Raw genomic sequence first — 57,671 nt, 5'->3', positions numbered from 1 at the left:
TGCAGCTATTGGTCGTCCATCAGCTAAAAAAACACCTTCTCTAACATCAGCCATGGCCCCATTACATACGTTTGAATCTGAGGAATTTCAAAAGCATGGTATAGCAATGGGCAAATATAGTCAGCAAGTCAAAGTGGCCAAGGTGTCGTTGAAGGCCAACGAAAAGAAGTTAAAAATCCAGATTGAGAAAGGCAAGCAGGAAGAAGGCGAAAAGGCTTTTTTACAGTCTTTAGCCTTGGAACCTATGCAGCCGCCAGCGTGCAAACGGTTTATTGTGAATGATGCCACAGTGGAGAAGCTAGGCGAATTATTGGGAAGTAACCCTATGGGAGTTCTATTATTCCGAGATGAGTTGACTGGCTGGCTTAATACGTTGGATAAACCAGACCGAGCGAGCGATAGGGCTTTTTACCTGGAGTGTTGGTCTGGTACTGGCAGCTTTACCTATGACCGTATAGGAAGAGGCACACAGCGAATAGAGAGCGCCACATTGAGCTTAATGGGAGGCATCCAACCTGGGAAGTTAATACCTTACCTAACAGCCCAGAAAGAAGGCAAAGGGGATGATGGTCTAATTGAGCGGTTTCAACTTATGGTCTACCCAGACCCCCAGCCATACAAGCATGTTGATAGGCCACCTAATGAAGAAGCACTAAGGAATGCTACCTCAATATTTGCCATGCTGGATGACCTACCAGGAGAGCTAAACGACCCTACCATTCAGCGGTTCACCGCAGAGGCACAGAAGTTATTTAATACGTGGTACGACAATAATCAAAAGTTAGTTAGAAGTGGGACGCTAACCCCACAGCTAGAATCACACCTTGCTAAATATGTATCTTTGTTCCCTAGCCTGGCCTTAATTATCCACGCGGTAGACTCAAGCCCAGGGGGTGATATTGGCATACAGTCGGCCAAGAAAGCCTTGGCTTGGTGTGATTACTTAGAAAGCCACGCTAGGCGTGTGTACGCTCTTGCAGACGGTCCTATAGGTAGCGCCAAGGCATTGCAGAAGCGCTTGCATGATATGCCTAACCCGTTCCGTATAGGTGCGATTAATACCCGTAATTGGCATGGTCTGACAACGATGGACCAAATCCATGAGGCCCTAGATAGTCTATGCGAACATGGCCACTTACAGAAGATAGTCAGTGGCACCACCAGGCCGGCAACGGACTATTTTAAACATCCTATTTACTGCAATGAATAGAAACGAAAAATAACCCGTCGTCCCCATTTACACCGATAAAACCTATTTATCTACCAAGGTCATAGTATTATCGGTTTTATCGGTGCAGGTGGGGAGTACAGGCGAAAAAAATTCGCATAAAAAGTAAAAGGAGCTCCTTAAGTTTTCAAATCCTCTTTGATGTAGGAGGGAGGTATTATATATAGCCAAGAGCCCCCTCCTTCAATTTAGTTCACTTCGTCATGGCCATTAATAAGACGGCGGAGCTGAAGAGGATTACTGTTGTGAAGTGCCTGAGGCAGCAGTGATTCAGGCAGATCTTGATAACAGACTGGGCGCAAGAATCGCAATATCGAAGCGCTCCCCACGGACGTGGTCCGACAATCAGATGTTGAAGGAAAAGGACCACCATGAACCATCGAGTGGCACACTTCTACGCCGGTTGGATATCCATTACAAATAATTCTCCCTGCCTTACGCTCCAGTGTCGGCATTAGCTGCCGAGCTAAAGCAACATCAGACTCATCCATTTGAAGTGTAGCGGTCAGTTGCCCTTCGAGATGTTCGGCTACCTCAAGCATTTGTACAGAGGTTTTGCACTTGACCAGAAGGGAGGTTGAACCAAAGACCTCAACACTCAACTCTTCATGAGTAAGAAAATCTTTTGCAGAGGTCACATAAAGGCCAGACTTTCCTTGATTTTCACCACAGCCAGTGCTTCCCGATGCGATTTTAGTCACCATCGGGTGGTTTTTCAGTTTGTTTGCACCGTTACAGTATGCCTTATGGATACCAGGCGTTAACATCGTTTGTGCTGAGATTTTAGCCAGCTCTGTCTTGCTAGTTGCGATAAACTGATCCAACTCGGGGCCATCAACGGCGATCACTAATCCAGGGCTGGTGCATAATTGACCTGCACCGATGGTCAGTGATCCCGCAAAGTTTTTAGCAATCGACTCACCCCGTTGCTGAAGAGCATAAGGTAAGAGGAATACTGGGTTTATACTGCTCATTTCTGCATAGACAGGTATTGGCTCAGGACGGTTGAAAGCAACCTTCATCAGCGCAGTGCCACCGTTTCGAGAACCAGTGAAGCCGACTGCTTTGATCGACGGGTGCGCTACAAGATGCGTTCCCACTTCAATACCCGATCCATACAACATCGAAAATACGCCTTCTGGAAGACCGCAATCTGCAACTGCCTGTTGAATCGCCCGGCCAATAAGCTCAGAGATACCTGGGTGTGCAGAGTGTGCTTTAACGACTACTGGACAACCTGCCGCCAGTGCTGAAGCGGTATCACCGCCAGCAACTGAGAATGCTAGTGGAAAATTACTGGCACCAAATACGGCGACGGGACCAAGTGCTACATGGCTTAAACGTAAATCAGAGCGAGGCGGAGTTCGCTCTGGAAGAGTCTTATCAATACGAGCATCTAACCAATTTCCAGCTCTAACGACAGACGCAAATAGCCGGATTTGGTTGACAGTACGACCTCGCTCGCCTTCGATACGCATGCGCGGCAAACCACTTTCCGCTATGGCTCGTTCGACTAATATTTCTCCCAATCCCATAATTTGGTCGGCTATAGTCTCTAGAAACGTAGCGCGAGCCTCCAATCCAATGGCTCTATATATATCAAAAGCACTCCAGGCTAGAGCGCAAGCTTGATCTACCTCACTCTGGCCACCGCTGCCAAACGCTGGATTCAACTGCTCTCCGGTCTTAGGGTTGATCGCATGAATGGAATTACCATGCCCTTTTATTGCTTTGGAACCGATTATCATGTCACCTGTAATTTTCATCATAAAACTCCGTTTTACCGTGTGGGTACTATTCTGTTTAGTTGTTGTTCACTAAGTGAGCGTGATCCTTCATCATTCGAAAAATTTAATAGCACTGTTAAGCCATGATAGACTGCCAAAATGACTACAGCGCAATTTCGCGTCGATCATTAAGCAACTATGGTGGAGGCAGAGCGTTCTTACAGTAGTTGGCGCTGCTTTAAATTTTTGATTAATTCTAGGATGCCGAAGCTCCACTGAGGGATCTTGTCGCTGTGGTTGATACGGTTATGCAGGCCGCCAAGTTTTGGTGAGCAAATTTCGACTACATCTCCGAGCTTATGAGTGAAACCCTGCCCTTGATGATCGCGGTCTTGTACAGGGGCAAAGAGAGTGCCTAGAAATAGAGCAAAACCATCAGGGTATTGGTGCGACGGGCTATATGTTTGCTCGACTAATTCAGTGACATCACGGCTGATCTGACTCATGTCGCTAGCGGCTTGCATGTGGAATCCATCCTTACCAGTTACCTCGACAGAGATTTGAGCAGAACGAATGTCATCCAGGTTGAATGTGTTATCGAACATGCGGATAAAAGGCCCTATAACGCACGATCCGTTGTTATCTTTGGCTTTCCCGAGCAGTAAAGCGCTGCGGCCCTCAAAATCACGCAAGTTGACATCATTACCCAGCGTTGCTCCTAAAATTTGACCTCGATTGTTTACAATTACAACAACCTCAGGTTCTGGGTTATTCCAATCGGAGCGCGGGTGCAAGCCTGCTTCGCTGCCAAATCCAACTGCCGACATAGCCTGACTTTTGGTGAATACTTCTGCGTCAGGGCCGAGACCAACTTCCATGTATTGTGACCATAGACCTTTTTCAAGAAGACTTTTCTTCACTTTCTGAGCAGCGCTGGAGCCCGGCTTTACACTTCCAATATCGGTTCCGGATTGTTGCTCGATTAACTGTCGCATTTCGGCAGCTTTGGAGGCGTCCCCCAGGCACCGTTCTTCAACAACACGTTCAATCATGCTGGTCGCAAAAGTTACCCCACAGGCTTTGATCGACTGAAAATCCACTGGAGCCAGTAGGTGAAGTTTGTTTGAAGATGCTTCTGGACTCAGGCTGTTTTTAATCAATTGAGTGACAGGGCCAAGAGATAGGGGTTCTTTAATTCCACTAAGAAAGCTGTGGACGTCAGTCCGATTGAATAGCTCTGCAGTCGTGCTGACATAAGAGGTGATATCAAATACCTCGCCCTTTTTTACCATCACTATACAGGGTCCTGTCCCTGGTAACTGCACACGGCCTAGTAACAGGGCCTGAGGAAGGTCATGTGGTAAAAAACGGTCAATCAAATCAATCATCTGGTTTTCCTTGTGGTCATTTGTCTTTTGTAAGCTATATCGGATCAGGGGCAATTTGTTCTATGCCCGAATAGCCTATATTCTGGAATATTTTAATTTTATTTAAATCTTAACTTATTGATTTTAAAATACTTTAATTTTTTACTTGAGAAATTTTTACGTTTTATCTAGATTGCGGGGCAAATCCAATTAACTTATAGCCCGAGCTTCTAGAACAAATTGCCCCTGTATATCGGATTATCTGGAGTGTCATTCGTCCGCGACTATGAATCGGTTTTATTAAATATGGGATAGGCAATGAATAGTTAGTTTCAGTATATATTCCATAACCTCTATTCTTGCCATGCCTCCCCCGAGGGGAAGACATGATACGCCAGAGATTCAGGGTGTATGGATGTGCTATAGCCTGGCATTTGCGGCACTTGATAATGACCTTTTTGGATTATAACTGGATCAATAAAGTGCTCGTGTAGGTGGTCTACATATTCCAAAAATCGCCCATCCAGCGAACCAGACACTGCGATGTAGTCAAACATTGAGATGTGCTGAGTCATTTCACACAAGCCGACTCCGCCGCCATGAGGGCAAACAGGTACATCAAATTTTGCTGCCAACAACAACACCACTAAGACTTCGTTGACGCCACCCAATCGAGCACAGTCAAGTTGGCAATAGTCAATCGCATTGGCTTGAAACAGCTGTTTAAACATGACGCGATTTGAGCAGTGCTCGCCAGTTGCGACACCGATATTATCGAGCCTACGACGGATTTCAGCATGACCAAGTATGTCATCAGGGTTAGTCGGTTCTTCAATCCACATAGGATCAAATTCTGCCAGATTGCGCATCGCAACGATCGCTTGGTCGACATCCCACATCTGATTGGCATCCATCATCAGAGAGTTTTCCCAACCAATCGCTTCACGTAAGACCTGAGCACGACGTATATCATCGTCCAAATCCCCCCCCACTTTTTGTTTAAAATGTGTCCATCCCTCGGCGAGAGCTTCCTGAGCTAAACGCTGCACTTTCTCGTCTGAATAACCCATCCAGCCAGGTGTGGTTGTATAGCCCGGATAACCCTTTGCTAGCAGATCCTGCGTTCGTTGCGCCTTACCACTCTCCCGACGTTTCAATAACCCCAGCGCTTCTTTCGGTGTCAGCGCATCAGTCACAAAGCGGAAGTCGAGACACTTGACCAACTGCTCAGGGGTCATGTCAGCAAGCATTTTCCAAAGTGGTTTTTTTTCGGTCTTAGCCCACAGGTCCCACACTGCGTTGACTATGGCTGCTGTGGCCATATGGATCACCCCCCTGTCTGGCCCAAGCCAACGCAATTGACTATCACTGGTGGTCATATAGCGCCAGAACCCACCCATATCGTCAGTGATTGAAGTGAGGGAGCGTCCCACGATCATAGGAGCTAAAGATTTGACTGCAGCTACGCAAATTTCATTACCGCGACCAATCGTGAACGTAAAGCCATGCCCTTCAAGGCCAGAAGCAGAGTCAGTGTGCAATGTGACATAGGTTGCTGAATAATCTGGAGCCTCATTCATTGCATCAGAGCCGTCTAGCGAGCGTGAAGTGGGAAAGCGAATATCTCGAACTTCGATTGAGGTAATTGTGGTCATCTATTTTTTCCTTATGGTTATCAGTCTTTTTTTAGCTATATCAAATTATCTAGACTGCCATTCGTGCTTTAATGTTAACTGGCTTTCTAGTTTGGGTTAGAGACTACAATCTATAGCGATAACTGTATAATGCTTTTTTATATACTACTGATAGTCTATAGTTATCATTTAATACTTTAATATAGCTAATTATGTAATCCTGTTGGAATAGAGAAAACGGTTATGACAAAACTAACCACGACAAACCTCACCCGTTGGTTGCGCTTCAAGCACTTAAAGTTACTGGTGATTTTGGGTGAATGCAGAAACATGCATCAAGCAGCAGAACAGATGTATATGAGCCAGCCGGCTGCGAGCAAAATGTTAAAAGAACTAGAAAGCTTTTTTGGGTTCAAACTCTTCGATCGACTACCCCGCTCTATGACTGCCACGGAAATGGGACACGAAGTACTGAGTCATGCCCAATTGCTGTTAAATGACGCCGAACGGTTGGTGGAAGAAATTAATCTTATGCGCGAAGGGGGGCATGGCAAGATAATGATTGGAGTAATCCCCGCCGCCGCGCCGGAAATTTTGCCAGCCGCGATTGTTGCTCTAAAGCAGCGGCGCCCGCGTCTAGCAATCAGTATTAAAGAGCACAGCAGTGATCATTTATTGGCAGACCTCGAACAGAAACGACTGGACATCGTCATTGGCCGCTTAACACAAGTCGACCAGCACAATATTTTTAATTTTGAAGAGCTACTTGAAGAGCCTCTTTGCATCGTGGTTCGGCGTGATCATCCGCTGGCTGGTACAACCGAGGTTGAATTATTGGATTTATGCCACCGAGAGTGGATATTGCACCCAATTAAAAGTCCCATGCGGGGTGTTTTTGAGAAGGGGTTCGAAGAAGCTGGTGTAACGTCCCCAACTAACATAATCGAAACAACATCAATTCAAGTAACATTGAAGCTACTTGAAACGTCGAATATGCTGGCTGTGATGCCGCAATCGGTGTTAAACAGCTTTCTTAATAACAATCAACTAGTTCGCCTACCCATACAAATCGGAGAATTATTTAATCATTACGGTATTATAACCCGCAAAAAAGATACGCCTCCTGAGGGGGTGATAGAGCTGATTAACGCATTACGTGAGCAAATCAAAACTATTCGAGATCAGTAAGGCACCATTTTCAAACCGGTAAATTCGTTATAACGGTTTCAAGTGGTTGAGCGCGGCATTCAGAATACAAATTTCTAATCGTCAAACCCTCGCACTTTTCTACAGCTTTTCTGACGTACCACGAATAAGAGTGGAGAACCCAATATAAATAAGCAGGACTCAATAATTGATCCTGAGTATTAATAGAACATACTCAGGGTTTGAGGCGCTGTTGGTTAGATTTTTGATAAACATTTTTTCTTATTGGAACAGGACAAGCTGATAACTAAAGGATATCAATAGCGTATAAAAAAGCGTTAGACAGTTATCTAAACGAACTGTAATGTCAATCGTAGCTCGTTTAGTAAACGTGACTTGCTACAAAAAAATATAAAAGATAAAGGACTCATGATATGAAAATTAAATTGTTATTTAAAACCAGTGTCGTTGCAATGGCAATGTCTTCTGGAGTTGCATTAGCTCAATCAACTGACTTAAGCATTCAGACTCACATCTCTCCAGAAAGCCCTGCAGGGCAATTAACGGCTCAGTTTGTTAATGATGTACAAGACATGTCTGGCGGAGATATCAAAATAGAGATGTTTTACTCGGGAGCAGTTGTAAAGTCGGGAGATACGTTTGACGCTGTGCGCAATGGCGTACTGAGTTGTGATATGACCAACGGTGGCTATCAAACCGGTAAAAACCCAGCATTTCAGTTTGTTAATGACATCATGGGTGGTTATGACACACCTTATCAGCAATTAGCATGGCTTTATCATGGTGGCGGTAAGGAAGCTGCCGACAAATTGTATAATAAGTACAACATGAAGTTTGTCGGTTGGAGACTCGGGGGGCAGGAGTCACTGGTTTCCACCAGACCGCTGAAAGGTGTTAGCGACCTAAAAGGTTTTAAATTCCGCTCCCCTCCAGGGATGGAATCTGAAATATTTTCGACACTGGGCGCTAAGCCTGTAGTGATGGACTTCACCGAAATATTTACAGCTCTAGAAACTAGAATCATCGACGGCGCTGATGCATCTTCGCTTGCTAACAACGTGTCTCTAGGTCTTTACGATATTGCCAAGCATACTACCTTCCCAGGCTTCCACTCGATGGCTGCTGATCATCTAGCCTGTAATTTGGATGTGTGGAATGCCATGCCTTCAGCGCACCAGCGTATCATAGAAACCGCGATGCAAAAGCTGTCTTTCCAAACTGCAATGGCCATCATGGTGAAGAATGGTGAGGCAGCGGCAAGTCTTGAAGGAAAGACGGAGTTGTATGACTGGTCTGCAGAAGATCGTGCGACGTTCCGAAGTGCCGCTAAATCTACATGGAGCACATGGTCAGAAAAAACACCGGAGACGGCTGAGCTTGTTGAAAGCCATAAGGCGTTCTTAAAGAAAATCGGCCTTTAACAGGTAGCTTGTGGCATTTGAAGCACGCGATATGCCATAAACCTTTATAGCAGTGAAGCTTGACGATTATTCGGAAACCCGACGGTCTGATTGCTTCAATGTAATTAAGGCAAAAAGTGCACTAAGCGTTCATTATAATTAATTTTAATGGACGCTTGTTTTTATCTAAAAAACCTCTGTTTTGAGGTTTAATCTAATCTAGGCGTTAACCACTTAGTTTTCAAGGTGCGTTAGAGTCGGCCTTGAAAAAATACCTTAATAAATAATAGGATGGCAGATGATTGAGTATAAACCTACAGGATTGATTGATCGTATTACTCTGCCAATATGCAGGGTAGCGATGTGGGGTGGAATGTTTATTGTAGCTATTATATTTTTTGAGGTTGTTTCACGGTATGTTTTTCTGAGTCCAACATTATGGGTTAATGAATTATCCCTCTGGACAGCGGGTATGTTTTATCTGTTTGCTGGTTTATATGCGATGCAGCAGCGCAGTCATATTCGAATATTGATTGTTCATTGTATTTTACCGCGCTGGCTGCGACATTGCTGTGATGTTTTAAGTCTTTGTTTATTATTTGTTTTTGTTTTTGCCGTTGTTTGGGGTGGATACGATGAAGCCGTTTCTAAACTATTGAATTGGGAACGGTTTGGGACGGCTTGGAATCCACCTATTCCAGCCATTATGAAGCCTCTTATCTTGCTGATGTTGGCAGCAATATTTATCCAAGCATTATCAAATCTAATTTTCGACTGGAAAAATGAGAATATAGAACATGAATTAGATTTAGAAGATAGTGACCCTAAAAATTTAGATCGATAATACGTTAAGTAAGGTTAAGGAGTTAGTTATGGATATTGGCCAAATATCGGTATTGCTTTTTGTAGGGATGATATTCCTACTTGTTATTGGTATGCCTCTAGGATTCGCTTCAGGATTTCTTGCTGTTGGGGTACTTGTTCTGAAATTCGGGCCTGATCTTCTGTTTTCTGACTTTGGTAGTGGGCCGCTGAACATTATTGGCCAAAGAATATATGGGATAACAACTGACTATATTCTTATTTCTGTGCCTCTCTTTATTTTAATGGCGACCCTGCTGGAACGTTCTGGAATAGCGCGTGACATGTACTCTAGTTTGAATGTTTGGCTCTCCAAGTCAAGAGGAGGAATCGCGATCGTTACTGCATTAATGGCCGTAGTGATGGCAGCGATGTCGGGGATTATTGGTGGGGAGGTCGTATTATTGGGACTGATCGCTCTGCCTCAAATGTTACGTCTTGGTTACAATCAAAACTTGGCCATCGGAACCATATGCGCAAGTGGAAGCCTGGGCACTATGATTCCTCCGTCGATTGTATTGATTATGTATGGGATGATTACCGAAACGTCGATCCACGCCTTGTTTAAAGCCGCTTTTGTGCCTGGTTTCATTTTGGCTGCTTTCTATATTTTTTACATCATCGTTAGAACCCAACTCAATCCAAGTTTGGCACCATTACCAGAACCCTCTGATGACGACCTTCCGGCCAACAAAAAAACAAAATGTTTCATCACCTTTATGGGTTGGCTGATTGCCATATATAGTGGCGGTCGGTTGCTACATGCAATAGTGATTGAGGCACAAAACTCACTCGGCCTGCTCAAAGAGTATGATTACCATCCATACACCACTTCAAGTATTACCCTCGCTTTAGTGATGCTGGTGCTATCTACTGCTATTCCTTATGCCGTGTTCAAAGCTGATGTTTTAAAGACAACATGGTCTATGACGAAAGGGCTGATAGCCCCCTTCTCGGTCGTTTTTATTGTACTTGGGTCAATTTACGGTGGAGTGACAGGAATTACCGAAGCGGCAGCGATGGGGACTGTTGCGGTATTAATCCTAATTGCTATACGGGGTGAGTTCTCAGTTGCATTAGTAAGTGAGGCGCTTATGCGCACCTTTAAATCTACTGGTACCATCTTGTGGATCACCATCGGAGCAACTGCGTTAGCCGGCGCTTATACGATTGCAGGCGGACCAACCTACGTGGCCAATTTGATTATAGGGTCTGAACTTTCGACTATTGGCGTGTTGATATTTATGATGTTGGTATTTCTGTTCTTGGGTGCCTTCATGGATTGGGTCGGTATTGTGCTGCTTGTGATGCCTGTCTTTTTGCCTATCGTATTAAAACTGCCGATCGCCGAAATAGGTGTGTTTAGCCCTCTTGTCGATGATCCACGGTTTATCTCAGTCTGGTTCGGCATTGTTTTTTGTATCGCAATGCAGGTATCTTTCTTATCTCCACCGTTCGGGCCAGCCGCATTTTTTCTTAAATCAGTAGCGCCGCCTCATATCACACTACCAGCTATCTTTAGAGGCTTTTTACCTTTTATTGGAATACAGGTATGTATTCTTATATTGGTTATCGCGTTCCCTGAACTAACTATGTTTTTCCGTAGCAGTTGAGTGGAAATTTAACTTCCAGGCGAGACTCGCTGCAATAAAATTGATGTAGGCAAGCGTTACTATTGAGACTCACAATTACCTCGTTACTGTAAGACGTTAACTACCTTGGCCGGTCGCATTGTCGCCTAATACGTTACCCTGCTCAACAAGGGTATCGGGGCTTTTTTATGCCTGTAACACTTTTGAATGGCCACCCCCCCCCCAGGCCCGCGACCGACTACTTTAAGCACCCCATGTACTGTAATAGCTAAAAACGAAAAATAACCTACACACCTAATCTGTACCAGTAAAACCGATTTATGTTTATAGCTCTTTGAAAAGGCATAGCGATAAAACCTATAAAACCGGTTTATCTCTCAAGGTAGGGAGTTATATAGGTTTTATCGGTGCAGATCAGTGGTACAGGTTAAAAACGTTTTTGAATAAAAACCATTGGGTCCCTACTCGGCAATCCCACCTGGGGTATTTCAGGAGCGCACCATTTCGCTAGTTATCAATTTATATTAGGGAATACTACTATGGAATTAAACAGAAGTGACACAGCACAAAAGCTAAATGTTGCATTAACCACGCTGGATTATTGGAGGCGCAAAGGCTGCCCCCACACCAAAAAGGGTAAGCAAGTGTTCTTTAACATAGACACGCTCAACACATGGCTAGATAACCGCTCAGGTGGTGAACTGGACTACACCCAAGAGCGGGCCAAGCTAACTAAGTTACAAGCGGAAAAGGTAACGCTGGAGCTAGAACAGCAGCGTGGCAATTTGATACCTATGGAATTGGTAATTGAGGGGTGGCAGGGGCAAATAGCCAATTGCCGCGCTAAGTTGTTGGCACTACCGCCCAAGGTGGCCGCCCAGGCAGTGGGGGCAGATTATGTAGAAATTGAGCAGCTATTCAAGGGCGCTATTTACGAAGCACTAGACGAACTGGCCGGCGACGGTGTGCCCAAAGAATACCAAAAGCGTCTTGATGTAGTGGCTACTAACCTTGAAGCCACACAAACCGACTATGGCTAGCATAGGACCAAACCAACCATGACCCGCGCACCTATGCTATTTCTGAAAATATCACCTATACTAAAAAGGTAATCAACCACGGAATGGTGTAGGGGGTTTTATGAGCAGTAGCACATTCATTATATACCTTAATCGATTTAATGAGGTAAAGGCTTATGAGATAGACGTTCTAAGCGAGAGCGAAGATACCGTCATCGTATGGGACTAGCAGCAAGATAAATATAAAACGCTGAAAGCTTCTAACGTACTTTCGAACAATGAATCCTATGAAACTGCCATAGCAATGGCAGAGGCACTTCAGAAAAATTACACCATTATTTCCAAATACAAGACTGATCGGCGATGGAAAAATGAAGGTGATAAATTTGAAGTCTGCTTTACAGGTTTCAAAAAGTCAGAAAAGGGCGAGTTAATTGATTTGGCTAAAGCAAATAACATGTTCATAAGAACCACCGTAACTAAAAAACTAGGACTCTTAGTTTGTGGCTACAATGCTGGACCAGCCAAAATCAAAATGGCGAATGAAGATGGTGTTAACTGCGTATTTGGTGCGGATGGCTTTAACCAGTTCATCGCAACGGGGGAAGTTGGTGAATAGCGATAATGGATATTGAACAAGTCAAAAGGGCCAATACTTAGCTCTTCAAATAGGACTTTAATTTAAGCCCGACACACTCACAGACCACTCAGCCCTTATTGTGGAGCTAAGCCAGTAACGCTACGTCATGCTTTAACGTCGCTATAAAGGCCGCTTGGTCGTCGCCAGGCTGTAACGATTTAACGGCCTCAAGTAAGTGGTCTATTTGAACTGGATTCAATTTTGACCATAGGTCATAGGCTAGTTTGGCTTTGATATCTGATTGGGTTATTGGCGATTGTGTGATGGGCAGGTTAGGTTGGCGCTGTTCATTTGATAAGTCCCTTTGTGATTAAGTGTTAGTCTGTGCTTGCATGAGCGGCCGTAGTTGGAAGCGTACCATGTCTGAATCTATATCATGGTCTGGAAAGTAAACGTTGGACAGGCTTGCAATTAAGTCGTGGTCAATGAGTCCGTACTCATACGACATGAATTCAGCAAAACGCCTGGTGAAGTAATGGAGTTTGACATTTTTGCTTCCAGGCTGGATAACTAGGCTGGTGGTGTCTTGGGTCTTCAATTCTTGCTTTGCGCTATCGAGCACGTCACATACTGTTCTTGCGTCAAAAGCAATACCAATGCTTGCGGGGAGCAATCGGCGACCCTCTTTAATGAGAATTGAGTTAATAATATCGTCGCCAAGGTGGGGGCCAATTGGTCCATCTAGCCCGTGCCTCTTAAGCTTGCCCACTAACTTCGATATATCTTTGCCTATATCAGTAAGTGCGGCTCGCTTATCCTTGGGTTTCATCAGGCCCCACTCCCTTGAGTGGGTAAGCCCAAGAGCGTCATGCAGCATGTGCTCAAAAACAGTACAGAAATAATCTGCATCTAGGTTATTTGCATCATTGTATTGTTCTAATGGTGTGAAGATTACACTGGGATTGGCGGCTGTAAATAACTTATATAGCGCGTCTGAATAGATTTTGTACCTGCCAATGTCACCGTGTATTGCGATTGCACGTTGGTAATGTGAGTGCTTGTCAATTAGGCCTTGGGGTATAGCTTTTGGGAAAGTCTTTGTTGTTTGAGCTGTCACTGTTGCGCCCTATTAAAAAGTCCCGATATTACGTTGGTATCAATCCCGCCAGGGTCAATAACATTCTTGGCTAGCCATTGTTCCCACGTTTTCATTGCAACTCTTTTTTCGGGCAAATAGTCGTAACGGTCGTAGTGTTTGCCGCTAACATCCGTTGTAGTGTGGTTTTGCATTCGGTCTCGCATTGTTTTACTTATTCCAGCTTTCCCCATGAGTGTTTTAACTGTTCGTCTTATATCCCGGGGAGTAAATGGTTCGATTGGTAAATTAGAGCGTAGCGCCGCCACCTGGTTGGAGAGGACGCTGGTCCTGTCATAAGCATCTGATTTGGGGTTAGACACGCGCGATGGAAACAATAGATTGGTTGCACCAGGTTCGTTTAATCGTGTTTGTATTTCCGCCCAAGCGTACTTGTTGAGTAGTATTAAGTTAGGTGTGCTCGACTTTGTTTTGGTCATGTATATGGCTCTTTCATCTGGCACAATATCTGTAGACGATAGCCTCAATAATTCTACTGGGTGAAAGCCGGTACAAATCATTACCTTGAGTAAGCTTGCATAAACAGGATTCATATATTGGCAACATGCTTCCCATACAATGCGCAATTCTTCTGTGTCTAAATTTCGCTCTAGCACTCGTTCAAATCTCTGTATTTTTTTGATTTTAGCAACAGGGTTTGAGCTTATATCGAAGCATAGACCGTTTGATTTTTGGACGGTTATATCGTGGTCGTAGGTTAGGCCGACATTAAATGCAGCGTGCAAATCACCACGCGTTCTATTTAGTGTCGTGGTTATGTCTCGGGCATACATGGCCTGTAGTATGTGCTTAATGTCGTCGGCTGTTATGAGGTTGGCTTTCTGAGTTGCCAGATGTGGATAGGGGGTAAGCACGTAGCGTTCTAGGGATGCAAAGACCTTGGCATAGGATGACCGGTCTTCTGCTTTCATACGGTCCCTGTACGCCTCGCAGAGCTGTTGAAGGGTGCCTAGATTATCAAGTCGTGCGCGTTCACGAATGGCGGCCTGTTCGGCTGCTACCCTTAGGCGCTTTTCTTCTTCAAGTTGGAATTTGATATTGTCGGTGCCGGCGGCCTGGCTAGATAGTTCGTTTGCCCTCTTCCTGGCCTGGACCAACTTTATGGAAGGATACGAGCCAATCTTAATATTGATCTCGCTGCCTTCCTTCAATATTTTACGGAAGTAGAACTCTTTGGAGCCACCGGCGGCCCTCTTTTTGTTCCAGATAATCAGCGACCCGCCATTATCTAGGCGCTCGCTTTTTCGCTTCCCGATTCCGAGTGCGCTAATTGTAGTGTCGTATAGTTTTGCCATTGGTGTAAATCCTCAAATCCGGTTCCATATCAGGTTCCATCTACAAGAATACAGCCATGAGCATCAAACAACAATAAAAAACAATAAACGTTAAATATCATCTACTTAAATATTTATAATATCAACCAAGTACGGAGAAATATACTATACCAAGAGATTCCGATCCTGTTGGTCGGGGGTTCGACTCCCTCCTGGCGCGCCATTTATTAAATATTAACATCTAATTTTCAACAAGTTAACCTATACGTTTGTGCAACCGTAGAGCCTACCGTAGATCCTTACAGTAGAACTATCGTTAAACTCACTGTGCTTGCGACTTTGTATCAACTTTAATTAAGTTTACTAAGTGGGGATGGGTTAATGCTGCATCAACAGTGCGTGCCACATACGTTTATTAAAGCAGGTGTTTATTACTATACTAGACGTGTGCCCAAAGGCGTGCGACATCATTATGGCTGCAAGTTAATCAGTTTTTCATTACGCACAAAATTCGCCGAAATCGCATCAAAGCGCGCAGAACAGATGAGCGCTAAGTTTGAGCATGTGTGGTTTCAGTTAAGTTTAGGCAACAAGGCAGAACACAAAGGCATTTTAGACAATGCGGCTGAAGTTGATGTACCCAAACTATCTCAGGCGTTGGAATACTACCTCCAGCAAAAGGCTGGCAGCAAGAGCAAAAACTTCACTCAATCTAACCACATTGCCTGCAATGCTGTATTTGCTTTAGCAGGTGATAAACTCATAAATCAATACCAGCGTAAAGATGCGATGCAATTGCGTGATTATTTGGTTAATAAGAAGTTGGCTGGCACAACAGTAAGACGCAATGTGGGCTGTGTCCGCACTATCATCAACTTTGCCATGAGCGAGTATTCGCTGGAGATGAATAATCCATTTCATAACCTCTTCATAGAGAAGCAGGCGCGCACCTTGAGGCGACTTCCAGTGCCACTTGATAGATTGATCGTTATACAACAAGAATGCATGGAAATCGCCGATGAGAGACGGCTGTTGATACTTTTGCTGTCTGGTTCATTGATGCGCTTGAGTGAAGCGGCTGGTTTATTGCAAGAAGATATTGTGATGAAAGGCGATATGATGATCGCTTGTATAAGACCAAATAAACTAAGGGACTTGAAAACCCGTTCAAGCGAACGACAAATACCATTGGTGGGTCTTGCACGTCACGCTGTTGAAGTGTTGCTGTGCAATAAGAGCAGATCATTATTCCCAACGATGGTGGGTAATGAATTGAACGGTAATTCGGTTTCAGCGGCTGTGAATAAATGGCTAAAGCCACGGGTTGTAAAAGGCGTAACGGCGCATTCGTTTAGGCATACAGGTAGAGACCTACTGCGCGAAGTAGAGTGTCCAGTGCCTGTGATTGATGCAATTGGAGGTTGGGTTACTGCAAAATCTGTGGGCGAAGGTTATGGCGCAGGGTATTCATTGGCAGTAATGGAGCAATATCTTGAACGGGGGTTTGCGTTGGTATCTGCGAGAAGGTGATCGTTGCTGTGCATAGTAATAGTATAAAAACGAAGAGTATGAAGCGAAGGGAAGTTGATGGACAAACAGTCTGAAAAAAAGCATGCGAACATATGACAGTCTTTAATTTTCACAGATGGAAACAGAGAGGCAGTTTAGATAATTTTTGCGCTTGATAAACTTGATAACCCTGGACCTACTGCATCTGAAGTTGCTGCACACTCTGCTTTCCTAAAAGCGATATTGATACGGCAAGAGTAAACGGACCAAACAAACTTATCAGGCTGTTAACGTTGGCGAATATTTTTGTTAGTATGGAGAGAGAAATGTTGCTTAAGATGAAAACTATGGAAGAAACACAACCATTACGATTTGCACGACTGCTTCAGATGGTTCGTAGTATGGAAGCAGACATGGGGATCAATGCACTCAACAAGGCTGAAAAGATGTTATTCACCTGTGTTGGAGACCTTTGCTTAGGCGCAGACAGCCCTGTCAATTTGACCCAAATTTTTGCACATCCAGATGTTAAAAAAATGCCCCAGGTCACTGTTTATAAATGCTTACGTGATTTAAGAGTAAAAGGTCTGCTGGAACATGTTGGTGGGCGTGGCTCTGGACTCTACCGACTTGGCTAAGATACTTTGTAATTATTGATAAAATCCCACGGACGGCGATCATGACAACAAAAATCACCCCCTTCATCATCGCATTTGGCTGTTATCTCGCCCTGCACTTTCTTCAATTCTTCGTCATATTCCCTCTAGAAGCCAAATATGGTTCAAATGTGACTTGGCTTGCAAGCCTCTTCTTCTTTCCACATTTGGTGCGTGTACTGGCTGTATGGATGCTAGGTCCTTTGGCATTTTTTGCGTTGTTGCCAGCAGATATTATTATCCATTTAATTCTCCACCCAGATCGTCAACTGACTGACTTACAAATGTTAGTCCCATTTGTGAGCAGTGGGTGTGCAGTTATTGCGTTTGAGTTATTTAAACTCGTGGGTATTAATTTTTACATGACGGCAACTAACACATCCAATTGGCGCTCCTTGTTTCTCATAGGTGCTATTGCTTCAGTGATTAACTCTGTCGGTTTATCGGTGTTGTATCAGGGTTTAATCATACCCGAGGAATCACTACTTTTACTGGGGAACTATATGGTAGGGGATGTATTAGGACTGTTCTTTGGACTCTTAGTGTTAATGGTATTAATGCGACTATTGAGATTAAATGCAGTACGTAAACAAAAAACTCCAACCTTTTAGTCCCTCTGTGAAAAAATCCACTAAGGCACCCACAACCACCAGACGGCGCACTTTTCCTTTTTAGCATCATCCAATCTATTTGGTTCCCTCCAACATTAGCCCACTCCGAACTAGAAATAGTAACTGCACACTGTCTTCTACTATATTTTTATATACTCCCACGGTTTTAAAGCCTTCAGGCATTAAAAACCCATTTATCAAGTCAAAATGATCATTTTTTGTATTCATTATGCTCAAATTTCTAATGTAAGTGAGTATTTCTGCTGCTTACATTTATTATGGTAGAGTGATACTATATTTTTTTATAGTCATTTGGAAGCGCAGCAATCATGGCAATGTGACAAGCACGCCAATTATTCTGAAACAAAAAACACATCAAACCAGCCCTGCAGATGGAAACTAACAATGATCTTAAAGAGCCGTATGCTTACCTATCCAAGGAACATTATCATATTAAGCAGGAGGCGTTGCATTATGCTCCGCAAGTCTACTCGACAGTTATTATCAACAGCCTCTGTGCTAGGGATTGTTATGGCTTATTCGACTGCACAAGCGTCTAGCGAATATATTGTTGACATTGCGACAAGCGATGCTCCTATTGAGACTGCAATCAAAAAAGTAGAAAGCCTTGCACTGGCGGCTACCAATATCAAAATTGACACACTTGAGCAAAAGGCTTTAGACAATAAGTGGAGTCACCTCGATCTTTCGCTGGGCTGGGATAATGATAAGCCTACATTGAGCATTATGTCGGTATATGGATTAAACGAAACGAAGAATTGGTTTTTTTTCAACCAGTCATCGTTAGTTAATTATAACGACGGAAACACTATCAATCTTGGATTTGGTGCGCGCCACATTAATGACAAGGAAACACTTATATTAGGAGTAAATGCCTTTTATGACTATGAATTCGACTCTGGTCATAGGCGCTCAAGCCTGGGTATAGAAGCATTAACTTCTCTCGTAGAACTTAGAGCAAACAGTTACAGTGCGCAGTCTGGCACCATAACGTACAACGGCATTAATGAAACTGCATTAGGCGGATATGATTATAATTTAAAGGCTCAACTACCCTATTCATATTCATCAAACATTTATATAAAGCGAACTAAGTGGCTAGATAATATCGATTACTCCTCAAGCATAAAAGAGTGGGGTATAGAGGTAGAGCCAGTATCTAATGTCAAAATAACACTAGGCTCTCAGCAGCAAAACATGGCTGACTCGAAATTCGTAGGCACCATAACCTACAGCATGCCATTTGGTCAGGCTGACACCTCAGCCAAGCCAAAGCATAGCGGCAACTGGTCAACCTCCTTAGAATCGGTTCGTGACAAACTCTACAAGCCCGTACAACGTGAAAATAGAATTGCAAAAAAAGCAATTAAACTTGGTCTAACAGTAAGTGGGTATTAAATGATGAAAAAAATCTTTCAAGTTCTACTTGCCTTACCTCTCTTGCTATCAGCACATTCGTTGCTTGCTGCAACAAACATTACTGTTCCAGGAGGTGGCGGGGTTACACCAGACTGTCCTATTCTCAGCGATGGGACAGTTGGTTCTCTAGAATTAGATGATAATACGAGCCCCTACGAAAACCGCTGCATAAGTGACGTGCAGACATTAAAAATGAACCTGTTTAAAGTCGGTCTATGTAAATCTGTACCAGACGAAACTAACCCAACTATTGACTGGTATGAAAAGTGTGTATTCATTCTGGACAACCTGACTAATCCTGTTGAGGTTGAATTTTCGCTGGGAGAGCCTCAAACAATTAATAATATAGACCTGTCAAAGTTGACAGAGGGCACGTATACACACGCAGTCGTCTTGGAACAAAATAAATGGTTTTTTAAATCCGCCCAACTTTTTTCTCAGCCGTTTCAAGGGCGCTCAACGGCTGGGAATCTATGCTATACCATAGGTAATGCTTCCTATAATAAATTCTCTACTACATCATTGACAGACTTATCGATGGAGTGTGTTGCTAACGAAGCAGCGATGGAAGCAAATGGAAATTATGGCTGGATGTACAATGAAACTTTTTGGATTGGTTCGGCTGCGCCGATGAAAATAATGTCCAGTGGTAACAAACTCTACCTACTGTCTGACCAAACTACTTTAGCCACTATTGATAACAGCAACAAAACGTCCAATGCGAACTATGAATTAGGTTTAATGTATTTTAGCGCACCTTTAAAAATTAATGCTAATACAACAAATATTGACCTGGGATTTGCAATGAAGGGGTATGGACGTATGGAATTCTCTACTACCGGACCGTGCGCAGATAGCGCTAGAGCATCAGGCATAGAAGGTTGTATCAACGCTATAAAAACTAATGACTTTGATATGAGATTTGTTGCTGAATAATTCAGGCACAAGTTATAAGTGATACGCACCCAGTTTAATAGACACTTTAATTGGTAACAATGTAACGCAATATGAGTCAAAAAAAGGTATGGGGGTTTTCACAGACTATGTGAAAGCCTATATGTGGTATTTCATAGCCGAACATAAGGGTAATAGACAGGCTGGTGTGGATAGGAAACGTATTACTATTAAAATGACCCCTGCTCAAATAGATAAGGCACAGGCGATGGCTAGCCAATGCCTGCCATATGAGAGTTCATTTTTCTGATCGTAATAGGCACGGATTACATTGCTTTATATCAACCTAAGAGCCAATAAATAAATCATATTAAAGACGGCATATTAAATGTGCCTTTATGGTTAATTAGATGCCGCTCGTGCAAGCCTGCTGCTGAACTAGGTTGCGCTCGTTAATTTGTAATTACTAGGGAAGGTGATCATGAAATCTGGATTTAGATATTTTTGTTTTGTATTTGGGTCGTTGTTGGCAACTCAAGTGTTTGCCACAGATATGTCAGGATGGTCTGACAAAACGGTCTGCCGTTTGGTGAAGGCTGGTGGTGGACAAGAGCAGATTGACGAAGCGACTAAGCGTGGACTTGATTGCGCGCTGCCTAAAGTCAAGACTAGCGCAGTATTATCAAGTTCAACTAAAGTAGATCTGCTTGATGCCATAGTTGTTCCCCAAAATTGGCAACCGATCAAAAATCAAAAAGTCTTTGACCAAGAACGAGAAGTCATTAAATCCGCTTTCTCAGATCACAGTGGGTTTTATTGGAAAGGTGCATCAGTTGAATATTGTTTTCTTGATGTAATGCAGAATTTTGAAGCCAACATGAAAGTTGAAGTTGAAAAGGCTAAAGGTGTTGGTTCATTTGATGCATATCATAAACCGATTAGCATCTGTTCATTGGCAATGGCTGAACAATTATCTCGCCTAGGAATAACACCTGACTATCTTCAAGACATGATGCTCACATGGGCAACAGATGAAGTATTCAAGTTTCCATCTAAAAATGTGTCTGCTAATGAATACCAACTTCGTACCTATGCAATGGCAAGTTACTTAGGCGTGTATGGTGGTTACTATGCGATTCACGCTAGCGAATTCGACTACACTGATGAAGAGCGACAAATTGTAGAATCGTATTTTTCAAAGCAATTGATCAAGTCAGACATGAGCAAGCGTGCACCACGAGGATTAAAGTCATGTGATTTCAATTCAACATCGCGCCTTGCTAAAGGTCTTAACAACGGTAAGATGAGTGTTGATACTTGTGCGAGTCCCTTGTTGAAGTCAACTACTGGTGCTATTGCATTAGGCTTGCGACTTGGCGATCAAGTACTATTTGACGCTGGTATTAAAAATCTTAAATTATTACTGCGAGTGTTTGATGAAGAAGGTATTTTCATCCCTTATGCAGCGAGTCGTGGATCAGCGGCGCTAGGTTATTCCAGTGAAATACCTTTGCACTTAGGTGCATTAACCGAACTGTTAGATACAGTTGGCTATGACTTTCTTGAACATAAAACACCGAATGGAATGCTCGTTAAAGACTTAGTTGCAGCACAAATTAATATACTCAATGACCCTGATATGTTGCTCAAGTACACATCAAAGAATGGTGCGTATGGTGGAACTGGTGGTGACACAGTTGCAATGTTTAATAAACTTTCTTTGATTGAAAAATGGAAATACTCTAATACTGGAATCAAGCAAGTGGTGCGTCAATCAGCACGATACATTGACCGCTTTCGCCCAGACCTTCAAGAATTTAGGGATCAGAATTACGTTAAACTAGATCAGTATGGAAGTGTTATTAAATCAACAGATGATCACATGATCATTGACCCATACATGTTGTATGTGGCTAATAACGATATCACTCCCTACAAGATGGTTGGCAGTGACGAGGTTTTAGGAGTTGTAGCAGAGGTTTTAACAGAAGAAGATATTGCCCTTGCAGCATTTAATGCTAAAGAAGCATTTAAACTAACTAAAGAATATGACATCCAAAAAACCAAAGCCAAGAAAAGTGACAAAGTCATTTCTTTAAAGTGGCAGAAGCAGCACACCATAGATGGATTAGTTTCTTGGTTAGACAGTGTTAAATGGGAAGGTTCGCTTGACGATGCATTAAGTCTAGATGGATCTTTAGGTGACGCTGCATTGACTGATGGTGTGTATGCTCTGCATTATATGCGGGTTAGTAATTATACTGGGAAGTTAGGACACCGAGGAATTGATAAGTTAACTGTACTGGATGGAAGCATCTTATTCGAAGCGAAACCTGGATATAAAGAACCCGTGCAATCGCAACGTAAGACGATGAAATTTGAAACAAATAATGGTTTACTTATAGCGACTGGAGACCTGCAATACGAACTTGATGACCCCATAGCGGAGGTAACATTCCGAGGTGTGATTGGCACCAATTTCCTTATTGGGACTACCAGTGGAAGAGACATAGTTATGTTGCATCTGACTAAATGGTAGTCACCATCTTATATAGAGAGTTGGGCACATAGGACAGGGATTATTTTTACCAGTCCAGACCGGGAGGCAGTTTAGATAATTTTGCCCTAAATTAATTATTATTTAAGACAATAAAAAGGCACATTAAATGTGCCTTTTTGTTAACTGCTACTTGCTCTTTGCGCCTGATTTCGCTGTGTGCGTAGTTCATTTTGAGCCTTCGCAACCTGCTCTCTTTCCCGTTTAACTCGGTCCACTTTCTGCCGCTTGTCTTTATCAGCCTTATCTTTTTTTGCCTTAACTTTGTCATAGTCCTCTGGTCCATACGCCTCTTCTTCCTCTAAATCCTTCAATCTCATTGTTCATTTCTCCTTTAATTTAATGTTGGTTATATCGGCGCAAGAGTGCACGGTTTTTCTCACATACAATACTGCCAAGCATTGCCTTGCTGGGTAGGTCCGATTTGATGCACTCATAGCAGTTATATGCCGCTTTAATTTATCCTATGAAAATAGGTGTTGGGGTTCTGTTATCAAGTTCTCTGTCTGCCAAGTTACTTATTGCCTCAAGTAACATATGTCGTATTTTTATGTTTTGGCTCTCACTGCATTTGTGGTGTCGTGCCGCTATCTCGTATGCAATAAAAAGTTGTACCTCTGTCAACTGGGTAATGAATTGGGTTGATGCGGGTGCTACCAACTTTCGCTCCTCTATGCCTTCCATCAAATGTGCAATGGCGCTCGTAGATAGTTCAAGTTGCTGCGCCTTTATACTTCCATAATAACTTGGGGATTTTCCACATAACTCGGAAAAACCTCTCACGGTCATTCCTACATATAGGTTACTTATTTTTTCGTACAGTTCTTCTGTAAATGTCATTTTGTTGTTCTCCTTGTTGTCTCGTTAATATCCGCTCTGCGGATAAAGACTGCCTTATCGTTCGCAGTCAAAGACTGCTCCCTTATCAGGTCAGTCTTATTTTTTACATTTATTAGTGTTGGTCATTGTTTAATCAATATTTTTTAACTGTAACTCTATCAAAGGCTCTTACCAGGATTTCAGTCCACACTTCGCTTGTCACAGCGAAGTATGGAATTTATTTTGATCGTTTTAGTTATTTCTAACGCTTGCCTATCAATCTACCCACAGTGACATAACAAACCCCATTTTGCTCTGGGAAAGGCGGTTGAGCGATACCTTATTACTTGCTGCTTCATCAACGCTGGAACACAGATTTATATGTCATCAAATCATCTGCTACCTGTAGGTTACAATAGTTCAGTAGAGCCTACTCATTTCAGGGTGGCGAATCCCTAAGCATGCCGTGTTGGATACGCAAATATCTATCGGCTTCATTCTACGAATGGCAGATTCTTTGCGAATGCAGTAACAGCATCATCTATCTTGATCCATGTGGGACGAAAACTTGATGAGTGGGTCTGTCTACGAATAGTGGTGCCCTGTTAGCACTGTAATGCTAACTCTCATTCTGTCGTCTAAATGTATTTATCCTTAACTGTCTAAACTATTTAAACTGTTTAACAAATACGGTTATTGCTTTTGTACTAATGTATTTAGTCATTCCTAAAGAAAAGGTGCTGAAACGCGTTTAAAACAGCGATTTCAAGAATGTATCTTTTTGGGTATAGCGTAGGGACTACATTATGATGAATACGCTCAGATGGGATTTATGTAGTCAAAAGGGTTGCCGTATTTTTTTGAATACAGGACTATTGCCAGTTCTAGAGTTCAATGAATACAGGTGAGTCATGAAGGGTCAAAGCGTAGGATATATTCGTGTTAGCAGCGTTGAGCAAAATGAGATTCGCCAACTTGCAGGTGTTGATCTAGATATGCAGTTCGTTGATAAAATCACAGGATCTGTCAAAAGTCGTCCTGAGTTGGATAAACTACTCAATCATGTTCGGTCTGGAGACACTGTTCATGTACACGACATTTCTCGCCTCGCTCGTAATGTGAGCCACTTACTTGAATTTGTGGAGTTGCTGACAAAAAAGGGTGTGTCTGTGAAATTTCATCAAGAAGGTCTTCACTTCACTAGTGATCAAAACCCTATACAAGATTTAATGCTAACGGTGATTGGTGCTATTTCAGCATTTGAACGCACCTGCATCAAGCAGCGCCAATATGAAGGCATTCAGATTGCAAAAGCAGCAGGCAAGTATAAAGGACGCCAATCAACAATTAATAAGTCGGCGATTCTTGATTGCTTGCGCGATGGTCTATCTTTCCGAAAGACTGCTGAAAAAATCAATGTGAGTCTTTCAACTGTTCAACGAACAGCCAAATTAGCGTGAGTCTTTGCCATGCTAACCACCAGCGGCGATGATGGATACATTGGCTTAGAGCGGGCTGATTTCAAACAGACCAATGATGACTTCGTGTTGTGACTCGCGTTAATCCGAAGATGTAATGCATTAAATACGTACCGAAGAATTATAGTCTTGGCAAGTTCGGGTAATGACCCTTGACCGTAGCGCCTCCCGTAGTACCCTACAGTTGTACATTGTCATCAGCACTGTTTTGTAACTTATTGATTTACTTATTTAATAGTTTAATTATTAGTATTTAAGTCACTCTCCTGGCGCGCCATTAAAATTAAATACTCAGCAATATTTCTGAATATAATAGTAAGCTAATATTTGAATCTGGTTCCGTATTAGGTTCCATCTATCCTCTGTCCATATTGAGTTGACCTGCTTTACGCAATCACCAGCAGGGGCTGTATATTTAGCTCCCCGCGCTCAGCATCTTCAACCTTATTTTAAAGTTTATCTAGAAGGTATTGGACAAAAGCCATACAAGCTAACGCCCATTGAAAATCTAGTCTTTGCCCTGCACCATTCTGCCCATATCGATCAATGAAGTGCCTTTAATTAGGGGGTGTGTTGTGATTTCTATTTTTGCGCTAATAACAAAAGGGACCAAACAGCATATTAGTAGGCAATTATTTTTTTAGAGAGGCTAAATAGATAATATTAGTAACGATTGCTTTCTATTTTCTGGTCTTTCATGTGGTGCGAACTGAATTACTACTTAGTTTTTCCTGAATAAATTCTAAACCTAGGTGGTATTACTAATAGTTCGTTACTTTCTTTTTTGACAAGATTAATGCGCTTAAATAAAAACGTAATAAGGAAATATAATGTCAATTCGTAAAAATCTGGCGATATTCGCCAGTACTGCAATTGTACTTATCAGCGGCTCTGCTTTTGCAGCTGAGAAAGTGTACCGTTTAAAACTGGCTGAAACTTGGCCTACCAACTTTCCAATCTTCGGAGACTCCACCAAAAACATGGCAGCTATGGCAAATAAAATGTCTAATGGTCGCCTCAATATCACCGTAGATTCTGCTAACAAACATAAAGCTGCGCTGGGCGTTTTTGACATGGTCAAAGCCGGTCAGTATGACATGGCCCACTCTGCGTCGTATTACTGGAAAGGTAAAGACGCCAACACCTTGTTCTTCACCACCATGCCATTTGGTATGACCACTCCAGAGCAGTACAGCTGGTTCTACCATGGTGGTGGCATGGAGTTAATGAATCAGGTTTACGACAAGCATAATGTTTTATCGTTTCCTGGCGGCAATACCGGCAACCAAATGGGTGGCTGGTTCCGCAAAGAAATCAACTCTGTTGAAGACTTAAAAGGCCTAAAAATGCGCATCCCTGGGTTTGCTGGTGAAGTGCTAGCTGAGCTAGGAGCAAGCCCCACCAACATTCCAGCGGGTGAGCTTTACACTGCATTAGAGCGCAATACCATTGATGCTTTGGAGTGGGTAGGTCCTTCACTTGATTTGCGTATGGGCTTTCACAAAATTGCACCTTACTACTACACTGGTTGGCATGAGCCTGCAACAGAGCTTCAGTTCATGATCAATAAAGACAAGTGGAACGAACTACCTGAAGACCTACAAGAGGTGCTGAGGGTGTCTATGCGCACTGCAGCTTACGACATGTACATTCAGTCGTATCACGAAAGTGCAGAAAACTGGGCAACCATGAAGCAGGACTTCCCTGAGATTAAAGTGAAGACCTTCCCTAAGCCAGTTTTAGATGCCATGAAGCAAGCTAACCAAGACCTGCTTGAAAAGCGTGCTGAAGCTGATCCAATGGCCAAAACCATCATTGATTCACAAGCTAACTACTTGAGCAAAGTACGTGTGTGGACCAATATTTCTGACCGTGCTTATCTTGAAAGTTTAGATTAAAGATCTTCAAGTTACCCTAAAGCAACGACCTTTATGTCGTTGCTTTAGGGTTCCTGCATTTAATAAGGAAATGATGATGTTATCGCGTCTTGAGCTTTGGATTAATAAATTTTCTGATTGTTGTGGAATATTAGCCTCCCTCCTATTTATATTAATGTTGTTTAACGTTTTTTATGACGTTTTAGCCCGATATTTGTTTAATCAAGTCTCTATCGGTATGCAGGAAATGGAATGGCATTTATTCGCCGCCATGTTCCTGATAGCAATCCCTTACACTATCCGAAGTGAAGGCCATGTTCGGGTTGACTTTATGTATGAGAATTTTGGTGCACGAGGTAAGGCATGGGTCAATTTATTTGGCACACTTTTTTTATTACTACCCTTTTCACTACTCGTTGCATGGTTTGGTATCGCCTTCAGCTATCAAGCCTTTGAGCTTTCTGAAACCTCTGGTGACCCTGGTGGCCTGCCATATCGTTGGATTATAAAAGCCATGATTTCGGTCTCTTCTTTAGCCATGTCACTGTCTGGCATCGCACTGATCTTGGGTGCAAAAAGGGTGCTCGAAAAAGGTGATAACTCATGATGGAATATATCGGAGTTATTATGTTTTTTGCAGCACTTGCTGCGCTCGTTTTTGGTTATCCTGTGGCGTTCACCTTTGGCGGTGTTGCGTTGATTTTTGTCCTGATTGCCCAATACCCTATCCTCTCAGAAATGGTGGCAGAGGGAGCTTCGGTGGCTGAGTTGCTAAAGGAAGCCACACATACGTTCGCCTTTATGCCCTACCGTATAGAGAGCATTATGCAAAATACGGTACTGATGGCAGTGCCGTTATTTATCTTTATGGGCATTGTATTGCAGAAGACTCGCCTAGCTGAGCAGTTATTAGAAGCAATGGGTCGATTATTTGGGTCTGTTCCTGGTGGCTTAGCAGTTTCCACTATTTTAGTGGGCTCCCTGCTGGCTGCGTCAACTGGGGTAGTGGGAGCATCCGTGGTTGCAATGGGGCTTATTTCATTGCCCGTTATGCTTAAATACCAGTACGACAAGTCACTGGCCTGTGGGGTTATTTGTGCGTCGGGCACATTGGGACAAATCATTCCACCCTCTATTGTGTTAATTATATTAGGTGACGTGCTCGGGATCCCGGTAGGTGACTTGTTTAAAGCAGCGGTTGGGCCTAGTTTAGTCTTAGTGGGTTTGTACATCGCTTATGTTTTATATCGAACGTGGCGTAATCCGATAGACGCCCCACCAATGCCTCGTGAAGACAATGGTGTGGGGCAAGTAGCTTATATCTTTGAGGCACTCAAGGCCATAGTGCCGCCACTAATGTTGATTCTTATTGTTCTAGGATCAATTTTTTCTGGGGTAGCAACCCCTACTGAGTCGTCTGCACTGGGTGGTGTGGGAGCCTTAGTTCTGGCATTGTTATATGGTAATCTCAATTGGAGTGTAGTCTACTATTCGGCGCAGGAAACTATTAAAATAACGGCTATGGTGTTTGCTATCTTGCTGGGTGCGACAGCCTTTTCGATGGCATTTAGCTACACTGGCGGCGACGCTATTGTCGAACAGCTTTTGCACGGGTTACCCGGTGGTAAAATGGGCTTTTTGATAATGTCCATGGTTGTGGTGCTCGTGTTAGGTTTCTTTATAGATTTTGTAGAAATTAGCTTTATTATCATTCCTATATTAGCACCAGTGGCAGATTCGTTGGGTATTGCGCCGGTTTGGTTTGCCATTTTGGTGGCGATGAACTTACAAAGCTCATTTTTAACACCGCCGTTTGGCTTTAGTTTGTTTTACCTTAAAGGAGTTGCGCCAGCTTCTGTCGCCACGACGGATATTTATCGAGGGGTAGTGCCTTTTATCGTCATTCAGGTTGCGGTGGTAATGAGTATTTTGTTTTTCCCAAGCTGGTATGGTTTACTGTAAAAAAGGACACTGAGGAATGAAATTAAAGATCAAAATATTACTATTGGCTATCTTGCCAATGTTAATAGTCGCGCTTTTAATTTCGTTCCTTAGTAGACATCAAGTACAGTCTCTTTCTGAGCAAGAGATTAAGACGTTTGAAACTAATTTTCTGGCCTCAAAACGTAATGAATTAAAAAATTATGTTGAGTTAGCACTAACCTCTATCAACCCAGTATTGGCAGACGCAGCGTTGTCTGATGCCATGGCTAAGACGGAAGTGAAACGTATTTTAAATGGTTTGATTTATGATAGTGACGGTTATTTTTTTGTGTATGATCAAACTGGTAAGAACTTAGTCCATCCGATCACTCCGATATTGGTTGGACAAAACCTCTACGACTTGAAAGACCCTAATGGCAACTACGTCATCCGCAGCCTTCTAGAGATGGCTCAATCTGGCGGTGGTTATCATCGCTATCTTTGGAACAAACCCTCTGAAGATAGTATTCAGGAAAAAATGAGTTACGTCGTGGTCATCGACCGCTGGAAATGGATGATGGGCACAGGGTTATACCTGGACGACATCGAATTGGAAGTGACCAAAATTCGTAAGCAGGTTAAAATTAACGTTCATCAAACGTTTGTTAAGCTGTTACTCATCGTTTTAATTGCCATTGTTGTTATCACGCTCCTTGGTTTAGGCATCAATCTGCACGAAACGCGAGTTGCGGATAAGCGTTTGCAGCAACTTGCGCTTAAGTTTGTGCGGTTTCAGGTTAACGAGCGACGGCGATTTGCCCGTGACTTGCATGATGGCATCAATCAACTTCTTGTTTCAGTTAAATACCGTTTGGAGTCAGCTACGGCCAAAGTTAAGCGCAGTGAAACATTAGCCACCAGTGACCTTGAGGGTTGCACCGTTGTGCTCGATAGCAGCATCCAGGAAATTCGTCGTATTTCCCACGACCTGCGACCAAGTTTACTTGATCTAGGCTTAGAGCATGCCGTATTAAGCTTGTTAGATGAATTTAAACAGCGCACTGGTATTAATGCGTTAGTTGAATTCGACTTTGAAGCAGGGCAACTGCCAGAAGATATTGAAATTACGTTATACCGGCTTGTTCAGGAAGCGCTAACCAATATTGAGCGACATTCAAAGGCCTCTCGTATTCAGCTCGTGATTTCAATGGAGGAGCAAAAGTTAACCTTTACCCTCTCTGACAATGGAGTTGGATTTTCACTCAAGAGCATACAAGCGAGCCCATTAGGTATAGGGTTAAAAAATATGCAGGAACGGGTAGAGTTAATAGGTGGGCACTTTAAAATCCGCTCGAAAGGAGATGAAGGAACCTCCATTCGAGTCGTCTTTATCTTAGAGGATTACTCATGGTAGATATTATCCGTATTGTGTTGGTTGATGACCATGCATTAGTCTTGGAGGGTATTTGTGCCCGACTAAGTGAAGAAGATGATATTGAGATTGTAGCTCAGGCGGGCAATGGTTTGGATGCCCTAGCTGTGGTTAAGGCCACTCAGCCTGCGGTAGTGCTGATGGACATTTCGATGCCGGTGATGGATGGCATTGAGGCGGTGGAGCGACTTGCTCAGGATCACCCAGATGTTCGGGTACTTATATTAAGCATGCACAACAACCCAGAATATATTTTGCGCTTAATGCGCACAGGGGCCTCTGGTTATGTGCTAAAAGATGCACCGTCGAAAGAACTGGTCAGTGCTATTCGGACTGTTAACAGTGGTAGCACTTTCATTAGTTCTGGGGCATCAGAACAACTATTCTGTAATTCTCAGGTTGCGGCAGTGAAAAACAAAAGCATACTCACCAAGCGTGAAATAACAGTATTAACCATGATAGCAGAAGGGCTGGCTAATAAAGAAATCGCTCATTTCTTAGAGTTATCGGTCAGAACTGTTGAGGCACATCGGCAAAATATTAAAAGTAAGTTAGCGATTTATACCCCGGCTGGGTTGACTAAATATGCGATTGAGCATCAGTTTGTTAAGACTTAACCAGGTCATCCTCTCTTGCGCGATGGATTTAGATCCACAAAAAGGTATTGCCGTCAGTGTTCCTGGCCCCATTCTCATTAATAAACAGAGCTTTAAAATGAACAAAAAACAATCTTATTTGTAAAGTAGAACCATTAGTTGGGTAACTACTTCACACTACTTTAGTTCCTACTTTTCCCTACTGTAGGCATTTATTCACGTCTACTTTAAATGGCAAACACGGCATCGTAGGCCTATCTACTTGTCATCTACTTTAGATATAACCCAACCTGACCACTCCCCACTTAGCACCCCGCTTTAGACGCTCCCTACTTTAGCTTTTTTAAACACGAAGTGGGTAGTGCTATAGATCAATGGCTACGTGGGTTTGAGGCCTAAAATGCCCCTTGCTCCCCACATTATCTATATATACACGGGAAGTGGGGGATGGAGGGGGTACTCCCTGCTTTAGAGGCTGCTCCCCACTTATTCCCCATTTTGCTCCCTACTTTATTTATTCATCACTATCATGCCGCTTTCTTCGCGAAGCTGGCCGCCATTCACTAACTTAGCAAGCCAAAGGCTAAAGTGCTTCACAACCAATCCTTGCGCTTTTAGGTCGTCAATTATGATGGCTCTTGTCGTAGGGTCTCCAGCTTGTGTCCGACTTCGCACAGCCTGCCAAAGCGTTTGATGGTTGCCGCTCATGCGACTGGCCTTGGGTAGTGCGTCTTCGTTATCTTTGGGCTGCCTTCCTACGGAGGTTAAGCATAAGGAATTAATATCGTCACCATCGGAATCTGTGCGAATGTGGCCGCTGATTAAGTCATAGGCCTTAGTGTCTGGCTGCTCAGCATCTTTCATCTTGGAACATGTCAGCACTAGCGCTTGTTCGCCCTCACCATCACGGCTTACTCGATACTCAACATCGAGGGCTACAGGTAGTGAGCTTGAACCACGCCCTCCGCTATCAACGTTTTTGCCTGAGTGGTGCACAACCAATACAGTGGCCCCAGTAAGCTGCTTAATGGTGTCGCAGCCCTGAATGAATGCGCCCATATCTCTTGATGAGTTTTCATCATTTCCCCCATAACATCGAGCAAGCGTATCAAGAATGACTAACTTAACTGCATGGCCTGTATTGGCTTTGATCTCTTGGCAATACTCAAGAACTGTCTTTATTTGGTCACTGTCGGCAGGAAATATGGGCACAGGTAAACGAGCTAAATTATCAAGATTGGCAACCTGATGATGCAGCTCCCAAGCCCTAATACGCTGTGTTACACCAAAGCCACCCTCACCAGCAACATAAAGCACAGCCCCTTGCTTGACCTTATGCCCATCCCAATCTTTGCCAGTAGCAATATGGCAGGCCCAATCTAGTGCTAGAAAGCTCTTAAAGCTCCCGCTTGGCCCATAAATACTGGCAAATGAACACTCAGGTATAAGCCCCTTGATTACAAAAGACTTTTCTTTGTCGTAACCGGTTGAGCCATATTGAAGTTGTACCTTTGGTGGCTTAATTGGTAATGCGTCCACTTCGGCCAAGGTCGTATTGATTTTTGAAGCTAGATTATTCATTTAAGACACCCTCAATCTTGCTTATGCGTTGCTGCCCAAGTACCCGCCTTTCACGTTCAGTGGTCGTCAGTGGCCGCTCATTTTTTTCTGCTGAGTTGATTACGGCAACTTGAAAGAGTTCATCTTTGAGAACTTTTTCGTATCGCCTACGCTTTCCCTCGGTTAGATCACTATCCGCTAACTTCTTATAAAATAGGTCAGCTACATTCAGTCCTATGGCTGCAGTTACGTCGGTAATCTCGCAGCCAGCAAAGCAATGAATTAAGACCCTATGTATACTAATTAACACAAGGTGCAAATACAAAAGCCACGGGAACTACTGGGGGTCTTCACCGCCAATGTCAACCAAGCCTTCTCCCACTAATTGTTTGCGCGTCATCCAGTCCACCAAGTTGTCATAAACTTGCGCAGACGCAAAATCAGCCTCTGGAACTGGTGGCCCTAACGTAAGCCCATGTCCGATTAACAGGGGATTAAAAACATCTGGCTTTGTTTTTAATCTTGCGCCCTTATTGGTGACAATGTAACGGTCACTTGCAGCAAAATTGTGTGGAGACCCTAGTTTAATAGGTGCGAGGATGTTGCGACCCATATTAGGGTAAATTGCTTCAGACAAAGACAACTGATATAAAGTAGGCATGATATCTTTATGTGATGCCACCTGTTCAAGATCTACAGGCGTGTTCGGTTTGTAAGAACTTGGTATATAAAGGTAAAAAGGTACGGCTATATTGCGTAATACACCACCTTTAAAGCCAGTCAGCCCTCTTACGGCGTGGTCACCTGTAGCTGCAATAATGGTGCTTTCCGCAATATCACTGGCTTTAATGCGGCTAATAAACTGCCCTAAATTGACGTTGGTGTATTTAAACGTAGCTAAGGAATGGTCTGGCAAGCTGCCAATCTTGCTCTTTAACTCCGAATCAACTACGGGTTCGTTGCCAATGAACGAAGTAGGTACTTTATATGGGGGGTGGTTTGTGGTGGTTAAAGTCACAACAAACAAAGGCTGCTTATCTGTACCATGTTGAAGCATTAGGTTAGCTGCATAATCGTACATATAAGCGTCTTCGCCACCCCATACATTGGTGGGCATCTGTGGGTATTGCTGTAATAATTGATGAGCACCAACAACTTCATCAAAACCTTGATTTAACAAAAAGTTTGAGCGGTTACGTATGCCTTCATAGCCTGTGTAAATAAACACAGTTTTATATCCCTTACGCTGAAAAACTTTCGCGGCTGCAGTGTCCAAAGACACCTGCTTGTACTTAGATTGAGTAATTGTAGGCAAGTTAATGTTGCCCAGCATGGCAACCAGCGAACTTTGAGTGTCATTGCCAGCGGGTAAAAAGTGTTGAAACCAATAATCCTGTTGCAAGTGCCCTTTTAGCCCGCCCAACAAGTCCACTTGACCCCCAAACTCTGAAGTTAGAGGTTCATTGCCAAGGCTCTCTACCAAATGTAAGACCACATGCGGGGGCTTTTCAGCCAGTAGCTCAAGTTTAGGCGTAGACACAAAAAGCTGAGGCCACAAAGCTCCTTCTCTAGCCTCGTGCCCATAAAAAGCCTGATACAACATGCGCCCTTCGGCATCGTTCGCGGGCGCTAAATTGCGAGAATCTAAATACTCTAAAACGGCATAATAAACCGCCAGGACACCATTAGGTACTGCATTATTATACGTAGGCGAGGCTGAAACAATCAGATGTTTATGGGACAATGGGAAATTACTAAAGCTACCTCTGCCCAAAGATAATACCAGGATTAGCGAAATCAACACAAACCCCGTTGAGACCATAACTCCTAGCTTAACACCCACCCATTGTACCATTAGCCATTTTGCCATTTTATAACAAACTACAGCTACAATAATTGATGCTATAAGACTGGCCAAACCATAACCTAAAAAGCTACCCGAGCCCCAAACAGATTCTGCAATGGCATTGTTGTCGTATTTTAAGTTCTCAATGGCAGAGGCGTTAAACGGGGTGCCGAAAAAGGCAATGTATCCCACATTGGCAACAGACAATACCACCACGCATACTGCTACAACGCCGCCCCAAAACAGTCCCAACCACAGCGCGCACCGTCCCATAAACGCGGGCAGCAACACGGCAAGCAAAGACACCAGGTAAACCGGAAGAAACAAACGAATAGACGTGGCCACATCAAACCGCAACCCCTGCCACAATACCCGCCAAAAATCGGCATTTACGATATTAATATCAGCACTGAAATGAACCAGAGAAAACAGCCGGACACAAACCACTGCCAAGGCCACTGTAGCGGTAACTAAAGTTAACCACACTACTTGCTTTACGTAGGGCAAGATTCCAAATGAGGTATTATTAAAATGCATGAAGTGCTCTTATATTATTGTTTTGTGGATTATGAATAAGCATGCATACACCACTAAGTAACCATCACATTAGATTAAGCAAGGCAGAGGACATATGAAATCGGCGTGCATAATAACAAAGCTAGTTATAAGATTAAAGTCCACGAGCTGATAATGTGAGCTTTAGATGGGCTGAGAGTTTTCTCATTTTTTATCGCACCTTAGGCGCTTTTGGGACGGCTGTTGATTTATTTCTACTTAATGACCAAATCAATTATACTTTGCCACATACTTTGCCACAACGCATTAAAATACAAGCCGTAATTGGAGTGATTAATTCCTATGATATTATTGTTATACGTGCCTATTAAGGAATATTTTAATTAAAAATATATTAAGTAAGTCGACTCGCTCCTGGCGCGCCATTAAAATTAAATACTTAGCAATTATTCAGGACCTATTAATGAGCTAATAATTAAATCTGGTTCCATCTATTCTTTTTCTTAAGCACCCTGAATGACTCTGTGCAGTTACCAGCAATGGTGATACGTCCAGTCTCCTCATGCCCCAACGTAATGTATTAATGGCAAGTCTCAAGACTTTCAGATATCTTCCTGTGTTAATAATGGGTGTTTTTGCCTTATAGAAAAGTAACGTTAAAGTATAAAGTATGTTTTCAAACAGTTTAAGCCTCTCCTTTTATCCACGTCTGCTGCACCATCATATCGTCATCAATTAAAAACAGATCGGCCTGAAAACCTTTGGCGATTCGTCCGATTTTATTGTCGAGCTGTAAAAACTGTGCAGAGTAAAGTGAGGCCATTCGTAATGCCTCTTCCAGCTTCAAACCTACTTGCTGTTCAGTATTGCGCACAGCACTAGCCATGTCTAAATTACTGCCAGCCAAGTTGCCATTAGGAGTAGTCACCTTTTATTCACACCTACTTTAAAAGACACATTGTATAATGTCAGGATTATTCTTGCCTGTGGATCGTCGCTATAAAATCTGCAAAGTACAGCACTATGACCGCAATTGCATTTGCTTTTCATTACGAGCCAAGAGCGCTGGAATAGCAGCGAAACCTGCTGAACAAAAAATATAAACTTTACGTATCTTGTGGGAGGTGTCCACTTTGATTCACCTAGTGGAATGATATACCGCTTTCATTTAACCCAATAAAAGCCATTCCTTACATTGATCGAGAGTTTTTCATGTTACTGGTTTGGTGCGTCATTGCTGCCAGCCCACTTTCAAGTTAGTCGTCAGTGCTGATGTGTGAACTTGAGAAAGGCATAATCGCTTCCATCCCCTAGGCAACTGGCTTCAAAATAAAGCGTTTTTTTGGACATAATGTTAGGTACGAGTAAATTGTGATTAGGTTTTCTTGAGGTAAATGGGGAGTAAGGCAAATGGAATTAGCGCGCAATTAAAAAATATTTTTACCTAGTGGCTTGGAATTTTTATGGCAGGTTAGTCTGCTAAGCCTTATGAAGGCCATATGCAGGGCTACGCCATGCCAAACACTTTAGCTAGATCAGGTCTTTGGGGTTTGGACCTAGAAAGGTCTAAGCCGGAGTGAATATGTTGTAGGTGTTCAAATACCAGTCTTTCAGCCTCACTTGGCTCGCCCTTTTTGATCGCCGCTAGGATGCTTGCATGCTCACCATCTGGACAACTGGAATGTCCACTATCGCCAAACAGGCCGACGATCAGTGAAGTCCTTGTGACTAATTCACGAATAATTCTAATGAGCACTGAATTTCCACTAATACTTGCTAGCTTGACATGAAACTCACCAGAAAGCCGAATAATGTGAGAGCGATCTGAGTCAGCATGGGCTGCGTGCTCTAGCTTAATGTGCTCTTCAAGGTGACTCAGATCAGGGCTTTGGGCTGCAATGCACAAGCCATGAACGAGTTGTGGCTCTATGAGCATGCGTGATGTAAACACATCGTTGGCTTCTTTAGGGCTGGGACAGGCGATAAAGGCGCCTCTATTAGATTCTAGGTCAACAATACCTTGGCTGGCCAACAATAACAGTGCACGCCTCACTCGCATACGCCCAACACCAAAAACTTCACATAGCTTTGCTTCGCTGAGTTTGGTTTTTGGCGCGATACGTTGTTCCATAATAGCCGTATAAATACGGTCCACCACGATTTGCTCTTCAGGATTTGAGGTATAGGCATCGCCGCCCATAGCAGCCGGTTGAGTCAATTTAACCTCCCATATTTGCATGAAAATACTTTGATCATTAAAGGCCTTACCTTCGCCTTAGTTACGATTATTGTACATCACAGGCGTCTATACTGTCATAAATACATGTTCATAATTATTGTTATCAAAGATCATGAACAATTTGGTGCATTGTCTAATAATCTGTGTTCAATATAGTGCACTAAATCTATTTTTAATGGATAACAAATTTAATAAAATTTAAGTTATTGAAATATATGATAAAAATAAATAAATATGCTGTTAAATATTGGCACAAAGTTTGCAAATATTGAATCAGGCACAGAAAATAAGTGCTAATAGTGCGACCTAATACTAATTTAATCAGAAATAAGGAATTTTTTAATGCTTATAAATAGCTTTTCGAAATGCGCCGCCTTGAAGGCGTCGCTTGTGACAGCGGCCATTGTTTTGACAAGTGCATACTCACCTATGACTTTGTCAGCCAATGAGGTGCTTAAAATTGGTTTTGTTGGCGTGACCAGCGGCCCTGCAGCCTCATGGGGTATTTCTAACCAACGCTCCATGGAAGCAGGTGCTGCTATCATTAATGATAACGGCGGTGTCAAAATAGGTAGTGTCACTTATGACCTTGAGATTGTTTCATTTGATGACCAAAAAGACCCTAAAAGGGCCATTGCGGGCATGGAAAAAATGGCACAAGAAAATATCCATTATGTAGTGGGCCCCAATGTTGATGATGGTGCAGCAGCTGTTCGCCCTGTGGCTGAACAAAATGGCATTATCTATTTTCCTTATGCATTCCCAAAATCACTTTATCAAAAGCCGGCCTCTAACGCGGTACTGGGTATGGTGGCGAACTATCAGTCTGGGCCTGCAATATACAAATTCTTAAAAGATAATAACGGCGTTAATACAGTGGCATTTATTGCTGCTAACGAATCTGACCCTCTTACTCAGCGAGAAAGTGGTGTTGCTGCTGCCGAAGCACTTGGGTTAGAAGTAATTTCAAAAACTGTCACTTATCAGGTCGATACAACGGACTTTTCGCCCGTTATTATCCCTATAGTGAAGCTTCAGCCTGATCTTTTGGTGTTGTCGGGAGTTGCCCCAGCCAATGCGCCGCAAATAATTCGCTCGGCACGAGAACTGGGCTTTCAGGGTTTGATCTCAACAGAGACAGGTCAGGATGCACAAGTGTTACAAGAAGGCGCTGGCAGTCTTGCTAATGGCTTTATTTCTGTAGGCGGTGCTTCAACACCGACCATTCGCACCAAAAACATGGAGGCCTTCATTGCTCGTTACACAGAAATGTTCGGTGAGTATAATGATGAGTCTAATACCAAGGTTTATGCTCTTGAATATATTGTAGAGACACTCAAAGCCAATCCAGCTGCAATCAACAATGTTGATGAGTTTAAGAAAACCATGGATACCTTCAGTGCACCTAATCAATACCTCAAGGGTGATCAAGTGCTTAGGTACGTTGGCATGTCTTCTTTTGGCCAACGCCGTCAGCTATCAATACCTCTGGTTGTTAACGTTTTCAACGAAGGCAAGTTTGAAACCTTATTCATTGCCGAAGTCGATTAACTTCGATGCATTGAATTAATATCCTATCCCAGGGCTTTGCCCTGGGTGTCTAGCGAAAATATTGCTCTGGAACAGGTTCTTGTGAATGGGCGGTATCTTGGGATGCAATACGCGTTAATTGATCTGGGATTAACCCTAATCTTCACTGTCACCATTTTTAGAGTCAGTACTTTTATTATCAAAGACTTTTGGCTTGGAGAAAACAGGTGCAATTGCTTCAAATACGCATTCGTAACTATTGTCAGCAAAGATTACTAACAATTTGACAAAAATTGTTAACAATTGTAAGGTGCATTAAAGTTGGTGCATGTTGGCATTTGCATTTAACTTACTTTAGCGTACTAGGCGCTTAAGAATTTTTGAAAATACTGGGAGCATATGATGAAAAGAATAACGTTCTTAAAGGCCTCGCTGATGACAGCAGCCTTGGCTTTGACAGGTATCCATTCGCCTATTACCTTGGCGGCTAACACGGTGCTTAAAATTGGTTTTGTTGGCGTGACCAGCGGCCCTGCAGCCTCATGGGGTATTTCTAACCAACGCTCCATGGAAGCAGGTGCTGCTATCATTAATGATAACGGCGGTGTCAAAATAGGTAGTGTCACTTATGACCTTGAGATTGTTTCATTTGATGACCAAAAAGACCCTAAAAGGGCCATTGCGGGCATGGAAAAAATGGCACAAGAAAATATCCATTATGTAGTGGGCCCCAATGTTGATGATGGTGCAGCAGCTGTTCGCCCTGTGGCTGAACAAAATGGCATTATCTATTTTCCTTATGCATTCCCAAAATCACTTTATCAAAAGCCGGCCTCTAACGCGGTACTGGGTATGGTGGCGAACTATCAGTCTGGGCCTGCAATATACAAATTCTTAAAAGATAATAACGGCGTTAATACAGTGGCATTTATTGCTGCTAACGAATCTGACCCTCTTACTCAGCGAGAAAGTGGTGTTGCTGCTGCCGAAGCACTTGGGTTAGAAGTAATTTCAAAAACTGTCACTTATCAGGTCGATACAACGGACTTTTCGCCCGTTATTATCCCTATAGTGAAGCTTCAGCCTGATCTTTTGGTGTTGTCGGGAGTTGCCCCAGCCAATGCGCCGCAAATAATTCGCTCGGCACGAGAACTGGGCTTTCAGGGTTTGATCTCAACAGAGACAGGTCAGGATGCACAAGTGTTACAAGAAGGCGCTGGCAGTCTTGCTAATGGCTTTATTTCTGTAGGCGGTGCTTCAACACCGACCATTCGCACCAAAAACATGGAGGCCTTCATTGCTCGTTACACAGAAATGTTCGGTGAGTATAATGATGAGTCTAATACCAAGGTTTATGCTCTTGAATATATTGTAGAGACACTCAAAGCCAATCCAGCTGCAATCAACAATGTTGATGAGTTTAAGAAAACCATGGATACCTTCAGTGCACCTAATCAATACCTCAAGGGTGATCAAGTGCTTAGGTACGTTGGCATGTCTTCTTTTGGCCAACGCCGTCAGCTATCAATACCTCTGGTTGTTAACGTTTTCAACGAAGGCAAGTTTGAAACCTTATTCATTGCCGAAGTCGATTAACTTCGATGCATTGAATTAATATCCTATCCCAGGGCTTTGCCCTGGGTGTCTAGCGAAAATATTGTTATGGAACAGGTTCTTGTTAATGGGCTGTATCTTGGGATGCAATACGCGTTAATTGCTCTAGGGTTAACCCTAATCTTCGCTCTCATGAATGTACTCAATTTTGCCCACGGGCAGTTATATGTTGTGGGCGGTTTTATCACCTATATTATTTATGGCAAATTAGGCTTGCCATTCTTTGTAGCGATTGTTGCGTCGGGAGTCACCTTAGGTTTGGTTGGCGCGGTGATTGAAAAATTTCTATTTAGACCTGTCATACGAAAATCGGTACGAGAAGAAAGTACGATGTTGTTGGCTGCTGCGATTGCATTCTTTTTAGACGCCATTATCCTATTACTGTTTGGCGAAAAGCAGCGTGGGGTCCCCAAAATATTGGATGGTGTGATGAACTTAGATTTTGTCGTCATCATGCCCTATGACAGAATATTGATTGCTGCTCTAGCGGGCTCAGCTATTGTTGCATTTATACTTTTTATGCAGTACTCAAAGCCTGGTCGGGCGATGCGGGCCTTAGCTCAGGACAGAATTGCGGCACAGTTAATGGGGGTTAATGTTGACCGCTATTCAATGATTGGTTTTGCTCTAGGTGCTATGTTGGCTGGTGTTGCGGGTGGATTGCTAGTGTCTATTGTTGGTGTCAACTCCGGCATCGGTGGGCCGGTTTCAATTAAGGCATTTATGATGGTGATGATCGGTGGGGCAGGCGTGATTTCAGGAGCGATCGCGGGGGGCTTTATTTTGGGTATGCTTGAGTCCATTGGCCTGACCGTATTAGTTGCTTATGGTGACCTGACGTATCTGGTAATTTTTGTCTCTTTGATGATTTTTCTGTCTATCCGGCCGCAAGGTTTGATGGGCAAACCATGGGGTTAGAGCAATGTTACTAACATCAAGATTTTTGGCAGTTGTGATTTTCTTCATTAGTATTTTTGTGCTTGTACCTTGGCTTATTGAAGTGTCAGGTCGGTGGGACTTTTATTACACCTTCACTTCAGTTGCCTTGCTTTCTATTGCTAGTGCAGGTGTCTGGCTAACATTTTATATTGGCCGCATTAATATTGGGCAAGGTGCATACGCCCTTGCTGGTGGTTACCTGTCTGCAGTATTGGTGACCCAATATGAGGTTTCTTTTTGGCTAACCATACCCTTGGCAGGCTTATTTTGTGCGGTTTTGAGTGTGCTTATTGGCCTGCCAATATTACGCTTAAAGGGTGTCTACTTTGCCATGATTACCCTTGTACTGACTGAGGTTGCCAAGTTGACGGCATTGGCATTACCCATAACCAACGGTGCGAAGGGTATTGTATCCATCCCGTTACCAGGTGAATTGTCTGTTTTTGGGATGACCATTATTCCAGATTTTTCCACTTTAGAAAATGTGAAGCTGGCATTCTATTACCTAGCGGTAACGCTCATGGTTATCTGCTTTGCGGGCATGTATCGCTTGGTTAATTCTCGCATGGGACACTTGTGCAGGTCGCTGCAGCAAAACGAAGAATTGGCCTCATCCATTGGCGTTAACATTACCACCTTACGTATTACCGCTTATGCAATCTCATCATTTCTTGGGGGTGTTGGTGGGTCTATTTTTGTAGCCATTTCACAGTCTATTTATCCCACCAGCTTTCAGGTAACTGACTCCATTAACTTTATGCTTAATGTATTTGTTGGTGGGCTGGGATATGTCTTTGGTCCCATGCTTGGCACCGTAGTGATTTACTTTGGCTGGGACTTACTGTTTCAAACGGGCAAGTTTCAACTGCTCATTTATTCGTCTATTTTGATTCTTCTTATGCTAACGGTACCTAATGGCCTGTTAAGCATTCGTTTGTTCAAATGGAACAAGGAGAAAAAATGAGTGCCTTACTGGAGGTCAAAAGTGTCACCAAAAAATTTGGTGGGTTGACAGCGAATAAAGACATTTCATTCACTGTGCAAGAAAAAGAAATACTCTCTGTGATTGGCCCAAACGGGGCCGGGAAGTCGACACTTTTTAAGATGATTGCATCATTTTTACCCACCACGTCTGGAGAAGTGTTGTTTAAAGGTGAACGTATTTCTAACCTAGCGCCGCATATTGTGGCTCGCAAAGGCGTGGTTCGCACCTTTCAAGAAACCACCATCTTTAAAAGTATGACCGTGCGTGAAAATGTAGTCATTGCCCATCATTTGCGATCAAAAACCAACCTCTTCGGTTTTTATGTAGGCTCACGCAGAGCCCATGCAGATGAAGCCGAGTTTCGGCGCTCAGCCGATGAAATACTCGAGTTTCTTAATCTAGGTGAAATTTCAGGCGAACTGGCTAGTAATTTACCCCAAGGGCATTTGCGCGCACTTGGTATTGCCATTGGCTTAGCCACGGATCCTAAAATACTGCTATTAGATGAACCTTTTGCTGGCATGAATCATGATGAAACCATGCGTACCGTAGAACTCGTTAGTGGTGTGCGTGACCGAGGTGTGACTGTATTGTTGGTAGAACACGACATGCCCGCTGTGATGAAGATTTCAGACCGTATTGTGGTGCTCAATTTCGGTGAAAAAATTGCTGAGGGAACGCCACAACAGATACAGCAAAATGAACAAGTCATCGAAGCCTACTTAGGCAGCGAAGACGACGCGATTGGGCTTTAACAATGACTGCATTATTAAAATTTAAAAATGTTGAACTCTACTATGACCACGTTTACGCACTTAAAGGCGTATCAATTAACATAGATGAGGGAGAAACTGTGGCCTTAATTGGAGCCAATGGTGCTGGTAAGTCCTCAATATTGCGAGCTATAACAGGCCTGCAAGGGCTTAGGGAAGGTTCTATTGAGTATTTAGGTCAGCGCATTGACGGCATAAAGCCAGATAAGATCGTAGAGATGGGCATTGCCATGGTACCTGAGGGTCGCAGGGTATTTCCCTTTATGTCAATTAAAGACAATTTAATGATGGGCGCATTCAGTCGTAAAGATAAGGTTGGTATTGCCCAGACACTTGAAATGGTGCTGGGCCGTTTTCCACGACTCAAAGAAAGGTACGCTCAAAGTGCAGGCACGCTTAGTGGCGGTGAGCAGCAAATGTTGGTTATTGGTCGTGCACTGATGGCAAAACCTCGGCTACTGTTACTGGATGAGCCATCATTAGGGATTGCACCTAAATTAGTGCAGAACATTGCTCAATCGATTGTTGACATAAACCGTGATGAAAAAGTGTCGGTGCTGCTGGTAGAACAAAACTCACGTATGGCTTTGCGAATATCCCACCGTGCCTATGCCATGGCTACAGGAGCTGTAGCGCTTAGTGGTTTGTCTAAGGACTTACTAGAAGATGATCGTATTAAAGCTCTCTATTTGGGTGGAGAAGTTTCGTGAACAAAAAAAATATTAGAATATTATTAATTAATCCAAATACAACATCATCTATGACCTATAAAATTGGTGAAGCTGCTCGACAAGTGGCGGCCCCTGATGTTGATATTGTAGCCCGTAACCCTAAAACTGGCCCAGCCTCTATCCAAGGACCAGAAGATGGCCTTGCGGCATTGCCTGGGATGTTGGAAGAGGTTGTTAAAGGGCGTGATGATGGTTTTGACGCTATCATTTTGGCTTGTTTTGATGATACGGGCCTTGCAGCGGCGCGTAAACTGAGTGGTGTGCCCACTATTGGTATAGGGGAGGCAGCTTTTCATGTAGCAATGCTGCTGGGGGCTAAGTTTTCTGTGGTCACCACACTGGCCATATCTGTTCCCGTGATTGAAGAGAATCTTAGGAATTATGGGCTAGAGTCTGCCTGTCTTAAGGTAAGGGCTAGTGAAGTTGAAGTGTTGGACTTGGAAATTGATGGCAGCAGTGCCAGAGATAAAATCTCTAATGAAATGGCATGTTCCTTAAGTGAAGAGCAACCGGGTGCTTTAGTGCTTGGTTGTGCGGGCATGGCAGATCTGGCCAGTCAGTTATCGCTAACCCACAATGTCCCGGTGATTGACGGCGTTGCCTCTGCCGTTGGGCTTGCTTCTGGGCTAGTTAGGCTAAGGCGCTAAGCTAGTGCAACTATCGGATTAATGTATTGGTTCATCGTTCAACGTTGAAAGGAACCTAAGATTTTATGGAGTCAAAGTCCTTGATCCTATGGTCATTCGACTTTTTAAATCAATATGGGCCTGGCAATATTTTGGCACATATCAAAATATACTATATGGGTTGCGTTATTGAAGCGATGGAGTCTTTGCGTTTAATCTCTGTAATGAGTTTATAAAACATCTATGCGGCTAAGATGTTTCAGGTTTAAGAAGCCCTAAACAAGTTACTAACAATATCACTGAGCCTCGGTTAAGTTGTGAATGCAAAATAAGCCAGGTCATTACTGAATTAAAACCTATATCAGGCGTGTTTAGACATCCAGCCAAGGGTGTCTTGCGTTGGACCAACAGGCTTATATTCAGCGCCTAATGGCGCTTTATAGCCCAACTGAGTGATAATACGGAAAACATGCTTAAAGTTCACTTCTCCATGATCAGGGGGCCCTCGATCAGGCACCGAAGCAAACTGAATGTGGCCAATAATAGGCATTAGGTCGGCTAGCCGGTGACTGAGGTCACCTTCCGTTAATTGCACATGGTAACAATCAAACATCAGTGCAATATTGTCGGCGTTGACTTCTTTAATAATATGGGAAGCTTGATTGGTTGTGGTTAAGAAATACCCCGGTGCATCATAATGATTTAGTGGCTCAATCAATATGCAGATGCCATGAGGTAGCGCTGCAGCGCAAGCGTAATTGAGATTATGTATAAATGTCTTATGAGCCTCAGGCCCACTAGAAAAACCAGCCATAACATGAATGGACTGTGCCTTTATTTCGACAGCATAATTAATAGCCTCATCTATAGCAGCCTGAGCTTCTTTGGCACGCGCTGGTATGGCAGAAAGGCCATTATCGCCCTTTGCTACATCACCTCTGCGCGTATTTAAACCTAGCATTTTAAGGTCAGTTTCTTGTAGCGCCTTAGTCACGTCTGCCGCCGCCACGTCATAGGGCCAGTGGCACTCAACTGCGTCAAACCCAGCAGCTTTTGCTGCACGTATAGCATCTGGCAGCTCAAGTTCATTCCAGAGAAAGCCAAGATTTGCAGAGAATTTCATCACTTACCCCACCCAACATTAAAATGTGTAATGCCTCAATGGCAGTGCAGGCGGCTTCAATGCCTTTTGTACCAAGCAATACTCACACGCACTGAAATATTTTTTTGGCGCAGTTGCTCGGGCAATCAACAAAAGAAGGCTAGAGTTCACCATGAGCTTTGGTGCTCCTGATTTCTTTGCTAAGGCTGCAAATACTTGAGGGTAATTGATTATAGCGCCAACCACGAATATTGTTGGGATATTTTTGGCGAACTAAAATGTTAAGTGTCTTGAATTTAACTAAAAAATAGACCAACGAGACCCGCTAGGGTCCCGTGGCCAAAAGGAAGTCAATGACAACTTCCTAGATAACCTATCAGTGATTACTTAGGCCAACAATGCTCATTGCATAGATTTACGTTACTTACATAGCTTTACATTACTTGGCTAGGTAAGCATGGGTAGATGGCGGTTTTATTCGGGTAATGCTGGGTTGCTTATATAGAACCCCTATATAATTTAATAAAAATCCTTATTAAGGCAAAGCTGGCGCTGCCTTAATGGTGCTATTGAGGTGCTGCTTCAACTTCATGATCACCTTATACTTAGGGTTATCTTTTCTCGTTAGCATGCCTAAAATGCGTGCATCACTACTGTTTGAAAGAGCAATTTTTCTCAGGTTAGAAAAAATAGGGTCAGGTTTACACAGGTTAGGAGCTACCGACACACCAAGACCATGCGCCACCATGCAGCCTAATGTTTCCATAGAGTCCATAATCATAGTCTCCTTAACTACTATTTTATTTTTTGTTAGCCACTGATCTGCCAATAAGCCAACAGAGGTTCGCTGTGCCAATCTAATATAAGGTTGGCTTTGTAAAATTTTGATCGGATCGGTTCCTTTAAAGCTACTAGAGGTCAAAAGTACAAGGGGCTCTTTTACAAGAACCTCCCATTGAAGGCCTGGCTCTATTCTTTGTGGTTGGCTTAATATTACTACGTCTATGGAACCGTTGCGCACATGGTCATATAAGTCTGTAGACATGCCCGGAACAATACGGATTTTTGTATTGGTAACTTCCTTCATCATACTTTTAACCGATAACGGCACCAGTGCTAATATAGCAGAGGGCACTGACCCTACGGTAATAGTGCCAGAAAAATCGTCGTCTTCACCAAGACTATTAAATAATTTGTCATAGTTATCTAGTACTTTTTGAGCTTCTTTTACAAAGGATATACCCACTGCGTTAAGGCTAGGCCTATAACCATTTCGATCAAATAATGGCGTTTTCAGTGACTCCTCTAACAATTTCATTTGTTGGCCTACAGCAGCTTTGGTGATGCATAGCTCATCGGCAGCAGCAGAAAAGCTGCCATTCTCTTGAAAAGCTAAAAGTGACCTTAATTGTTTGATGGACATAATAAACCGATTTTAATAGGGTAAGTTGCTTTTAGAATACATGGTAAATAAAAAATTTACTAATAGTCAAATAAATATAGATTGAATTAACTTTTACTATACCTGATCATTCTCACCTGAAAAAAACTTTGGAGGTGAGCATGTTGTTAGACAAAATCGTTATAGATGCATTTGAAAAGAACAAAATTGAATTAATTACCACGGTGCCCTGTAAACAGCTGAGTGGTGTAATAGCTGAGCTAGAAACACGCGACAGCATGACGCATATCCCAGCCAACAAAGAAGACGAAGGCATGGGCATATGTGCAGGTGCGTTCATGGGTGGTAAAAGGTCCGCTATTATTATGCAAAACACAGCCATTGGTGTAACTATTAATACCCTGGTGACATTAACTCAGTTTTATCGCTTGCCCTTACCTATGTTGATTAGCTTTCGTGGCGAACTAGGTGAGCCCGTGGCTTGTCAGGTTGAAATGGCTGTGCACACTAAAGCTTTGCTGGCCCAGCTGGGGATTCCAACATATCACTTCCATAACCCTGATGACGTGCATGAATTGGATGAGATATTGAAATATACTTTTATGTGCAACAAGCCTGTTGCCATTTTGACTGACGCCTCATTTTGGAAGGGAGAGTAATATGATACGTTCTGAGATTATTAAAAACTTGGTGCCAGTTCTTTCCGGCCAATTAGTCGTTTGTAACATCGGCCTACCAAGCCAGGAGATGCATTTGTTTGGAGACCAGCCTAGCAATTTTTATATGTTAGGTACGATGGGCCTGTCCTCATCCATTGGGCTTGGTTTAGCTTTGGCGCAGGACAAAACAGTGGTTGCCATTGATGGTGACGGATCTGTTTTGACTAACCTAGGCACGCTGCCCACTATTGCGAATAATGTACGAGATAACTTTATTCTACTCATTATAGATAATGGAAGTTATGGATCAACCGGCGATCAACCGACGTATGCTGGTAAAAAGACCTCCTTGGCTGCGGTGGCCAGTGCATGTGGTTGTGAGAATGTTATTGAATGTCAGGCTGATGAAGCAGTAAGCGTTGTTGAAAAAGCCATCGCTAGCAAAAAAATGACGATTATTATTTGTAAATGTATTTCTGGCAACATACCAGTGCCCGTCATTACCTTAGATCCTGTGGTTATTCGTCACCGGTTCATGCAGGCAGTAGAAGCATGAACGCCATGCTGAAGGTTTTATGGTTAGCAAATTAAACAGCAAGGCTGCCAGCATTGCAGATCTTAAGTTGCGTACGAAAAATCGCATTCCTAAGTTTGCCTATGAGTACCTAGTTGGAGGTTGTAATAATGATAGAGCTATTGCGCATAACAGAGACGCTTTAGATCATGTTTTCTTACAACCTTCTTATCTTTCTAGAACTCAAGCTGCTAGTTTAAAAACAACGGCTTTAGGGGCTGAATATGATGCGCCATTTGGCATTGCCCCACTGGGGTTAAGCGGACTAATTTGGCCCAAAGCTGCTGAGTATCATGCTGCTGCGGCAAAGAAAGCCAATATTCCTTATATACTAAGTACCCTAGCAAGCACCTCTATAGAGGATGCAGCTGCGTGTGCAGGCAATAACCTTTGGTTTCAACTTTACCCACCTAAAGATCAGGAAATCAGACTTGATCTTATGCAAAGGGCACAGCAAGTAGGGTGTAATAATTTAGTTGTCACAATTGATGTCCCTGTTGCTGGAAGAAGGCCAAACGATATTAAGAATGGTTTATCAGTCCCTCCTAAAATCACTCTCAAGAGCATCTACCAAACTGTGTCTAGGCCCTCCTGGGCAATGGCAACTGGGTTGAATGGCATGCCTCAATTTGCCAGCATGCAACCCTACATGAGTAAGCTATCTAACCTTGAGGATGTGGCTAATTATATTCGCAGCACTTTAAAAGAGCCTGTTAATTTGTCTATGTTGGAGCAGTTACGGCAGCAATGGCCAGGCAAATTAATCGTTAAGGGTGTTCTTAATGTAGCAGATGCAAAACACTGTGCCGCCATCAACGTTGATGCCATTATTGTGTCCAATCACGGGGGAAGGCAACTAGATGTAGCATGTTCTCCAGTGGAGATGATGCAGGAAATAGTAGATAGCGTTGGTGATAAGCTTGAAGTGTTTGTAGATAGCGGGGTTGAATCAGGCGTTGATATTGCTAGATACTTAGCTTTAGGGGCCAACATGGTGTTTTCCGGTAGGCCGTATATGTATGGTGTGGGTGCGTTTGGTAAGCAAGGCGCTAATCACTGCATTGACATCCTTTATAGTGAGTTGGAGCAGGTGATGAACCAATTAGGCTGCTCATCGCCTGATGAATTAGTGAAATTTTTAAAGTAATGATGCATGCATAAACAAGTGCGCTACTTAAATGAAAAGTTTGATTCGAGTGGAAATAATTGAATCATAGGAGTTGATGTGGAACCTACAATGTTTAATGTTGCCGGTAAAGTGATATGTGTTACTGGCGCCAGTGGTGGCATTGGTCGTTCCATAGCTACCTTTCTCTCTGAAAATGGAGCAAAGGTAGTAGGTGTGGCCAGAAGAGAGCTAGAATTAAGTGCCTGGGCTGAGTCAACCCAAGGTGATACTGCTTTTGTTGCAACTGATTTGTCTGACAGGTCTTTGATGCCAAAAATCATCTCTCAAATTGAAAGTCATTTTGGGTCGCCAGACATATTAATTAACGCAGCAGGTATTAATACTCGTGAAGCAGCAAGTGATGTCACAGCAGCTGGCTGGGACATTACGATGAACATCAATTTAATGGCACCATTTTTCTTGGCCCAAGGTTTGGTTCCAGCAATGCACCGCAAAGGCTGGGGGCGTGTTATTAACTTTGCCTCTTTGCAATCTCGCAGAGCCTTTCCTAGTGGCCTTGCCTATGGCGCGTCTAAAGGTGGAGTTGAGCAATTGACTAGAGCCATGGCAGAAGCATGGTCGGCCCAAGGTGTTAATGTAAACGCTTTGGCCCCAGGGTTTTTCCCTACTGAACTCACTGAGTCTGTTTTTGCAGACCCAGTAAGATCTAATCGGAATGCGCAGCAAACCTGCATTGGCCGTAATGGCGAAGAGCATGATCTGTATGGCCCAATATTGTTCTTTTGCTCCTCGGCTAGCGACTACGTTACTGGGCAAACGCTATTTTTAGATGGAGGCTTTACTGCTAAATAGAAACATTTGCCTAAACTGCACCAAAAATTGTGAAGCATTGTTATTTAATGTGACAGTAAGTGCACCAATATAGTTAATAGGCAACTTAGTTTTAATTTGATGTGGCGCGAAGCCCCCACTCGTTGATTTGCTTCTGAGTTTTTCGTGAATAGCTCCTATAGTGCTTGTAACCTAAGCAGTAATTTAATCTGATGTACCTCTGGGACGCATACAAGTTAATGATTAATGACCCACTCTTTTATTTTTTTGCAGTGCCTGCGGTGCTTATTTTTGGCTTAGCAAAGGGCGGCTTTGGCAATGCAATTGGTGTTGTTGCTGTGCCATTAATGGCCATGGCTGTGAGCCCTGCAAAGGCCGCTGGTATTTTGCTGCCTATCTTGTGCGTAATGGATTGGTTTGCTATTCGCAAATTTTGGGGCAAGTGGGACTTACATAATTTGGCTATTATGTTGCCCGCAGCTTTTGCTGGAGTGCTACTAGGAACCTTAACCTTCAGCTATTTAAACGATGCCCACGTGAGGCTGATCATCGGTTTTTTGGCTTTAGCATTTGCGCTAAATTTTTGGTTAAAATCTAACGTGTCGGTCAAACAAAAACCTAACCGGATCAAAGGTGTGTTTTGGTCTACTATCGCTGGGTTTACCAGTTTTGGCATTCACGCAGGGGGCCCGCCAATAAACTTTTATCTGATACCCCAAAAGTTACACCCAACAGTATTCATGGGCACATGTGCTGTTTTCTTTGGGGTGGTCAACTATGTAAAATTAGTACCCTATTTTTGGCTGGGGCAATTAGAAAGTGAAAACTTATTAACCTCCCTTATTCTGCTGCCCTTAGCCCCAATTGGTGTGAGCTTAGGCTATTACTTACATCTGCGAGTATCACCGCAAAAATTCTACCAAATTTTTAACTTCTTTCTGTTTGTTACTGGGTGCAAGCTGGCTTACGATGGGTTTATGTTGCTGTAGATACCTGCGCTATTGAGGGTGGCAGCCAATTAATGATCATTCATCACGACCTGTGTATTGCAAGTTGGAACCACTAGGTCCCACTTTAAGTTGTTATTCGCTTAACCCCTTTGTGCCACATTGCCGATAAAGGTAGTGAATCACTGGGTAGGCCACATCGTGTTCAAACTTAACAGATGAACTTTCTGCATGTTACTTGTGGCTCTACACAATAATGTGAGGGGAGGTTGTATTGCTGCAGCTGCTAATAGCCCTTCTCAAACTACACAAACCAAAACAGGCGGCACATAGGCTATTACAAAAATATTTTCACAAAGGTGCAATTTTTTTAAACTGTAATATTCCTGTAATATTTCGAATGTATAGTTATTTTATATACAAAATGTTAATACGAAGAGTATAGTAGTTCTAACGAAACAAAAAGCTAGACTAATCTATATATCGAGTTCACCAAGTATTATGACTTTATCTCCTCGACAGCAGCGCATTATAGACAAGCTCCATGATACAAACGGAGTACTTTCTAGTTTAGAAATCACATCTTTGTTTAATGTTTCTGTTCAAACTATTAGGAAAGACCTTAACGAACTAAGTGAGCTTGGACACGTGCGACGGGTGCACGGTGGTATTAGCTTGCCTGGTAATAATCACAATATCTCCTTTAGTAACCGCACGGTCATGAACCTCTTAGCAAAGCAAAATATTGCCCGTAAGGTTGCAACGCTATTGCCGGAGGACAGTACTGTTTTTCTTGGTATTGGTACCACACCTCAGCACGTCGCACTGGCCTTGCTCGACCACCCCGGTTTAACGGTCGTCACTAACAATATTAACGTTGCACTAACGCTAAGTAACAGTTCTAAAATACAAACTTACCTAGCAGGTGGTTTAGTGCGGCCTGGTGATCAGGACACAATGGGGCCAGAAACAACTGCTTTTTTAAGTAAGTTTAATATTCAGTACGGTGTATTTGGTGTGGGAGGCTTAAGCTCAAAGGGCCAGCTTTTGGACTTCTCTCCGGAAGAGTCTAGTGTTTCTAGAGTGATTATGGAAAACAGCGAGAGGCGAATACTAGTCGCAGACCACAGTAAGATCAATCGCTATGCACCAGTAGTTACGGGAACGCTAAACGACATTGACATTTTAGTGATGGATTTCTTATCAGAACCTTATCGGCAGACTTGCAAGGGGTTTGACTCTGAAATTATTGAAGTTGGATCCACCTCGGAAGTTTTGCCATGTTAAAAGTTGATGGAATATCACGCAGTTATGGTGATTTAAAGGTTGTCGACCAACTGAGCTTTACAGTCAACGAAGGCGAATTCGTTGCTTTACTTGGCCCTTCTGGTTGCGGTAAGTCAACGTCTTTAAAAATGATTGCGGGGTTAGAAGTTCCAGACGAAGGCAGCATCCATTTAGATGGGCGGGATATTACCCAGCTTTCTCCAGGGGATCGCAAACTCGCTATGGTTTTTCAATCCTATGCGCTGTTTCCCCACCTAAAAGTTGAAGAAAATATTTTGTTTGGTCTTCAGGCACGAAAGGTACCCAAAAACGAACAAAAAAAGCGTCTAGACTCAGTTGTTGAACTAGTAGGCCTTGGTGATCACCTACAAAAAAAGCCAGGTCAGCTGTCTGGTGGGCAGTGCCAGCGTGTTGCTTTAGCTAGAGCCATAGTCGCACAGGCTAAGTTATGCCTAATGGATGAGCCTTTATCAAACCTTGATGCCAAACTTCGAAACGAAATGCGTACCGAAATTAGAGCATTACAACAGCGCCTTGGTATGTCGGTTATCTATGTTACACACGATCAGGTAGAGGCTATGAGCATGGCAGACAGAATCGTTTTAATGAATGACGGCAAAGTTGAACAAGTAGACGTGCCTGAAGCGTTATACAGCAAGCCCAAGACAATTTTCACAGCTCAATTCATTGGCAGCCCGCCAATGAATATTATTGGGTCTGGTGAGGACTGCCGGGGCATCCGACCTGAGCATATTGAAATTTCTGAACACGGTATGCCAGCTAGTGTTGTTAGTTGTGACTACCACGGTGCCGATACAATCGTGCTTGCCGATGTTAGTGCAATGGGAGAAGACCAAAAGTTAATAAAAATTCGCTACCCGGGACACGCTATGTTTGCACCCCAGCAGCGATTAGCTGTTCGTTGGGCACCCGAAAACGAACATACATTTTGGATCTAACATAAGAAGTTTTTAAAGTTGAAGTAAGTTATAAAGTAATAACAAATAAAGTGAGGAATATGACCGATGAAAATACTATCTAAATACCTGACGACTGTTGGCGTGGCTTCAATCCTTGGATTGAGTACTGTTGCTAACGCCGCTACCGATTTAACCATGTACTACCCAGTAGCGGTAGGTGGTTCATTGACTAAAATTGTTGATGGAATGGTAGACAAGTTTGAAGCGGAAAACCCTGACATTAATGTTAATGCCATTTATGCTGGTAACTACAACGATGCTCGTGTGAAGGCATTAGCGGCCTTACAAAGTGGCTCTCCAGCACAATTGTCAGTTATGTTCTCTATCGACATTCATGAACTTCGCAACCTTGAAGCTATTGTTGCTTTTGATGATGTTGTGAGCACCGATGAAGAGCGACAATGGTTGAATAGTTTTTACCCAGCTTTAATGGAAAATGGTAAAGCTGACGGCAAAACATGGGGCGTACCATTTCAGCGCTCTACTATCGTTATGTACTATAACAAGGATATGTTCCGTGCTGCTGGTTTAGATCCCGAGATGCCACCCACAAGCTGGGAAGAGTTTGTCAGTATGGGTAAAAAGTTAACTAAAAAAAGCGCTAATGGAACGGTTGACCAATGGGGTGCAATGATCCCATCAACTGGCTACCCATACTGGATGTTTGGTGCACTTACTAAGCAAAATAGTGAAGTGTTAATGAATCAGGAAGGTACAGAAACATACTTTGACAAACCTGGTGTTGTTGAGGCTTTAGAGTATTGGCAGGATCTGGGTAATAAGCACGCTATTATGCCTAAAGGTATGATTGAATGGGGCACGTTACGTCAAAACTTTCTTGATCAAAAAACCGCCATTATGTGGCACTCAACAGGCAACTTAACTACGGTAAAAAACAAGGCTAGTTTTGACTTTGGTGTGGCCAAATTACCAGGTAATAAGGAGCTAGGCTCACCTACTGGAGGCGGTAATTTTTATATCTTCGAGAAATCATCAGCTGAAGAAAAGAAAGCTGCGCTGAAATTTGTGAAGTTTATGACTTCTGCTGAGCAAGCAGCTCATTGGTCTAAATCAACTGGCTATATGGGTGTTGGTCCAAGCGCTTACGAAACAGAAACGCTTAAAGCCTATCTTAAAACCTTCCCACCGGCTGCAGTAGCACGCGACCAGCTCACTCACGCTACAGCGGAACTGTCTACTCACGAAGCAGGACGCGTTCGAAAGTATCTTGATGATGCGATTCAGGCAGCGTTAACTGGACAGTCTTCAGCGGAAGAAGCGTTAACAGACGCTCAAAAGCAAGCTGAAAGAATCTTACGGCGCTATAAGTAGGAATCCATTGGGGCCGGTAGTATCGGCCCCAATTTAATCCTCTAATTATTAAACTGGCTAATACAAAATATGCTCAACCGATTTAACTTGAAAGCTTGGCTGCTGCTGTTGCCGGCGCTATCTTTTTTAATAGCGTTTACTCATTGGCCTACACTTAAGTCTATATGGCGTAGTTTTACTTGGGCCAGATCAGATGTGGCTCCTAGTCAGTTTGTTGGTTTCGAAAACTACCAGCTATTGTTAGAAGATCCTGTATTCTGGAAAGTCTTTGAAAATAATTTCTGGTATGCAGTGGGAACTGTTCCCACATCCATAGCTCTGGCCATTATGATGGCGCTTTGGGTAAATAGTAAGATTCGTGGCACCAGTTTACTGCGGCTAGCTTTCTTTACACCCACCATATTACCTATGATCACTGTAGCGAATATCTGGTTATTTTTTTATAGCCCCCAAATTGGACTGTTTAATCAGTTACTTGCACTGGTTGGAATTGAGGGCCCTAATTGGCTTGGAGATCCAGACCTTGCACTATCTAGCTTGATGGTAATGACCGTCTGGAAAGAGGCTGGATTTTTTATGATTTTTTACCTCGCTGCTCTTCAGACACTAAGCCCTGAGCTTTATGCTGCAGCGAAACTAGAGGGTGCTAGTGCATGGAGAATATTTAGGAAGATAACCTTCCCATTGCTTATGCCCACTACACTGTTTGTTTTAATTAATGCCATATTAAATGCATTTAAGCTGGTTGATCATTTGTTCATCTTAACCAAGGGTGGGCCTAACAATGAAAGTAACCTACTTTTGTATTACATCTATGAAACAGCGTTTAGCTTTCTCGACAGCTACTACGCGGCAACCCTCACTGTGGTTATGTTAGCAACTTTGGCAGTCATTGCTTTGGTGCAGATGCTGCTTCTTGATCGTAAAATTCACTATCGGTAAAAGTTATGTCTTCTTGGTTCCAAACTTTTTCTAAAGTATCAGCCTACCTGCTAGGCATACTTTGGGTATTACCACTGCTGTATGCGTTTTGGGCTGCTTTTCATCCGCCTGAATTTGCTACCAAATTCTCGTTGACTGCACCATTGACCCTAGAGAACTTCGAGTCAGCTTGGGATCAGGCACCTTTTTTCCGTTACATGTTAAACACCATTGTTATCACAAGCTTAATTCTGGCTTCACAGCTATTTCTTTGCACACTTGCAGGGTATGCGCTGGCGAGAGAAAAATTTGCTGGGCGTGGGTTTGCTTTTGCTCTTGTGCTTACACAGCTAATGGTAATGCCTGAAGTGCTCATTGTGGAAAACTACCGCACATTGGCTGGGCTTGATTTAATAGATACCTATTTAGGGGTTGGCCTGCCTTATCTGGCAAGTGCTTTTGGCATCTTCCTATTGCGTCAAACCTTTAAAACTGTGCCGCAGGAGCTTGAAGATGCCGCTCGAGTTGAAGGCTTATCCGGCCTTGGCATTATCTGGAAAGTATTTGTGCCCTTAGCGTTCCCCACTTACTTGGCCTTTAGCTTGGTCTCTGTGAGCTATCATTGGAATAACTTTCTATGGCCCCTTGTGGTTACCAATACTGAGGCAAGCCGACCTTTAACCGTTGGTATGGCAATATTTGGTGCACCTGAGTCGGGTGTGGACTGGTCAGTTATTTCCGCAGGTACGTTGATCGCTATCGGTCCGTTGCTGATCTTATTCTTAATTTTCCAACGACGATTTATTCAGTCGTTTATGCATGCAGGTATTAAGTAAATGCGCATCTTGTCTTGGAATGTTCAATATGGGAAATCCGTTAATAGCGGGTCTGACTTTTCGCGCACCCTGGACTATATTAAGTCGTTAGGCAACTTCGATATTATTTGCTTACAGGAAGTCGCGCGTCATATGACAGCATACTGTACGCAGGAGCAACCCGACCAGTGCCAGCTGGCGCAGCAATATTTTCCAAACCATATAGCCCTTTGGGGCTCTGGTTATAGTTGGCCTAGTGCCACTAGTAATCCAAAGGATCGTCAGGAGTTTGGTAATTTAACCCTGGTTAAGGATCCCCTGTTAGACTTTAAGGTTCACCAGCTCCCACAACCTGCTGCATTAGGAAAATGGCAAATGCCTAGGGTTGCAATTGAAGCTTGTATTAATTCAAAGATGGGCCCGTTGAGCATTATTAATACTCACCTTGCATATCATGATGGCAATGAAGCACAACTGCAGCTTGAGCACCTTCAGGCGATAGAGCTAGATCGTTTAGCGCACCTTAAATACCCTAAAGCGCACGGCCCCGGGTGTTTTCAAGAAGGTTACTTGGCATCAGCCCGTATTTTATGTGGCGACTTTAATTTTGACCCAAAAAGCACTCATTACCAGTACCAAATAAACCATGGCTGGATCGATACCTGGAAGCACTCTGGTCCAGTTCAGATACAGCCTGCAACCTGTGGCATCTTCGACAAAGTTCAGTGGACACAGGGTGGCCATTGTCGTGATTATTTCTGGCTTAGCAATGAGCTCATCACCTACCCAGTTAATGTTAGCGTAGATAGCACCACTGACTTATCTGACCATCAACCCATTACTCTTGAGATACATTTTTGAAACCTTTAATGAATGAAGCACGTTTTAGAAATAGTTATTTATTAATGCGACATGGCGAAAGTGACGCGAATGTAACTGGCGTAATTGTCAGTGATCCTAAAATAGGTTGTGAACGGTTCGGGCTTACAGACCGAGGCTCAAAACAGGTTATTGCCTCAGTAAGAGGATTTACAGGAGAGGCCATAACTCATATAGTTTGTTCTGATTTTTTAAGAACCCTACAAACAGCACAACTAGTTGCCAACACCTTGAATCTGCCACAACCTGAGCAAGAGGTGGGTCTTCGAGAACGCTTTTTTGGTAACTGGGAAGGCATGTCTGCTGAGCACTATGACAATATCTGGCAGCGGGATGAAGTGGATAAGCATTCTGATGATGGTGTAGAACGCCCCAAAGACGTTGCCCAAAGGGGCCTTAATGTGATTGATAGGTTGGAGCGGCAGTATCAGTGCGAAGTAATTTTGTTAGTTTCCCATGGTGACATGTTGCAAATTTTGAGTACATCGATTGCTGGGATATCACCACATAAACATCGCTCTTTACCGCACCATCAAACAGGTGAAATAAAATACTTGGTTGCTGAGCACCAATAGTGGCAGTTCAAATCGAAAACTCTCCAAGCCAACTAACGAGGCCGGTCAGTTGCGCACTAGGTTGCGCTCTGCGGGAGCTGCA

Annotated in this window: 51 protein-coding genes (1 of these 51 running past the window's edge); 38 read left to right on the top strand and 13 right to left on the bottom strand. The window is 43.2% G+C overall.

Annotated features, from left to right (window positions below; all coding sequences use genetic code 11):
• A protein-coding gene (locus ABXT60_RS13740; RefSeq protein ID WP_443630661.1) for a DUF3987 domain-containing protein crosses the window boundary here: on the top strand, positions 1-1,210 show its 3' end. 1,223 nt of this gene lie to the left of the window's left edge; only the last 1,210 of its 2,433 coding nucleotides appear in the window; its start codon lies off the left edge, out of view; the stop codon is at positions 1,208-1,210.
• A gap of 206 nt (positions 1,211-1,416) precedes the next feature.
• Here the strand turns inward: ABXT60_RS13740 and ABXT60_RS13735 are convergent, their stop codons facing one another.
• The 3 genes from ABXT60_RS13735 to ABXT60_RS13725 form a co-directional block, all read right to left on the bottom strand.
• Positions 1,417-2,994 carry an aldehyde dehydrogenase (NADP(+)) gene (locus tag ABXT60_RS13735; protein WP_443632115.1) on the bottom strand — a complete coding sequence of 526 codons (1,578 nt, stop codon included), beginning with the start codon at positions 2,992-2,994 and terminating at the stop codon, positions 1,417-1,419.
• Between the two features lie 179 nt (positions 2,995-3,173).
• Positions 3,174-4,343 (bottom strand): fumarylacetoacetate hydrolase family protein, encoded by a 1,170-nt coding sequence (locus ABXT60_RS13730; protein ID WP_443630660.1) that lies wholly within the window; start codon positions 4,341-4,343, stop codon positions 3,174-3,176.
• Between the two features lie 332 nt (positions 4,344-4,675).
• The gene (locus ABXT60_RS13725) at positions 4,676-5,977 is read right to left on the bottom strand and encodes an L-fuconate dehydratase (RefSeq protein ID WP_443630659.1); all 1,302 of its coding nucleotides are present in this window, start codon (positions 5,975-5,977) and stop codon (positions 4,676-4,678) included.
• Between the two features lie 222 nt (positions 5,978-6,199).
• On the opposite strand from ABXT60_RS13725, the gene ABXT60_RS13720 reads away from it, so the two are divergent.
• From ABXT60_RS13720 to ABXT60_RS13695, 6 genes are all read left to right on the top strand, one after another.
• Positions 6,200-7,144 (top strand): LysR family transcriptional regulator, encoded by a 945-nt coding sequence (locus ABXT60_RS13720; protein ID WP_443630658.1) that lies wholly within the window; start codon positions 6,200-6,202, stop codon positions 7,142-7,144.
• Positions 7,145-7,581: 437 nt separating this feature from the next.
• On the top strand, positions 7,582-8,544 hold the full coding sequence (locus ABXT60_RS13715) for a TRAP transporter substrate-binding protein (RefSeq protein WP_443630657.1): 963 nt from the start codon (positions 7,582-7,584) through the stop codon (positions 8,542-8,544).
• A 277-nt stretch (positions 8,545-8,821) separates the two neighbouring features.
• The gene (locus ABXT60_RS13710; protein WP_443630656.1) at positions 8,822-9,367 is read left to right on the top strand and encodes a TRAP transporter small permease subunit; all 546 of its coding nucleotides are present in this window, start codon (positions 8,822-8,824) and stop codon (positions 9,365-9,367) included.
• Between the two features lie 28 nt (positions 9,368-9,395).
• Positions 9,396-10,997, top strand: a complete 1,602-nt coding sequence (locus ABXT60_RS13705) for a TRAP transporter large permease (RefSeq protein ID WP_443630655.1) — start codon at positions 9,396-9,398, stop codon at positions 10,995-10,997.
• A 518-nt stretch (positions 10,998-11,515) separates the two neighbouring features.
• On the top strand, positions 11,516-12,016 hold the full coding sequence (locus tag ABXT60_RS13700; protein WP_443630654.1) for a hypothetical protein: 501 nt from the start codon (positions 11,516-11,518) through the stop codon (positions 12,014-12,016).
• Positions 12,017-12,299: 283 nt separating this feature from the next.
• A complete protein-coding gene (locus tag ABXT60_RS13695; RefSeq protein ID WP_443630653.1) occupies positions 12,300-12,614 on the top strand; it encodes a hypothetical protein in 315 nt (104 codons plus the stop codon).
• 331 nt (positions 12,615-12,945) lie between these two features.
• Here ABXT60_RS13695 and ABXT60_RS13690 read toward each other — a convergent pair whose 3' ends face one another.
• Both ABXT60_RS13690 and ABXT60_RS13685 read right to left on the bottom strand, forming a co-directional pair.
• Complete coding sequence (locus tag ABXT60_RS13690; protein WP_443630652.1) at positions 12,946-13,692, bottom strand: hypothetical protein; 747 nt, start codon at positions 13,690-13,692, stop codon at positions 12,946-12,948.
• Complete coding sequence (locus ABXT60_RS13685; protein ID WP_443630651.1) at positions 13,689-15,026, bottom strand: tyrosine-type recombinase/integrase; 1,338 nt, start codon at positions 15,024-15,026, stop codon at positions 13,689-13,691. Before ABXT60_RS13685 ends, ABXT60_RS13690 begins: the two co-directional genes overlap by 4 nt.
• A gap of 360 nt (positions 15,027-15,386) precedes the next feature.
• Between ABXT60_RS13685 and ABXT60_RS13680 the strand changes: the two genes are divergently transcribed.
• From ABXT60_RS13680 to ABXT60_RS13655, 6 genes are all read left to right on the top strand, one after another.
• Entirely contained in the window at positions 15,387-16,535 is a 1,149-nt protein-coding gene (locus tag ABXT60_RS13680) for a DUF6538 domain-containing protein (protein ID WP_443630650.1), read from the top strand.
• A gap of 305 nt (positions 16,536-16,840) precedes the next feature.
• On the top strand, positions 16,841-17,152 hold the full coding sequence (locus tag ABXT60_RS13675) for a hypothetical protein (RefSeq protein ID WP_443630649.1): 312 nt from the start codon (positions 16,841-16,843) through the stop codon (positions 17,150-17,152).
• A 41-nt stretch (positions 17,153-17,193) separates the two neighbouring features.
• Positions 17,194-17,781: a hypothetical protein gene (locus ABXT60_RS13670; protein ID WP_443630648.1), complete on the top strand. Its 588-nt coding sequence runs from the start codon at positions 17,194-17,196 to the stop codon at positions 17,779-17,781.
• Positions 17,782-18,312: 531 nt separating this feature from the next.
• On the top strand, positions 18,313-19,200 hold the full coding sequence (locus ABXT60_RS13665) for an inverse autotransporter beta domain-containing protein (RefSeq protein WP_443630647.1): 888 nt from the start codon (positions 18,313-18,315) through the stop codon (positions 19,198-19,200).
• A complete protein-coding gene (locus ABXT60_RS13660) occupies positions 19,201-20,157 on the top strand; it encodes a hypothetical protein (RefSeq protein ID WP_443630646.1) in 957 nt (318 codons plus the stop codon).
• A gap of 439 nt (positions 20,158-20,596) precedes the next feature.
• Positions 20,597-22,654 carry a hypothetical protein gene (locus tag ABXT60_RS13655; protein WP_443630645.1) on the top strand — a complete coding sequence of 686 codons (2,058 nt, stop codon included), beginning with the start codon at positions 20,597-20,599 and terminating at the stop codon, positions 22,652-22,654.
• Positions 22,655-22,794: 140 nt separating this feature from the next.
• On the opposite strand, the gene ABXT60_RS13650 is transcribed toward ABXT60_RS13655, so the two are convergent.
• Complete coding sequence (locus ABXT60_RS13650) at positions 22,795-22,992, bottom strand: hypothetical protein (protein WP_443630644.1); 198 nt, start codon at positions 22,990-22,992, stop codon at positions 22,795-22,797.
• Between the two features lie 139 nt (positions 22,993-23,131).
• The gene (locus ABXT60_RS13645) at positions 23,132-23,512 is read right to left on the bottom strand and encodes a hypothetical protein (RefSeq protein WP_443630643.1); all 381 of its coding nucleotides are present in this window, start codon (positions 23,510-23,512) and stop codon (positions 23,132-23,134) included.
• Positions 23,513-24,402: 890 nt separating this feature from the next.
• Here ABXT60_RS13645 and ABXT60_RS13640 point away from each other — a divergent pair.
• The 6 genes from ABXT60_RS13640 (at position 24,403) to ABXT60_RS13615 (ending at position 30,818) form a co-directional block, all read left to right on the top strand.
• Entirely contained in the window at positions 24,403-24,951 is a 549-nt protein-coding gene (locus ABXT60_RS13640) for a recombinase family protein (RefSeq protein WP_443630642.1), read from the top strand.
• Positions 24,952-25,799: 848 nt separating this feature from the next.
• Positions 25,800-26,867: a TRAP transporter substrate-binding protein gene (locus ABXT60_RS13635; protein ID WP_443630641.1), complete on the top strand. Its 1,068-nt coding sequence runs from the start codon at positions 25,800-25,802 to the stop codon at positions 26,865-26,867.
• 70 nt (positions 26,868-26,937) lie between these two features.
• Positions 26,938-27,453: a TRAP transporter small permease subunit gene (locus ABXT60_RS13630; protein WP_443630640.1), complete on the top strand. Its 516-nt coding sequence runs from the start codon at positions 26,938-26,940 to the stop codon at positions 27,451-27,453.
• Positions 27,450-28,808, top strand: coding sequence for a TRAP transporter large permease (locus tag ABXT60_RS13625; protein WP_443630639.1), 1,359 nt, complete (start codon positions 27,450-27,452; stop codon positions 28,806-28,808). The genes ABXT60_RS13630 and ABXT60_RS13625 overlap by 4 nt, the downstream gene beginning before the upstream one ends.
• Before the next feature lie 16 nt (positions 28,809-28,824).
• The gene (locus tag ABXT60_RS13620; protein ID WP_443630638.1) at positions 28,825-30,183 is read left to right on the top strand and encodes a cache domain-containing protein; all 1,359 of its coding nucleotides are present in this window, start codon (positions 28,825-28,827) and stop codon (positions 30,181-30,183) included.
• Positions 30,177-30,818 carry a response regulator transcription factor gene (locus ABXT60_RS13615; protein ID WP_443630637.1) on the top strand — a complete coding sequence of 214 codons (642 nt, stop codon included), beginning with the start codon at positions 30,177-30,179 and terminating at the stop codon, positions 30,816-30,818. Before ABXT60_RS13620 ends, ABXT60_RS13615 begins: the two co-directional genes overlap by 7 nt.
• 489 nt (positions 30,819-31,307) lie before the next feature.
• Here ABXT60_RS13615 and ABXT60_RS13610 read toward each other — a convergent pair whose 3' ends face one another.
• The 4 genes from ABXT60_RS13610 to ABXT60_RS13595 all read right to left on the bottom strand — a co-directional run bounded on the left by ABXT60_RS13610 (position 31,308) and on the right by ABXT60_RS13595 (position 36,937).
• Positions 31,308-32,378 (bottom strand): helicase RepA family protein, encoded by a 1,071-nt coding sequence (locus ABXT60_RS13610; RefSeq protein WP_443630636.1) that lies wholly within the window; start codon positions 32,376-32,378, stop codon positions 31,308-31,310.
• Positions 32,379-32,694: 316 nt separating this feature from the next.
• Positions 32,695-34,740, bottom strand: coding sequence for an LTA synthase family protein (locus ABXT60_RS13605; RefSeq protein WP_443630635.1), 2,046 nt, complete (start codon positions 34,738-34,740; stop codon positions 32,695-32,697).
• A gap of 664 nt (positions 34,741-35,404) precedes the next feature.
• Positions 35,405-35,647, bottom strand: coding sequence for an amidohydrolase family protein (locus ABXT60_RS13600; RefSeq protein WP_443630634.1), 243 nt, complete (start codon positions 35,645-35,647; stop codon positions 35,405-35,407).
• Positions 35,648-36,226: 579 nt separating this feature from the next.
• A complete protein-coding gene (locus ABXT60_RS13595; protein ID WP_443630633.1) occupies positions 36,227-36,937 on the bottom strand; it encodes a GntR family transcriptional regulator in 711 nt (236 codons plus the stop codon).
• A gap of 411 nt (positions 36,938-37,348) precedes the next feature.
• On the opposite strand from ABXT60_RS13595, the gene ABXT60_RS13590 reads away from it, so the two are divergent.
• The 7 genes from ABXT60_RS13590 (at position 37,349) to ABXT60_RS13560 (ending at position 44,177) form a co-directional block, all read left to right on the top strand.
• A complete protein-coding gene (locus ABXT60_RS13590; RefSeq protein WP_443630632.1) occupies positions 37,349-38,509 on the top strand; it encodes an ABC transporter substrate-binding protein in 1,161 nt (386 codons plus the stop codon).
• A gap of 381 nt (positions 38,510-38,890) precedes the next feature.
• On the top strand, positions 38,891-40,084 hold the full coding sequence (locus ABXT60_RS13585) for an ABC transporter substrate-binding protein (protein WP_443630631.1): 1,194 nt from the start codon (positions 38,891-38,893) through the stop codon (positions 40,082-40,084).
• Positions 40,085-40,129: 45 nt separating this feature from the next.
• Positions 40,130-41,020 carry a branched-chain amino acid ABC transporter permease gene (locus ABXT60_RS13580; protein WP_443630630.1) on the top strand — a complete coding sequence of 297 codons (891 nt, stop codon included), beginning with the start codon at positions 40,130-40,132 and terminating at the stop codon, positions 41,018-41,020.
• A 4-nt stretch (positions 41,021-41,024) separates the two neighbouring features.
• Positions 41,025-42,005, top strand: coding sequence for a branched-chain amino acid ABC transporter permease (locus ABXT60_RS13575; protein WP_443630629.1), 981 nt, complete (start codon positions 41,025-41,027; stop codon positions 42,003-42,005).
• A complete protein-coding gene (locus ABXT60_RS13570; RefSeq protein ID WP_443630628.1) occupies positions 42,002-42,781 on the top strand; it encodes an ABC transporter ATP-binding protein in 780 nt (259 codons plus the stop codon). The genes ABXT60_RS13575 and ABXT60_RS13570 overlap by 4 nt, the downstream gene beginning before the upstream one ends.
• 2 nt (positions 42,782-42,783) lie before the next feature.
• On the top strand, positions 42,784-43,509 hold the full coding sequence (locus tag ABXT60_RS13565; protein ID WP_443630627.1) for an ABC transporter ATP-binding protein: 726 nt from the start codon (positions 42,784-42,786) through the stop codon (positions 43,507-43,509).
• Complete coding sequence (locus ABXT60_RS13560; RefSeq protein ID WP_443630626.1) at positions 43,506-44,177, top strand: aspartate/glutamate racemase family protein; 672 nt, start codon at positions 43,506-43,508, stop codon at positions 44,175-44,177. Before ABXT60_RS13565 ends, ABXT60_RS13560 begins: the two co-directional genes overlap by 4 nt.
• A 340-nt stretch (positions 44,178-44,517) precedes the next feature.
• Here the strand turns inward: ABXT60_RS13560 and ABXT60_RS13555 are convergent, their stop codons facing one another.
• Positions 44,518-45,279 carry a hydroxypyruvate isomerase family protein gene (locus ABXT60_RS13555; protein WP_443630625.1) on the bottom strand — a complete coding sequence of 254 codons (762 nt, stop codon included), beginning with the start codon at positions 45,277-45,279 and terminating at the stop codon, positions 44,518-44,520.
• A gap of 514 nt (positions 45,280-45,793) precedes the next feature.
• Complete coding sequence (locus ABXT60_RS13550; protein ID WP_443630624.1) at positions 45,794-46,681, bottom strand: LysR family transcriptional regulator; 888 nt, start codon at positions 46,679-46,681, stop codon at positions 45,794-45,796.
• 140 nt (positions 46,682-46,821) lie between these two features.
• Between ABXT60_RS13550 and comD the strand changes: the two genes are divergently transcribed.
• From comD to ABXT60_RS13490, 12 genes are all read left to right on the top strand, one after another.
• Positions 46,822-47,319 (top strand): sulfopyruvate decarboxylase subunit alpha, encoded by a 498-nt coding sequence (gene comD / locus ABXT60_RS13545; protein ID WP_443630623.1) that lies wholly within the window; start codon positions 46,822-46,824, stop codon positions 47,317-47,319.
• A 1-nt stretch (position 47,320) separates the two neighbouring features.
• Positions 47,321-47,875 carry a sulfopyruvate decarboxylase subunit beta gene (gene comE, locus ABXT60_RS13540; RefSeq protein ID WP_046486114.1) on the top strand — a complete coding sequence of 185 codons (555 nt, stop codon included), beginning with the start codon at positions 47,321-47,323 and terminating at the stop codon, positions 47,873-47,875.
• Positions 47,876-47,894: 19 nt separating this feature from the next.
• Complete coding sequence (locus ABXT60_RS13535) at positions 47,895-49,040, top strand: alpha-hydroxy acid oxidase (protein ID WP_443630622.1); 1,146 nt, start codon at positions 47,895-47,897, stop codon at positions 49,038-49,040.
• A 78-nt stretch (positions 49,041-49,118) separates the two neighbouring features.
• Positions 49,119-49,874: an SDR family NAD(P)-dependent oxidoreductase gene (locus ABXT60_RS13530; protein WP_443630621.1), complete on the top strand. Its 756-nt coding sequence runs from the start codon at positions 49,119-49,121 to the stop codon at positions 49,872-49,874.
• 218 nt (positions 49,875-50,092) lie between these two features.
• On the top strand, positions 50,093-50,842 hold the full coding sequence (locus ABXT60_RS13525; RefSeq protein WP_443630620.1) for a sulfite exporter TauE/SafE family protein: 750 nt from the start codon (positions 50,093-50,095) through the stop codon (positions 50,840-50,842).
• Positions 50,843-51,301: 459 nt separating this feature from the next.
• Positions 51,302-52,087, top strand: a complete 786-nt coding sequence (locus ABXT60_RS13520; protein WP_443630619.1) for a DeoR/GlpR family DNA-binding transcription regulator — start codon at positions 51,302-51,304, stop codon at positions 52,085-52,087.
• The gene (locus ABXT60_RS13515; protein ID WP_443630618.1) at positions 52,081-53,046 is read left to right on the top strand and encodes an ABC transporter ATP-binding protein; all 966 of its coding nucleotides are present in this window, start codon (positions 52,081-52,083) and stop codon (positions 53,044-53,046) included. The genes ABXT60_RS13520 and ABXT60_RS13515 overlap by 7 nt, the downstream gene beginning before the upstream one ends.
• Before the next feature lie 66 nt (positions 53,047-53,112).
• Complete coding sequence (locus ABXT60_RS13510) at positions 53,113-54,399, top strand: ABC transporter substrate-binding protein (RefSeq protein WP_443630617.1); 1,287 nt, start codon at positions 53,113-53,115, stop codon at positions 54,397-54,399.
• Positions 54,400-54,468: 69 nt separating this feature from the next.
• Complete coding sequence (locus ABXT60_RS13505) at positions 54,469-55,341, top strand: carbohydrate ABC transporter permease (protein ID WP_443630616.1); 873 nt, start codon at positions 54,469-54,471, stop codon at positions 55,339-55,341.
• A 5-nt stretch (positions 55,342-55,346) separates the two neighbouring features.
• Positions 55,347-56,156, top strand: coding sequence for a carbohydrate ABC transporter permease (locus ABXT60_RS13500; RefSeq protein WP_046486100.1), 810 nt, complete (start codon positions 55,347-55,349; stop codon positions 56,154-56,156).
• Positions 56,157-56,996 carry an endonuclease/exonuclease/phosphatase family protein gene (locus tag ABXT60_RS13495; protein WP_443630615.1) on the top strand — a complete coding sequence of 280 codons (840 nt, stop codon included), beginning with the start codon at positions 56,157-56,159 and terminating at the stop codon, positions 56,994-56,996. It abuts the gene before it with no gap.
• Positions 56,997-57,004: 8 nt separating this feature from the next.
• Positions 57,005-57,589, top strand: a complete 585-nt coding sequence (locus ABXT60_RS13490; RefSeq protein ID WP_443630614.1) for a histidine phosphatase family protein — start codon at positions 57,005-57,007, stop codon at positions 57,587-57,589.
• Positions 57,590-57,671 lie beyond the last annotated feature (82 nt).

The organism is Candidatus Njordibacter sp. Uisw_056 (assembly GCF_047730085.1).
GTDB lineage: Bacteria > Pseudomonadota > Gammaproteobacteria > Pseudomonadales > Balneatricaceae > Njordibacter.
This window is presented reverse-complemented; position numbering and strand designations above follow the sequence as displayed.

Bases quoted from the DNA above. Each gene is read 5' to 3' on its own strand.
- ABXT60_RS13735 (WP_443632115.1), bottom strand. From the start codon at position 2,994: ATGAAAATTACAGGTGACATGATAATCGGTTCCAAAGCAATAAAAGGG.
- ABXT60_RS13730 (WP_443630660.1), bottom strand. From the start codon at position 4,343: ATGATTGATTTGATTGACCGTTTTTTACCACATGACCTTCCTCAGGCC.
- ABXT60_RS13725 (WP_443630659.1), bottom strand. From the start codon at position 5,977: ATGACCACAATTACCTCAATCGAAGTTCGAGATATTCGCTTTCCCACT.
- ABXT60_RS13720 (WP_443630658.1), top strand. From the start codon at position 6,200: ATGACAAAACTAACCACGACAAACCTCACCCGTTGGTTGCGCTTCAAG.
- ABXT60_RS13715 (WP_443630657.1), top strand. From the start codon at position 7,582: ATGTCTTCTGGAGTTGCATTAGCTCAATCAACTGACTTAAGCATTCAG.
- ABXT60_RS13710 (WP_443630656.1), top strand. From the start codon at position 8,822: ATGATTGAGTATAAACCTACAGGATTGATTGATCGTATTACTCTGCCA.
- ABXT60_RS13705 (WP_443630655.1), top strand. From the start codon at position 9,396: ATGGATATTGGCCAAATATCGGTATTGCTTTTTGTAGGGATGATATTC.
- ABXT60_RS13700 (WP_443630654.1), top strand. From the start codon at position 11,516: ATGGAATTAAACAGAAGTGACACAGCACAAAAGCTAAATGTTGCATTA.
- ABXT60_RS13695 (WP_443630653.1), top strand. From the start codon at position 12,300: ATGGCAGAGGCACTTCAGAAAAATTACACCATTATTTCCAAATACAAG.
- ABXT60_RS13685 (WP_443630651.1), bottom strand. From the start codon at position 15,026: ATGGCAAAACTATACGACACTACAATTAGCGCACTCGGAATCGGGAAG.
- ABXT60_RS13680 (WP_443630650.1), top strand. From the start codon at position 15,387: ATGCTGCATCAACAGTGCGTGCCACATACGTTTATTAAAGCAGGTGTT.
- ABXT60_RS13675 (WP_443630649.1), top strand. From the start codon at position 16,841: ATGTTGCTTAAGATGAAAACTATGGAAGAAACACAACCATTACGATTT.
- ABXT60_RS13670 (WP_443630648.1), top strand. From the start codon at position 17,194: ATGACAACAAAAATCACCCCCTTCATCATCGCATTTGGCTGTTATCTC.
- ABXT60_RS13665 (WP_443630647.1), top strand. From the start codon at position 18,313: ATGGCTTATTCGACTGCACAAGCGTCTAGCGAATATATTGTTGACATT.
- ABXT60_RS13660 (WP_443630646.1), top strand. From the start codon at position 19,201: ATGATGAAAAAAATCTTTCAAGTTCTACTTGCCTTACCTCTCTTGCTA.
- ABXT60_RS13655 (WP_443630645.1), top strand. From the start codon at position 20,597: ATGAAATCTGGATTTAGATATTTTTGTTTTGTATTTGGGTCGTTGTTG.
- ABXT60_RS13650 (WP_443630644.1), bottom strand. From the start codon at position 22,992: ATGAGATTGAAGGATTTAGAGGAAGAAGAGGCGTATGGACCAGAGGAC.
- ABXT60_RS13645 (WP_443630643.1), bottom strand. From the start codon at position 23,512: ATGACATTTACAGAAGAACTGTACGAAAAAATAAGTAACCTATATGTA.
- ABXT60_RS13640 (WP_443630642.1), top strand. From the start codon at position 24,403: ATGAAGGGTCAAAGCGTAGGATATATTCGTGTTAGCAGCGTTGAGCAA.
- ABXT60_RS13635 (WP_443630641.1), top strand. From the start codon at position 25,800: ATGTCAATTCGTAAAAATCTGGCGATATTCGCCAGTACTGCAATTGTA.
- ABXT60_RS13630 (WP_443630640.1), top strand. From the start codon at position 26,938: ATGATGATGTTATCGCGTCTTGAGCTTTGGATTAATAAATTTTCTGAT.
- ABXT60_RS13625 (WP_443630639.1), top strand. From the start codon at position 27,450: ATGATGGAATATATCGGAGTTATTATGTTTTTTGCAGCACTTGCTGCG.
- ABXT60_RS13620 (WP_443630638.1), top strand. From the start codon at position 28,825: ATGAAATTAAAGATCAAAATATTACTATTGGCTATCTTGCCAATGTTA.
- ABXT60_RS13615 (WP_443630637.1), top strand. From the start codon at position 30,177: ATGGTAGATATTATCCGTATTGTGTTGGTTGATGACCATGCATTAGTC.
- ABXT60_RS13610 (WP_443630636.1), bottom strand. From the start codon at position 32,378: ATGAATAATCTAGCTTCAAAAATCAATACGACCTTGGCCGAAGTGGAC.
- ABXT60_RS13605 (WP_443630635.1), bottom strand. From the start codon at position 34,740: ATGCATTTTAATAATACCTCATTTGGAATCTTGCCCTACGTAAAGCAA.
- ABXT60_RS13585 (WP_443630631.1), top strand. From the start codon at position 38,891: ATGAAAAGAATAACGTTCTTAAAGGCCTCGCTGATGACAGCAGCCTTG.
- ABXT60_RS13575 (WP_443630629.1), top strand. From the start codon at position 41,025: ATGTTACTAACATCAAGATTTTTGGCAGTTGTGATTTTCTTCATTAGT.
- ABXT60_RS13570 (WP_443630628.1), top strand. From the start codon at position 42,002: ATGAGTGCCTTACTGGAGGTCAAAAGTGTCACCAAAAAATTTGGTGGG.
- ABXT60_RS13565 (WP_443630627.1), top strand. From the start codon at position 42,784: ATGACTGCATTATTAAAATTTAAAAATGTTGAACTCTACTATGACCAC.
- ABXT60_RS13555 (WP_443630625.1), bottom strand. From the start codon at position 45,279: ATGAAATTCTCTGCAAATCTTGGCTTTCTCTGGAATGAACTTGAGCTG.
- ABXT60_RS13550 (WP_443630624.1), bottom strand. From the start codon at position 46,681: ATGTCCATCAAACAATTAAGGTCACTTTTAGCTTTTCAAGAGAATGGC.
- comD (WP_443630623.1), top strand. From the start codon at position 46,822: ATGTTGTTAGACAAAATCGTTATAGATGCATTTGAAAAGAACAAAATT.
- comE (WP_046486114.1), top strand. From the start codon at position 47,321: ATGATACGTTCTGAGATTATTAAAAACTTGGTGCCAGTTCTTTCCGGC.
- ABXT60_RS13535 (WP_443630622.1), top strand. From the start codon at position 47,895: ATGGTTAGCAAATTAAACAGCAAGGCTGCCAGCATTGCAGATCTTAAG.
- ABXT60_RS13525 (WP_443630620.1), top strand. From the start codon at position 50,093: ATGATTAATGACCCACTCTTTTATTTTTTTGCAGTGCCTGCGGTGCTT.
- ABXT60_RS13520 (WP_443630619.1), top strand. From the start codon at position 51,302: ATGACTTTATCTCCTCGACAGCAGCGCATTATAGACAAGCTCCATGAT.
- ABXT60_RS13515 (WP_443630618.1), top strand. From the start codon at position 52,081: ATGTTAAAAGTTGATGGAATATCACGCAGTTATGGTGATTTAAAGGTT.
- ABXT60_RS13510 (WP_443630617.1), top strand. From the start codon at position 53,113: ATGAAAATACTATCTAAATACCTGACGACTGTTGGCGTGGCTTCAATC.
- ABXT60_RS13505 (WP_443630616.1), top strand. From the start codon at position 54,469: ATGCTCAACCGATTTAACTTGAAAGCTTGGCTGCTGCTGTTGCCGGCG.
- ABXT60_RS13500 (WP_046486100.1), top strand. From the start codon at position 55,347: ATGTCTTCTTGGTTCCAAACTTTTTCTAAAGTATCAGCCTACCTGCTA.
- ABXT60_RS13495 (WP_443630615.1), top strand. From the start codon at position 56,157: ATGCGCATCTTGTCTTGGAATGTTCAATATGGGAAATCCGTTAATAGC.
- ABXT60_RS13490 (WP_443630614.1), top strand. From the start codon at position 57,005: ATGAATGAAGCACGTTTTAGAAATAGTTATTTATTAATGCGACATGGC.